The sequence below is a fragment of the Pseudomonas fluorescens genome (assembly GCF_018614775.1).
Lineage (GTDB): Bacteria > Pseudomonadota > Gammaproteobacteria > Pseudomonadales > Pseudomonadaceae > Aquipseudomonas > Aquipseudomonas fluorescens_BY.
Genome location: NZ_JAGGOF010000016.1, coordinates 1 through 57,671 on the forward strand (window position 1 = coordinate 1; position 57,671 = coordinate 57,671).

The 57,671-nt window shown below is 60.5% G+C and carries 44 protein-coding genes and 1 pseudogene (1 of these 45 running past the window's edge); 21 read left to right on the forward strand and 24 right to left on the reverse strand.

Translation table 11 applies throughout. From position 1 onward, the window contains the following. Window positions 1–184 precede the first annotated feature (184 nt). The gene (locus tag J7E36_RS04450) at window positions 185–1,366 is read right to left on the reverse strand and encodes a XylR family transcriptional regulator (RefSeq protein WP_215000274.1); all 1,182 of its coding nucleotides are present in this window, start codon (window positions 1,364–1,366) and stop codon (window positions 185–187) included. Window positions 1,367–1,520: 154 nt separating this feature from the next. Between J7E36_RS04450 and xylA the strand changes: the two genes are divergently transcribed. The 5 genes from xylA to J7E36_RS04475 all read left to right on the forward strand — a co-directional run bounded on the left by xylA (window position 1,521) and on the right by J7E36_RS04475 (window position 9,465). After that, window positions 1,521–2,837, forward strand: a complete 1,317-nt coding sequence (xylA, locus tag J7E36_RS04455) for a xylose isomerase (RefSeq protein WP_215000276.1) — start codon at window positions 1,521–1,523, stop codon at window positions 2,835–2,837. A 193-nt stretch (window positions 2,838–3,030) separates the two neighbouring features. Continuing rightward, window positions 3,031–4,032 carry a D-xylose ABC transporter substrate-binding protein gene (gene xylF, locus J7E36_RS04460; protein ID WP_215000278.1) on the forward strand — a complete coding sequence of 334 codons (1,002 nt, stop codon included), beginning with the start codon at window positions 3,031–3,033 and terminating at the stop codon, window positions 4,030–4,032. A 174-nt stretch (window positions 4,033–4,206) separates the two neighbouring features. Next, a complete protein-coding gene (gene xylG, locus J7E36_RS04465; RefSeq protein ID WP_215000280.1) occupies window positions 4,207–5,763 on the forward strand; it encodes a D-xylose ABC transporter ATP-binding protein in 1,557 nt (518 codons plus the stop codon). Further along, the gene (locus J7E36_RS04470) at window positions 5,764–6,900 is read left to right on the forward strand and encodes a sugar ABC transporter permease (protein WP_215000281.1); all 1,137 of its coding nucleotides are present in this window, start codon (window positions 5,764–5,766) and stop codon (window positions 6,898–6,900) included. A 348-nt stretch (window positions 6,901–7,248) separates the two neighbouring features. Then, entirely contained in the window at window positions 7,249–9,465 is a 2,217-nt protein-coding gene (locus J7E36_RS04475; RefSeq protein ID WP_231286509.1) for a putative bifunctional diguanylate cyclase/phosphodiesterase, read from the forward strand. 3 nt (window positions 9,466–9,468) lie between these two features. Here the strand turns inward: J7E36_RS04475 and J7E36_RS04480 are convergent, their stop codons facing one another. The 3 genes from J7E36_RS04480 to J7E36_RS04490 form a co-directional block, all read right to left on the reverse strand. After that, window positions 9,469–9,906, reverse strand: coding sequence for a phosphate ABC transporter substrate-binding protein (locus J7E36_RS04480; RefSeq protein ID WP_215000283.1), 438 nt, complete (start codon window positions 9,904–9,906; stop codon window positions 9,469–9,471). Between the two features lie 11 nt (window positions 9,907–9,917). Continuing rightward, window positions 9,918–11,171, reverse strand: a complete 1,254-nt coding sequence (locus J7E36_RS04485; RefSeq protein WP_215000284.1) for a porin — start codon at window positions 11,169–11,171, stop codon at window positions 9,918–9,920. A 194-nt stretch (window positions 11,172–11,365) separates the two neighbouring features. Next, window positions 11,366–13,255, reverse strand: coding sequence for a sensor histidine kinase (locus J7E36_RS04490; protein ID WP_215000286.1), 1,890 nt, complete (start codon window positions 13,253–13,255; stop codon window positions 11,366–11,368). A 605-nt stretch (window positions 13,256–13,860) separates the two neighbouring features. On the opposite strand from J7E36_RS04490, the gene J7E36_RS04495 reads away from it, so the two are divergent. Both J7E36_RS04495 and J7E36_RS04500 read left to right on the forward strand, forming a co-directional pair. Then, complete coding sequence (locus J7E36_RS04495) at window positions 13,861–14,142, forward strand: fructose-bisphosphate aldolase (RefSeq protein WP_215000288.1); 282 nt, start codon at window positions 13,861–13,863, stop codon at window positions 14,140–14,142. A gap of 1,033 nt (window positions 14,143–15,175) precedes the next feature. Continuing rightward, window positions 15,176–15,697 carry an AidA/PixA family protein gene (locus tag J7E36_RS04500; protein ID WP_215000289.1) on the forward strand — a complete coding sequence of 174 codons (522 nt, stop codon included), beginning with the start codon at window positions 15,176–15,178 and terminating at the stop codon, window positions 15,695–15,697. An 88-nt stretch (window positions 15,698–15,785) separates the two neighbouring features. Here J7E36_RS04500 and J7E36_RS04505 read toward each other — a convergent pair whose 3' ends face one another. From J7E36_RS04505 to J7E36_RS04520, 4 genes are read right to left on the reverse strand one after another with little or no spacing between them, the layout of a single operon-like run. Next, on the reverse strand, window positions 15,786–16,010 hold the full coding sequence (locus J7E36_RS04505) for a formate dehydrogenase subunit delta (protein WP_215000291.1): 225 nt from the start codon (window positions 16,008–16,010) through the stop codon (window positions 15,786–15,788). Continuing rightward, window positions 16,007–18,883 carry a formate dehydrogenase subunit alpha gene (gene fdhF / locus J7E36_RS04510; protein WP_215000293.1) on the reverse strand — a complete coding sequence of 959 codons (2,877 nt, stop codon included), beginning with the start codon at window positions 18,881–18,883 and terminating at the stop codon, window positions 16,007–16,009. Before fdhF ends, J7E36_RS04505 begins: the two co-directional genes overlap by 4 nt. Beyond that, the gene (locus tag J7E36_RS04515) at window positions 18,880–20,439 is read right to left on the reverse strand and encodes a formate dehydrogenase beta subunit (protein WP_215000296.1); all 1,560 of its coding nucleotides are present in this window, start codon (window positions 20,437–20,439) and stop codon (window positions 18,880–18,882) included. The genes fdhF and J7E36_RS04515 overlap by 4 nt, the downstream gene beginning before the upstream one ends. Then, entirely contained in the window at window positions 20,433–20,915 is a 483-nt protein-coding gene (locus J7E36_RS04520; RefSeq protein WP_215000298.1) for a formate dehydrogenase subunit gamma, read from the reverse strand. The genes J7E36_RS04515 and J7E36_RS04520 overlap by 7 nt, the downstream gene beginning before the upstream one ends. Before the next feature lie 434 nt (window positions 20,916–21,349). Here J7E36_RS04520 and J7E36_RS04525 point away from each other — a divergent pair, with 434 nt between their 5' ends. Genes J7E36_RS04525 through J7E36_RS25195 form a run of 3 tightly spaced genes read left to right on the forward strand, consistent with a single transcriptional unit; the run spans window position 21,350 to window position 25,532 of the window. Then, window positions 21,350–22,834: a DUF6531 domain-containing protein gene (locus J7E36_RS04525; protein ID WP_215000301.1), complete on the forward strand. Its 1,485-nt coding sequence runs from the start codon at window positions 21,350–21,352 to the stop codon at window positions 22,832–22,834. Window positions 22,835–22,851: 17 nt separating this feature from the next. Continuing rightward, window positions 22,852–24,468 (forward strand): hypothetical protein, encoded by a 1,617-nt coding sequence (locus tag J7E36_RS25465; RefSeq protein ID WP_435304154.1) that lies wholly within the window; start codon window positions 22,852–22,854, stop codon window positions 24,466–24,468. Beyond that, entirely contained in the window at window positions 24,465–25,532 is a 1,068-nt protein-coding gene (locus J7E36_RS25195; protein ID WP_353048951.1) for an RHS repeat domain-containing protein, read from the forward strand. Before J7E36_RS25465 ends, J7E36_RS25195 begins: the two co-directional genes overlap by 4 nt. 688 nt (window positions 25,533–26,220) lie before the next feature. On the opposite strand, the gene J7E36_RS04535 is transcribed toward J7E36_RS25195, so the two are convergent. After that, window positions 26,221–27,063, reverse strand: coding sequence for a gamma-glutamyl-gamma-aminobutyrate hydrolase family protein (locus J7E36_RS04535; RefSeq protein ID WP_215000303.1), 843 nt, complete (start codon window positions 27,061–27,063; stop codon window positions 26,221–26,223). Window positions 27,064–27,204: 141 nt separating this feature from the next. Between J7E36_RS04535 and J7E36_RS04540 the strand changes: the two genes are divergently transcribed. Continuing rightward, window positions 27,205–27,906, forward strand: coding sequence for a cyclase family protein (locus J7E36_RS04540; RefSeq protein ID WP_215000304.1), 702 nt, complete (start codon window positions 27,205–27,207; stop codon window positions 27,904–27,906). Between the two features lie 121 nt (window positions 27,907–28,027). On the opposite strand, the gene J7E36_RS04545 is transcribed toward J7E36_RS04540, so the two are convergent. Further along, entirely contained in the window at window positions 28,028–28,390 is a 363-nt protein-coding gene (locus J7E36_RS04545) for a response regulator (protein WP_215000306.1), read from the reverse strand. Then, a complete protein-coding gene (locus tag J7E36_RS04550) occupies window positions 28,387–30,576 on the reverse strand; it encodes a PAS domain-containing sensor histidine kinase (protein WP_231286511.1) in 2,190 nt (729 codons plus the stop codon). The genes J7E36_RS04545 and J7E36_RS04550 overlap by 4 nt, the downstream gene beginning before the upstream one ends. A gap of 382 nt (window positions 30,577–30,958) precedes the next feature. Here J7E36_RS04550 and J7E36_RS04555 point away from each other — a divergent pair, with 382 nt between their 5' ends. The 3 genes from J7E36_RS04555 to J7E36_RS04565 all read left to right on the forward strand — a co-directional run bounded on the left by J7E36_RS04555 (window position 30,959) and on the right by J7E36_RS04565 (window position 36,114). After that, window positions 30,959–32,311, forward strand: coding sequence for a S8 family serine peptidase (locus J7E36_RS04555; protein WP_215000308.1), 1,353 nt, complete (start codon window positions 30,959–30,961; stop codon window positions 32,309–32,311). Window positions 32,312–32,750: 439 nt separating this feature from the next. Continuing rightward, window positions 32,751–34,463 carry an amidase gene (locus J7E36_RS04560; protein ID WP_215000310.1) on the forward strand — a complete coding sequence of 571 codons (1,713 nt, stop codon included), beginning with the start codon at window positions 32,751–32,753 and terminating at the stop codon, window positions 34,461–34,463. 322 nt (window positions 34,464–34,785) lie between these two features. Then, a complete protein-coding gene (locus tag J7E36_RS04565; protein WP_215000312.1) occupies window positions 34,786–36,114 on the forward strand; it encodes an OprD family porin in 1,329 nt (442 codons plus the stop codon). Window positions 36,115–36,125: 11 nt separating this feature from the next. Here the strand turns inward: J7E36_RS04565 and J7E36_RS04570 are convergent, their stop codons facing one another. The 5 genes and pseudogenes from J7E36_RS04570 to J7E36_RS04585 all read right to left on the reverse strand — a co-directional run bounded on the left by J7E36_RS04570 (window position 36,126) and on the right by J7E36_RS04585 (window position 41,450). Then, complete coding sequence (locus tag J7E36_RS04570; protein WP_215000314.1) at window positions 36,126–36,662, reverse strand: DUF488 domain-containing protein; 537 nt, start codon at window positions 36,660–36,662, stop codon at window positions 36,126–36,128. Between the two features lie 135 nt (window positions 36,663–36,797). After that, a complete protein-coding gene (locus tag J7E36_RS04575; RefSeq protein WP_215000316.1) occupies window positions 36,798–38,852 on the reverse strand; it encodes a 2Fe-2S iron-sulfur cluster-binding protein in 2,055 nt (684 codons plus the stop codon). Window positions 38,853–39,049: 197 nt separating this feature from the next. Then, window positions 39,050–39,634, reverse strand: a complete 585-nt coding sequence (locus tag J7E36_RS25470; protein ID WP_435304155.1) for a methyl-accepting chemotaxis protein — start codon at window positions 39,632–39,634, stop codon at window positions 39,050–39,052. 3 nt (window positions 39,635–39,637) lie between these two features. Then, window positions 39,638–40,405, reverse strand: a pseudogene (locus J7E36_RS25475) (PAS domain-containing protein); the annotation flags it as partial. Between the two features lie 121 nt (window positions 40,406–40,526). After that, window positions 40,527–41,450, reverse strand: a complete 924-nt coding sequence (locus J7E36_RS04585) for a transcriptional regulator GcvA (protein ID WP_215000320.1) — start codon at window positions 41,448–41,450, stop codon at window positions 40,527–40,529. A 140-nt stretch (window positions 41,451–41,590) separates the two neighbouring features. On the opposite strand from J7E36_RS04585, the gene gstA reads away from it, so the two are divergent. Continuing rightward, window positions 41,591–42,190, forward strand: a complete 600-nt coding sequence (gene gstA, locus J7E36_RS04590; protein ID WP_215000322.1) for a glutathione transferase GstA — start codon at window positions 41,591–41,593, stop codon at window positions 42,188–42,190. A gap of 7 nt (window positions 42,191–42,197) precedes the next feature. Here gstA and J7E36_RS04595 read toward each other — a convergent pair whose 3' ends face one another. From J7E36_RS04595 to J7E36_RS04605, 3 genes are all read right to left on the reverse strand, one after another. Beyond that, the gene (locus J7E36_RS04595; RefSeq protein ID WP_215000324.1) at window positions 42,198–42,983 is read right to left on the reverse strand and encodes an EAL domain-containing protein; all 786 of its coding nucleotides are present in this window, start codon (window positions 42,981–42,983) and stop codon (window positions 42,198–42,200) included. Window positions 42,984–43,114: 131 nt separating this feature from the next. Then, window positions 43,115–44,437, reverse strand: coding sequence for an APC family permease (locus tag J7E36_RS04600; protein WP_215000326.1), 1,323 nt, complete (start codon window positions 44,435–44,437; stop codon window positions 43,115–43,117). 287 nt (window positions 44,438–44,724) lie between these two features. Continuing rightward, the gene (locus J7E36_RS04605) at window positions 44,725–45,702 is read right to left on the reverse strand and encodes a threonine dehydratase (RefSeq protein WP_215000328.1); all 978 of its coding nucleotides are present in this window, start codon (window positions 45,700–45,702) and stop codon (window positions 44,725–44,727) included. Between the two features lie 102 nt (window positions 45,703–45,804). Between J7E36_RS04605 and J7E36_RS04610 the strand changes: the two genes are divergently transcribed. Then, window positions 45,805–46,602, forward strand: a complete 798-nt coding sequence (locus tag J7E36_RS04610; protein WP_215000330.1) for a helix-turn-helix transcriptional regulator — start codon at window positions 45,805–45,807, stop codon at window positions 46,600–46,602. On the opposite strand, the gene J7E36_RS04615 is transcribed toward J7E36_RS04610, so the two are convergent. From J7E36_RS04615 to J7E36_RS04630, 4 genes are all read right to left on the reverse strand, one after another. Continuing rightward, on the reverse strand, window positions 46,603–48,972 hold the full coding sequence (locus tag J7E36_RS04615) for a hypothetical protein (RefSeq protein ID WP_215000333.1): 2,370 nt from the start codon (window positions 48,970–48,972) through the stop codon (window positions 46,603–46,605). Between the two features lie 63 nt (window positions 48,973–49,035). Then, window positions 49,036–49,782: an ABC transporter permease gene (locus J7E36_RS04620; RefSeq protein WP_215000335.1), complete on the reverse strand. Its 747-nt coding sequence runs from the start codon at window positions 49,780–49,782 to the stop codon at window positions 49,036–49,038. A gap of 7 nt (window positions 49,783–49,789) precedes the next feature. Then, a complete protein-coding gene (locus tag J7E36_RS04625; protein ID WP_215000337.1) occupies window positions 49,790–50,791 on the reverse strand; it encodes an ABC transporter substrate-binding protein in 1,002 nt (333 codons plus the stop codon). Next, window positions 50,788–51,627, reverse strand: a complete 840-nt coding sequence (locus J7E36_RS04630; RefSeq protein WP_215000339.1) for an ABC transporter ATP-binding protein — start codon at window positions 51,625–51,627, stop codon at window positions 50,788–50,790. The genes J7E36_RS04625 and J7E36_RS04630 overlap by 4 nt, the downstream gene beginning before the upstream one ends. Before the next feature lie 134 nt (window positions 51,628–51,761). Here J7E36_RS04630 and J7E36_RS04635 point away from each other — a divergent pair, with 134 nt between their 5' ends. Continuing rightward, window positions 51,762–52,505: a GntR family transcriptional regulator gene (locus J7E36_RS04635; protein WP_215000341.1), complete on the forward strand. Its 744-nt coding sequence runs from the start codon at window positions 51,762–51,764 to the stop codon at window positions 52,503–52,505. Between the two features lie 62 nt (window positions 52,506–52,567). Here J7E36_RS04635 and J7E36_RS04640 read toward each other — a convergent pair whose 3' ends face one another. Beyond that, window positions 52,568–53,164 (reverse strand): TetR/AcrR family transcriptional regulator, encoded by a 597-nt coding sequence (locus J7E36_RS04640; protein WP_215000343.1) that lies wholly within the window; start codon window positions 53,162–53,164, stop codon window positions 52,568–52,570. Between the two features lie 466 nt (window positions 53,165–53,630). On the opposite strand from J7E36_RS04640, the gene J7E36_RS04645 reads away from it, so the two are divergent. From J7E36_RS04645 to J7E36_RS04660, 4 genes are all read left to right on the forward strand, one after another. Continuing rightward, complete coding sequence (locus J7E36_RS04645; RefSeq protein WP_215000345.1) at window positions 53,631–54,644, forward strand: SDR family oxidoreductase; 1,014 nt, start codon at window positions 53,631–53,633, stop codon at window positions 54,642–54,644. An 81-nt stretch (window positions 54,645–54,725) separates the two neighbouring features. Then, on the forward strand, window positions 54,726–56,246 hold the full coding sequence (locus J7E36_RS04650; RefSeq protein WP_215000347.1) for a class I adenylate-forming enzyme family protein: 1,521 nt from the start codon (window positions 54,726–54,728) through the stop codon (window positions 56,244–56,246). Then, entirely contained in the window at window positions 56,236–56,847 is a 612-nt protein-coding gene (locus tag J7E36_RS04655) for an HAD-IB family hydrolase (protein ID WP_215000349.1), read from the forward strand. Before J7E36_RS04650 ends, J7E36_RS04655 begins: the two co-directional genes overlap by 11 nt. 3 nt (window positions 56,848–56,850) lie before the next feature. Then, window positions 56,851–57,671: the 5' portion of an FAD-dependent monooxygenase gene (locus J7E36_RS04660; RefSeq protein ID WP_215000351.1), read on the forward strand. Its footprint extends 943 nt past the window's final position; 821 of the gene's 1,764 nt are visible here — the first part of the coding sequence; the start codon lies at window positions 56,851–56,853; its stop codon lies off the right edge, out of view.

Here is a 57,671-nt window from a genome sequence, read left to right on the forward strand (position 1 = left end):
TAATCGCAGCGCAAGACACAAGCGGGCTCGCTCGCGAAAGCGGTAGGTCAGTCACCCATGAGCTGAATGTGCTGCCCTCTTCGCGAGCAAGCTCGCCCCCACAGGGGATCTGAGGCGAACCAGAGATTCATGCCTGACGCGGATAACTGTGGGAGCGGGCTTGCTCGCGAAGGCGGCAATACAGTCACACCGTGGCTTGTGCCTGCTGATACTCCCGAGGCGTGCAGCCGAACTCGCGCCGAAATACCGTGTGCAGGTACTGCGCCGACTTGAAGCCGCAATTCTGGGCGATGTCGGCAATCGCTGAATCGGTGTTTTCCAGTCCATTGGTGGCCGCTGCCAGTTTGAAGCGCAGGATCTCGTCGTGAACGCTGCAGCCCCGTGCCTTGCGAAAGTGCGACTCCAGGGATGAGCGCGATACGCCGACATACGCCGCCACCTGGGCGGTCTTGATGCCCTGGCAGGCGTATTGGCGGATGAACAGCAGCGCCTGCATGACGTAGGGATTGCCCAACGGTTGGTGCAGGCTGGAGACCTGCACGTTGATCGCATCCGGCGGGACCAGGATCTGCGTGCCGGTGGACGGCATGCCGTGGAGCATCTGATGGAGCAGGCGCGCGGCGGTGCGGCCCATGGTCTCGGTGCCCTGGATCACCGAACTCAGCGGTACCCGCGTCAGGCTGCGGGTCAGTGGGTCGTTGTCGATGCCGATCAGCGCCACCTGTTCCGGCACGGCGATGCCGGCGGTCAGGCAGGCTTGCAGCAACTGCCGGGCGCGGGCGTCACTGACGGCGATGATGCCGATGGGTTTGGGCAGGCTTTGCAGCCAGGCGATCTGTTGTTCGACGGCACTGTCCCAGAGCGGTGCGCTGGTGCCCATGCCGCGATAGACCTCGACGTGCAGCCCATCGCGCTGCACCAGCCGGCGAAAGGCCTTTTCCCGCTCCTGGGCCCAGCGATTGGCCTGCGCTTCCGGCAGGCTGAAGCAGGCAAACCGCGTCAGCCCGGCCTCGATCAGGTGCTCGTAGGCCAGCTTCATCAGCGCGTCGTTGTCGGTGGCAACGTAGGGAATGCCCTTCGGGTAGGCCCGCGCATCCTGATAGGAGCCACCCACCGCCACCACCGGCAACTTGATCCCGGCCAGTGCCTCGCCAATCAGCGGGTCGTCAAAATCGGCAATGATCCCGTCGCCCTGCCAGCGCTCGATGCCTTTCAAGCGGCAGAGGAAATCCTCTTCCAGGAACAAGTCCCAGGACGCGCGGGTGCTGCTCAGGTAATTGCCGATGCCGCTGATGATGCCGCGGTCATAGATCTTGCTGCCGTTGAACAACAACGCAATGCGGTGAACGGGCGGGACGGTTTTCATTGTTTTTCATCCTGGGCCGATGCGCACAAGACTAGGCGCGCGCGTGCCCAAGCTCAATACAAAATCGAACGACCGGTTGGTGATTTTCATAATCAGCAGCTGCGGGGCCGGGTTTAGTATCGGGACACCGCCAAGAATAAAAAGGAAACCGCTCATGCCGTACTTCCCCGGTGTCGACAAGATTCGCTACGAAGGCTCCAGCAGCCAGTCACCCCTTGCCTTCCGCCACTACGACGCCGACAAGCTCGTCCTCGGCAAACCCATGCGCGAGCACCTGCGCATGGCGGTCTGCTACTGGCACACCTTCGTCTGGCCCGGGTCCGACGTGTTCGGCGCCGGCACGTTCAAGCGCTCGTGGCAGCACGCCGGGGATCCGATGGAACTGGCCATCGGCAAGGCCGAAGCGGCGTTCGAATTCTTCAGCAAGCTGGGCATCGACTACTACTGCTTCCACGACACCGACGTTGCCCCGGAAGGCAGCTCGCTGAAGGAGTATCGCAACCACTTCGCGCAGATGGTCGATCACCTGGAGCGCCACCAGGAACAGACCGGGATCAAGCTGCTGTGGGGCACCGCCAACTGCTTCAGTAACCCGCGCTTTGCCGCCGGCGCCGCCAGCAACCCGGACCCGGAAGTCTTCGCCTGCGCCGCTGCCCAGGTGTTCAGCGCGATGAACGCGACCCAGCGCCTCAAAGGCTCCAATTATGTGCTGTGGGGCGGCCGCGAAGGCTACGAGACCCTGCTCAACACCGATCTCAAGCGCGAGCGCGAACAGCTCGGCCGCTTCATGCAAATGGTGGTCGAGCACAAATACAAGATCGGTTTCACGGGCGACCTGCTGATCGAGCCCAAGCCCCAGGAGCCTACCAAGCACCAATACGATTACGACAGTGCCACGGTGTTCGGCTTCCTGCAACAGTTCGGCCTGGAGAAAGAGATCAAGGTCAACATCGAGGCCAACCACGCGACCCTGGCCGGGCACAGTTTTCATCACGAGATCGCCACCGCGACCTCATTGGGGATCTTCGGCAGCATCGACGCCAACCGCGGCGACCCGCAGAACGGCTGGGACACCGACCAGTTCCCCAACAGCGTCGAGGAAATGACCCTGGCCACCTATGAAATCCTCAAGGCCGGTGGTTTCAAGAATGGCGGCTTCAACTTCGATTCCAAAGTGCGTCGCCAGAGCGTGGACGACATCGACTTGTTCCACGGCCACGTCGCCGCCATGGACGTCCTGGCCCTGTCGCTGGAGCGCGCCGCCGCGATGATCCAGAACGACCAGCTCCAACAGTTCAAGGATCAGCGCTACGCCGGCTGGCAACAGCCGCTCGGCCAGGGCGTGCTGGCCGGTGAGTTCAGCCTCGAATCGTTGGCCGAACATGCCTTCGCCAACGAGTTGAATCCGCAGGCCGTCAGCGGTCGCCAGGAAATGCTCGAAAACGTGGTCAACCGGTTTATCTACCCCTGACCTGTGGCGAGGGAGCTTGCTCCCGCCGGGCTGCGCAGCAGCCCCCCGGGATGCGATGCCGACTCGCCAACGGTCTGTGACATTCGCGCGACAAATCTCTGCCCACGGCGCCACGCAACGCTCTACAGTTTCACCGGCATCACGCTCATCGTCAGGCAGTGTCTTTCAAACAACAATAAAAGGACGCACCACCATGAATACCTTCAAACGCACCCTGCTCGCCGGCGCTCTCGCCTTGCTCTCTCTGCCGGTCATGGCCGACGCAGCCCACCCGAAAATCGGCTTTTCCATTGATGACCTGCGCTTGGAGCGCTGGTCACGGGACCGCGACTACTTCGTCGCGGCGGCGGAAAAACTCGACGCCAAGGTCTTCGTCCAGTCGGCCGATGCCAACGAGCAGAAGCAGATCTCGCAGATCGAAAACCTCATCTCCCGGGGCGTCGACGTGATCGTCATCGTGCCATTCAACGCCACGGTGCTGACCAACGCCGTCGCCGAAGCCAAGAAGGCCGGGATCAAGGTGGTGTCCTACGACCGGCTGATCCTCAACGCCGACATCGACGCGTACATTTCCTTCGATAACGAAAAAGTCGGCGAGATGCAGGCCAGCGGCGTGCTCAAGGCAGCGCCCAAGGGCAACTACTTCCTGCTCGGCGGCGCACCGACGGACAACAACGCCAAGGTGCTGCGCGAAGGCCAGATGAAAGTGCTGCAACCGGCCATCGACAAGGGCGATATCAAGATCGTCGGCCAGCAGTGGGTGAAAGAATGGAACCCTACCGAAGCCCTGAGCATCGTTGAGAATGCCCTGACCCGTAACAGCAACAAGATAGACGGCATCGTCGCCTCCAACGACGCCACCGCCGGCGGCGCGATCCAGGCCCTGGCCGCGCAGAAAATGGCCGGCAAAGTGCCCATTTCGGGCCAGGATGCCGACCTGGCCGCGGTCAAGCGGGTGATCGATGGCACCCAGACCATGACCGTCTACAAGCCGCTGAAACTGATCGCCTCCGAAGCCGCCAAGCTCTCGGTGCAACTGGCGCGCAACGAGAAACCGACCTACAGCTCGCAGTACGACAACGGCGCCAAGAAAGTCGACACCATCCTGCTCACCCCGACGCCGTTGACCAAGGACAACATCGATTTGCTGGAAAAGGATGGCTTCTACACCAAGGCGCAGATTGCCGGGCAGTGACCTGAGCACCACCGGTCAGTCAAACACAGTCCCTGTGGGAGCGAGCCTGCTCGCGATGACGGCAGCACATTCAACATTGCTGCAAGCTGATCCATCGCCATCGCGAGCAGGCTCGCTCCCACAGGGGACTGACCGGCAAGCTTATGTGTAAGTCTTTTTCCACGAGTCCTTGCCATGTCCGATTACCTGTTGCAAATGAACGGCATCGTCAAGTCCTTTGGCGGTGTCAAGGCCCTGAACGGCATTGATATCAAGGTCCGGCCCGGTGAGTGCGTCGGCCTGTGCGGCGAGAATGGCGCGGGCAAGTCCACGCTGATGAAAGTCCTGTCGGCGGTCTATCCGCACGGCACCTGGGACGGTGAGATCCTCTGGGACGGACAACCGCTCAAGGCGCAGTCCATCAGCGACACCGAGGCCGCCGGGATCGTCATCATTCACCAGGAACTGACCCTGGTGCCCGACCTGTCGGTGGCCGAAAACATCTTCATGGGCCACGAACTGACGTTGCCCGGCGGGCGCATGAACTACCCCGCGATGATCCACCGCGCCGAAGCGCTGATGCGTGAACTCAAGGTGCCGGACATGAACGTCTCGCTGCCGGTGTCCCAGTACGGTGGCGGTTACCAGCAACTGGTGGAAATCGCCAAGGCGCTGAACAAACAGGCGCGCCTGCTGATCCTCGACGAGCCCTCCTCGGCCCTGACCCGCTCGGAAATCGAGGTGCTGCTGGACATCATCCGCGACCTCAAGGCCAAGGGCGTCGCCTGCGTCTACATCTCCCACAAGCTCGACGAAGTGGCCGCCGTATGCGACACCATTTCGGTGATCCGCGACGGCAAGCACATCGCGACGACCGCCATGAGCGACATGGACATTCCGAAGATCATCACCCAGATGGTCGGGCGGGAAATGAGCAACCTCTACCCCACCGAACCCCACGCCATCGGCGAGGTGATTTTCGAGGCGCGCCATGTCACCTGCTACGACGTCGACAACCCCAGGCGCAAACGGGTCGACGACATTTCGTTCGTCCTCAAGCGCGGGGAAATCCTCGGCATCGCCGGGCTGGTGGGCGCCGGTCGCACGGAACTGGTCTCGGCGCTGTTCGGCGCCTACCCCGGTCGTCACGAGGGTGAAGTCTGGCTGGACGGCCAGCCGATCGACACGCGCACGCCCCTCAAATCGATCCGCGCCGGCCTGTGCATGGTCCCTGAAGACCGCAAGCGCCAAGGCATCATTCCCGACCTGGGGGTGGGCCAGAACATCACCCTGGCGGTGCTGGACAGTTATTCAAAAATGACCCGCATCGACGCCGAAGCCGAACTGGGCAGCATCGACAAGGAAATCGCGCGCATGCACCTCAAGACGGCGAGCCCGTTCCTGCCGATCACCAGCCTCTCGGGCGGCAACCAGCAGAAGGCCGTCCTGGCGAAGATGCTGCTGACCAAGCCCCGGGTGTTGATTCTCGACGAGCCGACCCGTGGCGTGGACGTCGGCGCCAAATACGAGATCTACAAGCTGATGGGCGCGCTGGCGGCCGAAGGCGTGTCGATCATCATGGTGTCCTCGGAGCTGGCCGAAGTGCTGGGGGTGTCCGACCGGGTCCTGGTGATCGGCGAAGGCCAGTTGCGCGGCGACTTCATCAACCATGAACTGACCCAGGAACAGGTGCTTGCCGCCGCGCTCAGCCATCCCGATGGCCATAACAATAATGATCGGAAGTCCGCGTAGATGAATCAGGTCAAACAGCTCTTTTCCCGCTACAAAATGCTCGCGCTGGTGATCGCCGTGGCGCTGATCTGGCTGTTCTTCAGCTGGCAGACCGAGGGCGGGTTCCTGACCCCGCGCAACCTGTCCAACCTGCTGCGGCAGATGTCCATCACCGGGATCCTTGCCTGCGGCATGGTGCTGGTGATCATCAGTGGCGAGATCGATTTGTCGGTGGGTTCATTGCTCGGGTTGCTGGGTGGCCTGGCGGCGATTCTCGACGTGGTCTATCACATCCCGCTGCTGGCAAACCTGAGCCTGGTCGCCTTGTGCGGCCTGGTGATCGGCCTGGGCAACGGCTACATGACCGCCTACCTGCGCATCCCCTCGTTCATCGTCGGCCTGGGTGGCATGCTCGCGTTTCGCGGCATCCTGCTGGGGGTGACCGGCGGCACCACCATCGCCCCGGTGTCGCCGGAGCTGGTCTACGTCGGCCAGGGTTATTTGCCACACACGGTGGGGACCGGGCTGGGCGTGGTGCTGTTCGCGCTGACCCTGTTCCTGACCTGGAAACAGCGGCGCAATCGCGCCCTCCATGGCCTGGCGGCACACTCGCTGGTGCGCGACGTGCTGCGGGTGGTCTTGATCGGCGCGGTACTGGCCGGGTTCGTCTACACCCTCAACAGCTACGACGGCATCCCGGTACCGGTGCTGCTCCTGCTGGTGCTGCTGGGTGTGTTCAGCTACGTCACCAGCCAGACCGTGTTTGGCCGACGCGTGTATTCGGTGGGCAGCAACATGGAAGCCACGCGCCTGTCGGGCATCAACGTGCAGGCGGTCAAGCTGTGGATCTTCGGCATCATGGGGGTGATGTGCGCCCTTGCCGGCATGGTCAACACCGCGCGCCTGGCGGCGGGCTCCCCTTCGGCTGGCAACATGGGCGAACTCGACGCCATCGCCGCCTGCTTCATCGGTGGCACGTCCATGCGCGGCGGCTCCGGCACCGTCTACGGCGCGCTCCTCGGCGCGCTGGTCATCACCAGCCTGGACAACGGCATGTCGATGCTCGACGTCGACAGCTACTGGCAAATGATCGTCAAGGGCAGCATCCTGGTGCTGGCGGTGTGGGTGGATGTGAGCACGCGCACCGGGCGACGTTGAGTAGAAAGAAGGCGATGGCCTTGCGCGCCAGCGCCTTCGCACTGCCCGGGGCAAAGTCATTTTCTGGTCTATAGTTTCCTGCGAATCAGTTGAAAAAAACCTTTTCGCACGAGCGCTATCGGGAGCACCTGCCATCCCATCCTCATGGGGGACCCCGGCGGATGTTCCCTAACCCGGATGCCGCTACAACGCACGGAGCACATCATGTCGATCCAACGGACGAGTGGACTGAGAGAAGCTCCCGGTATCGCAACCTCCGCAGACAGGCAGCCCAGTGCCACCGGCCGACTCATTCGACATGGCCTTGGCCACCTTCGGGAGGCCTACATCCTGCTCCCGCTGCTGGCGATGCTCCTGCTGGTCGTCCTCTGGTCCGCCACCCTCTATCTCATCAACGTCGAACAGACCCGCGCCCAGCGCAATGCCGCCGCGCTGAGCCTGGAAATCAGTGCCACCTACGAAGCACAGATGCTGCGGGCGCTGCGTGAAATCGACCAGACCCTCAAGCTGGTCAAGTACGCCTACGAGGCTGAAGGCGAGCGCAACCCGCTCCCCGGGCTCAAGGAGCGGGCGTTGTTGCCGCCGGCCCTGCTGTTTGACGTCAGCGTGGTCGACGGCAACGCCAGGCTGGTGGCCAGCACCCGGGTCAACGACAGCCGCCAGAGCGACACTGCGGATGAACTGCGCACGCTACGGCACAACGACACGCTGCTGATCAGCCGTCCCTGGAAGGATTCCCTGAGCGGGGAATGGCGGGTGCGCTTCAGTCGACGCCTCAACGCTGCGGATGGCACGCTCTCGGGGATGGCCCGGGTCGAGGTGGACGCGGCCTATTTCGTCAGCAGCTATGACGCCTCCAAACTCGGCGCCCAGGGGGTACTGGGGATGCTCGGCACCGATGGCGTCTTCCGGGTCCGGCGCACGGGCGAGACCGTGCTTGCCGGCGATGCCGTCGACTACGGGGCGCTGGTGCCGGACACCGAGGACACCCAGGCGCTGCTGCTGACCAACCGCTGGGACGGTGTGCGACGTTACACCAGCGCCCGTCAACTCTATGACTTCCCATTGGCCGTGATTGTCGGGTTATCCGAAGAGGAACAACTGGTCGCCGTGACCCGCCAGGCGCACGCCTACCTGCGGCGAGCGGCCGGCGCCAGCCTGCTGCTGATCTGCCTGGTCGGCCTGCTGAGCCGCATGAGCTGGCAGCTTGCGCAGAGCCGCCTGCAGGCCGCCGAAGCCAAGGTCGCCCATGCCGAGCGCGTCGAGTACCTGGCCTACCACGACGGCCTCACCGCGCTGCCGAATCGAAGCCTGTTCAGCAAGCTGTTGATCCAGAACATCCGCGAAGCCAGCCGCTACAAACGGCAGATGGCCGTGCTGTTCCTCGACCTCGACCGGTTCAAACTGATCAACGACACCCTCGGCCATGACGCCGGTGACCAGTTGTTGCAAGAAGTCGCCAACCGCCTCAAGACGTGCCTGCGCGAAAGCGACCTGGTTGCCCGGTTGGGCGGCGACGAATTCGTGATCCTGCTGCCGCAGCTGTCGGATGAAAAGTTCGTGGCAACCACCGCCCAGAAAATCCTCGGCGCGATTGCCAGGCCCTTCAACCTTCAAGGGCAAGAGTTTCGCGTCACCGCCAGCATCGGCATCAGCCTCTATCCGCGCGACGGCCTCGACGAACAGACGCTGAAGAAAAACGCCGACATCGCGATGTACCAGGCCAAGCAGCAAGGTAAGAACACCTTCCAGTTCTACTCCGAAAGGCTGAATGCGGAGTCACTGGAACGGCAAACGCTGGAAATCGGTTTGCGTCATGCCCTGGAGCGTGACGAATTTCGCCTTCACTACCAGGCCAAGCGCGATATCCGCAGCGGCCAGATCACCGGCATGGAAGCCCTGCTACGCTGGGAACACCCGGACCTGGGCCTGGTGGCGCCCATGCAATTCATTCCGGTGGCCGAAGAGACCGGCCTGATCGTACCGATTGGCAAGTGGGTACTCAGGACGGCCTGCCTGCAAAACGTGGCGTGGCAACAGCTAGGGCTGCCGCACTTGTGCATGGCGGTGAACCTGACGGCGCGGCAGTTTGTCGACGAGCATCTGTTGACGGATCTCGCCATGATATTGGCCGAGACCGGTATGAATGCGAGCCTGCTGGAGCTGGAGATCGCCGAAAGCCTGCTGATGCAGGATGTCAGGAACGCGCTACAGGTGCTCACCGGGCTGAAGAAATTGAACATCCGGATCGCCATCGACGACTTCGGGATTGGCTACTCCTCGCTCTCGGCCCTTCAACAGTTCCCACTCGACTCCATCAAGATCGATCGCTCGTTCATCCGCGACGTCAGCAGCGTGTCGGAAGATCGGGCCCTGACCGAGGCCATCATCAGCATGGGCAGGAGCCTGAGCCTGACGGTGGTCGCCCAGGGCGTGGAAACCAAGGAACAGGCGGATTTCCTGCGGGACAATGCCTGCGACGAATTCCAGGGGTTCTACTTCAACAAGCCGGTGCCCGCCGATCAGTTCGAGGTACTGCTGCAAGCGCAGAAGACGGATACCTGAAACTCACTGCGGCGCCGACGGCAGCACCCGAACGCTGTCGTCTACTTCACGGGCATCGATGTAGCCGATGCCGTCGGGGTGACCGGCAAGATGCTTTTTCACTTCCTCGCTGTTTGACAAGGCCTCCGGCGGTTGGCCCCGGCCGGTAAAGATAATTTTTGACCAGTGCGCCTTGAGTTGCGCGGCGGATTTGCCGGTGAACCGGGTGTAGAACTCATCGCGGATCGCCGAGCCTTCGGGCAAATCAACGGGGACCGCCTGCCCACCCTCGGGAAAACGATTGGTCTTGCCCAGGAAGATATTGGCCACCTGATTGTCCGCCAGCGCCTTCACCGGGCTGGCGTTGGAGACAACCACCACCACGTCGGCCATGACCAGCGCACTGCCTGCGGACAGGACGATGCCCGCCACCGCGCACCGGGTGTGCCTTAGAAGCCGCATGATCGGGGCCATCAGAAAACAAAATCCACGGCGAGGCTGATCAGGCTGAACGAGCCGCCCGGCTCGAAGTCCGCTTGGAAATTAGTCAATGGCCCCGTTGTATTGTTGCCCAGACGCGTATGGTCGTACTGCAGCTTGGCGTCCATGTTTGGAGCGAAGTCCCAGCGCACGCCAAGGGACCAGGTCTGTTGGCGGCTGCCTGAACCCAGAATGCCGTTGAGGGCACCGTTGAGTTCCCCCGCCGGCCCTGCCAGCTCGGGTGGCAGGCTGGAGGCATCGAGCCCGTCGGTGGACGTTTCGCTCAGGGTCTTCGACCGCGCATAAGTGACATAGGGCGTGAACGCGTTGATCCGGTAGCCACCGCTGACGTACCAGGCGCTCATCTCGCCAAACACCGCATGGCTTCTGAGATGCCCCCATTCACCCATGATGAACCAGTCGCCTGGGTCATAGATGGCACCCAGGCCGATGAAATCGTAACGCTTGTCCTTGGGGTCGTAGCGGTCGGCAATGTCGTTGCCTTGCTCGCCGAACTGGCGGAAATCATCAAACAGCGGGTTGAACGGTTCGTAGGTCAGGTGCGTCTGCTGGAAGGTAACGCGGGTGGTCAAGGCGCCGTATTCGGTCAGGTTGGAAATACCCCATGAATCCCGGGCGCGGGTCTCGCCGGTGTCATTGGGCATTTTCACGGTGCTCTGCCCCACGTTGCCTTGCACAGTGTTGGTGACATCCCCCCAATGCAGCCGGTAGCTGAGATCCATGCCGTCGGCGCTGGTCACGGGGATCATGCTGTAGACCTCCCCCGGCGGACGCACCCAGGGCAACGTGTAGCCCACTTTGCGGCTGTCGGAAAACAGGAAGGCCGGCTGCACCGTGCGACCGATGCGCAGGCTGAAATCCGGCGTGACCTGGTATTTGAAGTTCGCCCATTCGAGGGAGGGCCGGTAACTGTTGTCGTAACGTTGCTCGGAAATGACCTGCACCACGGCAGACAGCTGCGGGTTGAAGCGCGCCGTTACCTGGGCGCCGACCAGGCTGTCGACATTCGCACTCCAGTCATGGGTGTGCCCAGCCCCATTGGGCTTGTAGATGCTGGACGTGAAGTCGGCGTTTTTCTCGCTGGAGTGAACCATCCCTACTGTGCCGAAACTGCTCACCGAAAACGTTGGTCCATGTGTTTCGCCGGCGCCGGTCTCGGCCGCGTCCGTGTTGCAGGCGTACAGCGCCATTATGGCCAGCGCCAGGGGGTTGAGTCTGGGCGTCATGGATCAGTGCAGCCTTGCCAGCAGGATGACTTCATCCAGGCATGCCGGCGCCCTGGGTGGTTTTTCGAGACTGGCTGAAGGGTTGCCTGGAAAGACTGCCACCATGCGTTCTAATCCTTGTAACGTAGGCTCAGTGAACATTCGGCGCTGCCACGAACGAAATTGTAGACGACAAAACGTCACCCCCTGCTGATTCATGCGCGCACTGCCAGGGGCGAGGGCTTGCTGGGTAATTCCAACGTGAACGTGGCGCCTTGTCCCGGCCCGGCGCTATGGACCGTCAAGGCGCCGCCCATTTCCATGGCGGCCAGCACGCAGCTGTGCAAGCCAAAGCCATGGCCCTCCTTGCGCGTGGTGAAGCCATGGGCAAAGATGCGCGCCAGGTTGTCCTCGGCGATCCCCTCGCCATTATCGATCACCCGGATGACCAGGGTCTGGTCAGTCGTCAACTCGCCCTGCAGGGTGATCAACGGGGCGCGATCCGTCATGTCGACCATCGCGTTACCGGCATTCTTTATCAGGTTGACCAGAATCATCAGTACCCGATGCTTGTCCAGCTCCACCGGTGGCAGCGCAGCAAACTCCTGCACCACCGTGACCCGCCGGGTCGTGAGGACGCCGGCATTCATGCGCAGCGCATCCTCTATCAAGTGCGGCACCTGCACGGTTTCGCGGAGACTGGACGCGCCTGAATACGATTGCTGGGCGGCCACGACTTCCTTGATGTGATCGATGCTTTTGGTCAGTTGCTCCAGTTCCTCGGCCATGCTCTTCTGTTCGACCGCCAGCGCCTCCACCACCTGGTTCAGATAGCCAGGCAACAGCTTGCCCTTCTCGTCTTCCGAGATGAAGTGGCCCAGGTCCTCGGTGTGCTGGTTCATCAACTGCATCGCCTTGCCCAGCCCCAGGGCTTTGCTGGTGCGCAGTTTTTGCGTCAGCACTTCGGCAGAGACGTTCACGCTATTGAGCACATTGCCCACGTTGTGCAGGACGTTGGTGGCAATCTCGGCCATGCCGGCCTGGCGGGCAACGGCCACCAGTTGGGTCTGGGCTTCAGCGGCGCGCTGGCGGCTCTGTGCCAGCTGCCAGCTCATCCGGCTCAACACCACCACCAGAAACATCAGCACCAGGCTGCCAGCGGCGGCCCGCCACAGGTAGGTATGGGCCTGTTGGGTGACGGTCGCCAGTTGCTCTTCTTCGGATAACCCGACGATCACCGCCAGTGGCAGGTCGTAGAGCTGGCGGGCACTGGTGTAGCGGCGCACGCCGTCCCAGTGGTTGGTCAGCAACAGCGCCTCGGTGTCCTCGGTGTCCGGCACCAATGCCGAATAATCCACGGTGTCCCCGGCCTGCACGGCCTCCCCGGTGCGCCGTACCCGGAACACGCCATCGGTGCCCAGCAAGCCGAACACCCCCTGCTCGCCGAGCTTAGAGGCGTCGTAGCTGCTGACGAAGTAGTTCGCGTCGACCTCGACCCGGGCGATCCCCGAAAACGCACCGTCCACCGCATTCAGGCGACGGCTGAAGCGTAGCCGCCACTCACCGTTCAACGGATTCTTCCAGGGACGGCTGATCAGGAGCGTGTCGTTGTGCCGCAGAGTGCTCAGGTCGTCCGCTTCGTTGATCGCCTGCGTTTCGTTGGCCCGGGTGCTGGCCACCAGTCTGGCGTCGGCGTCGACCACGCTCACGTCGAACAGCAGCGACGGCGGCAACAGCGCCCGCTCCTTCAGCCTGGGCAGTGGGTTGCGCTGGCTCTCGGCCTCATAGGTGTATTTGACGAGCTTGAGGGTCTGGTCGATCTCGTGCACCGCGCGCAACATCTGCGCTTCGTAGGTGGCGCTGATCTCCAGGCTGACCGCCGCTGCGTTATGCCGCGCCCGCGCCAATTCACTGTTGATGAGGTACAGCGTCGTCAACCAGATGGCCAGCAACAGGAAAGCCGCCAGCAGCGGGAACAGAACGTAAGCCTCCCGGACATGACCGAGCCCACGCCGAAAGGTGTGATGCATGGCCTGGGAGGCGCTGCCCGCGGTCCCGGCGATATCGGAGGCCAACCTCAGCCCATCTGGCCGTTGAAACGACATGATATTGCTCCCTGCGTAATACCTGCACATTCCATGCGGCGTTCGGGCGAAACGGATACTCGATTGACTCGGGAAACTATAGATCACAAAACAGGTGGGTGAGTCCGCTGATTCATCCAGGCAGCGGCGAACCACGATCTTCCGAAAATCTCGTAGGAATTTGCCTCCCATGGCGAGGGAGCTTACGCACGCTAAGGGGCGAAGCCGCCCCAAACAAACCATCCGGTTTCGCCAGGCACGCGGCAAGCAGCGGTTTTACGGCGGCTGCGCCACCGAGCGGGAGCAAGCTCCCTCGCCACGGGGTTCGTGGGCGTCCTACAAGCGTGCTCGGGCTGCGGTTGTGGGGGTGGAAATCGGCTTCTATAGTTGGGTTCGTCGCTGGCCTGGGTCAGTGGCTGGGTTTCGCAGCCCACATGAAAAGTCCGAGTACCGTCGAATGAATTCAGGCAAACTTGCCGGCGTTCATTTTATGGCGGTTGCGCGCGGGAGGCCTTCGGGCCTGCCGGGTTGGGCTCTTCCTCGGTCTGCGAACCCTCGCGTAACTGCCACCCATTTGTTTCGCAGCAGAAAGGTGGCTGGTCATTTTCTTGATGGAGCCCGACCTTATGACAACGAATGAATCATCCGACCGCTTCACCCCACTTACCCAAACCGCCACCACCCACCCCGTCCTGCTGATCGACACCCGAGCCCCGATGCCCGAGCTGCACGCCTGTGTCAGCGAACGCCTGCACGCCACGCTCGACTACCTGACCCTGATGGCCTGCACCAGCCTGCGGGATTCGTCGACGAGCGACATCAACACCGTCACCAACGTTGCACGAATCCTGGTCCAGGACGTGGCGGACGTATTCGGCGTGATCGAACAACGCGAACTCGAACGCTGAGCCCCTGTGAGAGGGGGTGTGAGTCCCCTCGCCGCAGGGCTGCGGTGCTCATGAGCTCAGTGCAGGCCGCTGGATCTGTGGGAGCTGAGCTTGCTCGCGATGGCGGCAGTACATTCAACAACCATGCATGCAGGACTATCGCCATCGCGAGCAGGCTCGCTCCCACAGTGGTTTTGCGGTGTACATGACCTTTGTGGACGCCCCCGGACCTGTGGGAACCAGGCTTGCCCGCGAAGGCGGCGGTGCATTCAACAATGATGCAAGCAGACCCACCGCTTTCGCGAGCAAGCCCCACACAGTGGCTTTGCGTTGTGCATGACCTTTGTGGACGCCGCGGACCTGTGGGAACCGGGCTTGCCCGCGAAGGCGGCGGTACAGTCGCCAGGGATGCAAGCGGACCTGACGCCATCGCGAGCAGGCTCGCTCCCACAGTGGTTCGGCGGTGTGCATGACCTTTTTGGACGCCGCCGGACCTGTGGGAGCCGGGCTTGCCCGCGAAGGCTTCGGCACAGTCGCCAGGGATGCAAGCTGACCTGACGCCATCGCGAGCAGGCTCGCTCCCATAGAAGGTCTGAGGCGAGCCGGGTATTCAAGCCCGACACGATCACTGTGGGAGCGAGCCCGCTCGCGATGACGGCAGTACATTCAACAACGATGCAAGCAGATCCACCGCTATTGGCGAGCAAGCTTTGCTCCCGTAGAAAATTGCTGCGGGCACGATATTCAAGGCTGACTCAAATCCCTTGTCGGAGTCAGCCTGCTGAAAGACATTGCCGATACCCTCTGTCCGCTTTTTCCTACTGCTGTCGCCAGATAAACGCCTGAGGCCCCTTAGGAGATTGCCAAGAAAGCAATGAGATCAAAACAGTAGCCCGCGCTGGCTGCCGCTGCGCTTCGCCAGCGTCAACGAAACGAAATTTGACTCCATAAAGCCATCACCTATCGTTCCTCCCGAGATCGCACCCAGGGACCGGGTGGCCCGGACGCCCTTCGAGGGCGCGGTCTTCAATGCTGTTCATCAAGGAGCGATAACATGTCTGGAACTACCCAAACCATTGATGTGCTGGTCAATGTCGATGCCGATTACCTGCTCGCGCACCCCAACGACGTGGGCGGTGCGATTTCCATGCTGGTGACCCGCGATGCTGTCGACAGCCATGCCAGCGGCAACACCGGAGAAGGTGGCAACGAATTGTGGTTCGACGTAAAGCCCGGTGACAACATCCGCTGGCGTGCCACTACCCTGTCGCGCAACTTCGACCGTATCGCGTTGATCAAGGACGTCGAGAGTGGCGATCCCCACCAGGGCGGTGACTACAAAGGCACCATGTCGACACCGCAATCCTTCAACATCCCCGGTGTGGTGCCATACCTGAACAAAGGCGCCGCCGGCGGCATTTCCAAAACCGATGTGATCTACACCATGTGGCAGTCCACGGCGCTGAACCCGGGGAAACTCTGGTACACCATCACCTTCGTGCTACTGGACCGTGACCTGAACCAGATTGGCCCAAACTACACGTGGGACCCCTACATCACCGTCAATAACCAGTAACTGAAAAGCACACAGCCCCGGCCGGTTCCCTTCGTCATTGAAGGCTCCGGCCGGGGCTGTGTGCTGTCTCTGCCGCGCTTCACCTATCTTAAAGCGCCTTTTCACTCGCCTCCGTCAACGCCGCCAGTAACAGCGGATGCAACACAGCCTCCGGATGTTTCTCCTGCCAGGCTGACAACTCCCGGCGCATGCCCGGGGTCCAGAAGCTCTTGATGTGCTGGCGCACGCCGTTCACCGCCAGGGTGTTGTCCGGCTCACTGGAGAAGTACTGCGCGATCTGGTTGGCCATCTTGATCAGGCTTTCGGAACTCATCGGCGCACCTCGGCTTTTTCGGCATGACGGCGTTCCCTCAGCAGGCGGCCTTGTTCATCGCTGAACGCCTGGTAGCGTTTCTGCCATTCCGAAGGCTGGCTGACCCGCACGATCTCCACGGCCGTGACCTTGTATTCCGGGCAGTTGGTGGCCCAGTCGGAGTTGTCGGTGGTGATCACGTTGGCGCCCGATTCAGGGAAGTGGAACGTGGTGTAGACCACGCCCGGCGCCACACGCTCGGTGACCTTCGCCCGCAGCACGGTCTGTCCGGCACGGCTGCCGATGCCGACCCAATCGCCGTCGACGATGCCGCGGTTTTCCGCGTCGGCCGGATGGATTTCGAGGCGGTCCTCCTCGTGCCACGCCACGTTCTCGGTGCGCCGGGTCTGGGCGCCGACGTTGTACTGGCTGAGGATGCGCCCGGTGGTCAGCAGCAACGGATAGCGGCTGTTGACCTTCTCCTCGGTGGGCACGTAACCGGTGAGCATGAAACGGCCCTTGCCGCGCACGAACTGCTCGATGTGCATGGTCGGCGTACCGTCCGGCGCAGCATCGTTGCATGGCCATTGCAGGCTGCCATGGCGTTCCAGCTCGGCGTAGCTGACGCGGGTGAACGTCGGCGTCAGGCGCGCGATTTCATCCATGATCTGCGACGGATGGCTGTAGTTCATCTTGTAGCCCAAGGCGTCGGCCAGGGCGATGGTGGCTTCCCAATCGGCCTTGCCAGCCAGGGGTTCCATGACTTTGCGCACCCGGGAAATGCGTCGCTCGGCGTTGGTGAAGGTGCCGTCCTTCTCAAGGAACGAGCAGCCCGGCAGGAACACGTGGGCGAACTTGGCCGTCTCGTTGAGGAAGATGTCCTGGACGATCACGCATTCCAGGGCGCTGAGGGCCGCAGTCACGTGCTGGGTGTTGGGATCGCTCTGGGCGATGTCTTCGCCCTGGCAGTAAAGCGCCTTGAACGTGCCGTCCAGCGCCGCCTCGAACATATTCGGGATGCGCAGGCCCGGATCGGGTTGCAGGGTCACGTTCCAGGCCTGCTCGAATTCGGCACGCACCGTGTCGTTGGAAATGTGTCGATAGCCCGGCAGCTCATGGGGAAACGACCCCATGTCGCAGGAGCCCTGGACGTTGTTCTGCCCACGCAGCGGGTTCACCCCGACACCCTCGCGGCCGATGTTGCCGGTGACCATGGCCAGGTTGGCGATGCCCATCACCGAGGTGCTGCCCTGGCTGTGCTCGGTGACGCCGAGGCCATAGTAGATGGCGGCGTTGCCACCGGTGGCGTAGAGCCGTGCGGCGGCGCGGATCTGATCGGCAGGCACGCCGCAGACCGCATCGAGTACTTCGGGGGCGTTATCCGGCAGGCTGACGAAATCGCGCCAGCGAGCAAAGTCCGCCGCCTCGCAGCGTTCATCGACAAAGCGCTGGTCCACCAGCCCTTCGGTGACAATCACATGGGCCAGTGCGTTGAGCATGGCCACGTTGGTCCCCGGGCGCAGCTGCAAATGCAGTTCGGCACGGGCGTGGGGCGAATCCACCAGGTCGATGCGACGTGGGTCGATGACGATCAGCCGAGCGCCCTGGCGCAGGCGACGCTTGAGCTGGGAGCCGAAGACCGGGTGCGCGTCAGTGGGGTTGGCGCCCATCACCAGGATCACGTCAGCCTTCATCACCGAGTCGAAATTCTGCGTGCCGGCCGACTCGCCCAGGGTTTGCTTGAGGCCATAGCCGGTGGGCGAATGGCAGACCCGCGCACAGGTGTCGACGTTGTTATTGCCGAACGCGGTGCGCACCAGTTTCTGCACCAGGTAGGTTTCTTCGTTGGTGCAGCGGCTGGAGGTAATGCCGCCGATGGAATCGCGCCCGTACTTGAGCTGGATGCGGCGCAATTCGCTGGCCGCGTAGGTCACCGCCTCGTCCCAACTGACTTCCTGCCACGGGTCGCTGATGTGCTTGCGGATCATCGGCTTGGTGATGCGGTCCGGGTGCGTCGCGTAGCCCCAGGCAAAGCGGCCCTTGACGCAGGAGTGGCCGTGGTTGGCCTGGCCGTTCTTGTCCGGGACCATGCGCACCAGCTGCTCGCCTTTCATCTCGGCGCGGAACGAACAGCCCACGCCACAATAGGCGCAAGTGGTGATGACGCTGCGCTCCGGCTGGCCGATCTCGACCACGCTCTTGTCGATCAGGGTCGCCGTCGGGCAGGCCTGGACACAGGCGCCGCAGGACACGCATTCGGAGTCGAGGAAGTTCTCGCCGCCAGCCGCTTCGACCCGTGAATCGAAGCCGCGCCCGGTGATGGTCAGGGCGAAGGTGCCCTGGATTTCCTCGCAGGCCCGCACGCAACGGCTGCACACGATGCACTTGCTCGGGTCGTAGTCGAAATAGGGGTTGGAAACGTCTTTGGTCTCGGCCAGGTGGTTGGCGCCTTCGTAGCCGTAGCGCACCTCGCGCAGGCCGACCTGCCCCGCCACCGTCTGCAATTCGCAGTTGCCGTTGGCCGGGCACGTCAGGCAGTCCAGCGGGTGGTCGGAGATGTACAGCTCCATGACGTTGCGGCGCAGTTTGGCCAGTTTGGAGGTCTGGGTGCTGACCACCATGCCCTGGGTCACCGGTGTGGTGCAGGACGCCGGATAACCGCGCATGCCCTCGATCTCCACCAGGCACATGCGGCAGGAGCCGAACGCTTCCAGGCTGTCGGTGGCGCAGAGTTTCGGAATGGTGGTGCCGAGCAAGGCCGCCGCGCGCATGACCGACGTGCCGGAGGCCACGGTGATTTCGCGACCGTCGATGGTCAGGCTGACCTGCACTTCGCTTTCGCGCGCCGGAGTGCCAAGGTCGATATCGGTGCTGGGGTCGAAGATGTTGATCATTGGTCGGCCTCCGTGGTCGCCAGGCCGAAGTCGGCGGGAAAGTACTTGAGGGCGCTAGCGACAGGGTAGGACGTCATCCCACCGAGGGCACAGAGCGAGCCGTATTGCAGGGTGTCGCAGAGGTCTTGCAGCAACAGCACCTGTTCCTGGCGAGCCGCCGCATCGGTGCTGGCGATCAGGCGATCGACCACTTCCACCCCACGGGTGGAACCGATCCGGCACGGCGTGCACTTGCCGCAGGATTCTTCGGCGCAGAACTGCAAGGCGAACCGGGCCATCTGGGCCATGTCGAGGCTGTCGTCAGCCACCACCACGCCGCCGTGGCCGAGCATCGCGCCCATCGCGGCGAACGCTTCGTAGTCCAGCGGCGTATCGAACTGCGAAGGGGGCACCCAGGCGCCCAGCGGGCCACCCACTTGCGCGGCCTTCAGTGGCCGGCCGCTGGCGGTCCCGCCGCCGTAGCCTTCCACCAGCTCCCGCAGGCTCAGGCCGAAAGCACGCTCCACTAATCCGCCCTGGCGAACATTTCCCGCCAGTTGGAAGGGCATCGTGCCCAGCGAGCGGCCCATGCCGAAGTCGCGGTAGAACTGCGCGCCCTTCTCCAGAATCACCGGTATCGAGGCCAGGGTCACCACGTTGTGCACCAGGGTCGGCAAGCCAAACAGGCCTTGCAGCGCCGGCAGCGGCGGTTTCGCCCGCACCTCGCCGCGTTTGCCTTCGAGCGATTGCAGCAGCGAGGTTTCCTCGCCACAGATATAGGCGCCCGCTCCGACCCGGACTTCCAGCTCGAAGGCCCGGCCGCTGCCGCCCACATCCGCGCCCAGGTAACCGGCTGCGCGCGCGATGCGCAAGGCGTCGTTCAGGGTGCTGACGGCATCCGGGTATTCCGAGCGCACATAGATGTAGCCCATCGTCGCGCCGACAGAGATACCGGCAATGATCATGCCCTCGATCAGCAGGAACGGATCGCCCTCCATCAGCATGCGGTCGGCAAACGTCCCGGAGTCGCCTTCGTCGGCGTTGCACACCACGTATTTCTGCGGCCCCACGGCATCGCGCACGGTGCGCCACTTGATGCCGGCCGGGAACGCCGCACCGCCCCGACCACGCAGCCCGGAGTCGAGGACACTGGTGACCACGTCCAGGCCATCCATCTGGACAGCCCGGGTCAACCCTAGGAAACCGCCCTTGGCGCGGTAATCGTCCAGGGACAGTGGCTGGGTAATGCCGGCGCGCGCGAACAGCAGGCGCTGCTGACTCTTGAGATAGGGGATTTCTTCCACCGGTCCCAAGGCCAGCGGATGGCTGCCGGGATCGCTTGCCAGCGCATCCAGCAGACTGGGTACGTCTTGCGGCGTGACCGGGCCAAAGCCCAGCCGGACGCCGGCGCTTTCGAGTTCTACCAGCGGCTCCAGCCAATAGAGCCCACGGGAACTGGTGCGGCTTAGTTGCAGCGGCAGTTGTCGGCGCTCGGCCTCTGCCGCCAGCGCCGCGGCCACCTTGTCCGCGCCCACGGCACGGGCCACTGAATCACGTGGAATGCAGAGCGTCAGCATGCGCCATCCTCCAGGCAACCCGTGACCAGTTGACGCAGGCGCTCCGGGGTCAACCGTGCGTGCAGTTCACCGTCCAGCTCCAAGGCCGGCGAACAGACGCAAGCGCCCAGGCAATACACCGGCCGCAGGCTGATGCTGCCATCGGCGCCGGTGCCGTGGTCGTCCAGGTTCAGGTGTTCACGCAACTGCGCGGCCAGGCCTTCGGCACCCATGCTCTGGCAGGATTCGGCCCGGCACAGGCGCAAGGTATGGCGGGCCGGCGGCGTGGTCCGAAAATCGTGGTAGAAGCTGATCACCCCACGCACTTCAGCCTGGCTGAGGTTGAGGGCATGGGAAATCTCGGGGACGGCGATGTCGGGCACATACCCGCAACCTTCCTGGATGGCATGGAGGATCGGCAGCAAGGCACCGGGGGTGTCCTTTTCGCGCTCCAGCACGCTGTGGATCAATGGCAGGTGAAGCGTCTCATCAGGCATAAACGTACCTCGGCATCTCGAACGCCACCGCCGCCTTGCGGCAGCCGTCCGGAGTCTTGGCTGCGGCGTCCGGCCCACGTCACGGTCGCGTGGCAAATCCGGTCGCCTCCTCGCTCACCGGCCATGCGTCTTTTCGCGCTCGGTCCGGGGCATCATCACAGCTTGCCATTCCCGCCGGCCGGCGGTAGCACACAGGCGACCCAACGTGTTCTGAAAGCGACTTGGGGTGTGAGTCAAGCATGAACACAAGGCGTTTATAGGATTGTAGGCGACTCTCGGCGCATAGTTGAAATGGAAGCTAATGGCCCGCGGGTGCTGCGAGGCTTCGCAGAACGACAACATATAATTACAAATGCAATATATATGTATCGCTTCTAATTAACTATCCACGCAAAAATAGGAAACCAACTATCTAGACTCTAGAAGGCTCTCAAATGCTGCGCAAACGGCTCTTTTCATGTTCATTATTCTTTTTATCACTAACAGCGAGCACCTGGACTTTTGCAGGGGAATACTATTGGATAATCAGCGAACTCCCGGTAAATATCCAACAGCGACAACCCTCGCCCGAATCGGCTTGTAGATGGCTTTACGAAGAGTACGGAAAAATCTGGAATTATACGCCAGCAGAACCAACAGAAGACGTCCGCTTCTGGAATTGTCACATGATATTTGGTGACGATCCTTTAGACGACTCCTATGGAGTCGTCTCGATCGCCCGCAATGGAGATACCTGCATCACTGATCAGCGATTTAATAGGACTTCTGGTCAGTGCGAAAGTCAGGGCGTTGACCACAGCTGCCCAGCTACCACTGCCGGAAATCCGATCAATTTTGCGACAGGTTATAAAATACAGTCCGAGAGCGACTACTCAGCCACCAGAAAAAAACCTAATGCAGACCATCTAGAATTCTCTAAATTTTATAGAAGCACTGATGGGTTATGGAGTCATAGTTACTCATCAAGGCTAATTTTCGAAGAGGACGCAGCCACCTTCATCAGCCATGACGGCAATCAATTTTCTTTTGAAAAAAATGGCGACTTGTACGAAGCCAAACTACCAGAAGCAGGAAGACTTATGGCGCTTTCGAACGGATGGAGCTATCACGCTCCTGACAATCGAATATTAGAATTCGACAGCGACGGGAAATTGAGAGGAATCGCTAAACACGATCACATTTTAAGAATTTCGCATTCAAACAAGGCCAGCACCGTCACCGATGGCTTCGGCAACAGCCTGGAATTCACAGAAGATACAAAAAAACAACCACTGTCCGTTATCACCAAGACAGCCAATATTCGCTACTCGTACAATGATTACATGCAACTCATCAGCATGACAAAGGTATACCCGAATCATTCGGAGAGCAGACACTATACCTATCAGGATCCTAAAGACAGCAGACTGCTTACTGGGATCACTGACGAACGCGGGGTGCTGTACGCCACATGGACTTACGACGATCGTGGCCGAGCCATTACAAGCGAACATGCAGGTGGGCTGGAAAAAATCTCAATCAGCTACAACGCTGATGGGTCATCAACAGTGACCAATGCATTGGGCAAACAGACCCGATACCACTTTGAATTGATTCAAGGCATAAGACGCATCAAGTCCATCGAAGGCATGCCCTCTACCAACTGTCCCGACACCAATGCAGTCTTTTCATACGATACCCACGGCCTGTTGAAAACGAGATTAGACAACAACGGCAATATCACCACCTACACCTACAACGACCGCCGTCTGGAATCCTCCCGCACGGAAGCGAGCGGCACATCTCAAGCAAGAACTATCACAACTGAATGGCACCCGACTTTATTTTCCCCGACACGTATTAATGAGCCGGATCGTTCGACCCAATATACCTATGACACTCAAGGGCACCTGCTCAGCAAAACTGTAACCACACGTTAATTCAGAAGGATCTGAATATGAGTATATTGAAATACAAGGCAGGCCTTTTCGTGCTCGCATTAGGCGGAACCATTATCAATCTTTCATCCAGCCAGGCTACTGAGCGTGACTGGTCGTTTTCCTACAACAACAAAGGATTGCTTGCGTCGTCAGATGGCCCCCGAACTGATGTAAGCGACATAACTCGCTACGAATACGATGCCAAAGGAAATCTAGCACGCGTTATTAACGCTCTCGATCATGTCACCGCCATTTCCGAATACGACGCCGTCGGCAATCCCAGCACCATTGTTGATCCTAACGGTGCAGTTACAAGACTGACTTATGCGCCCCAAGGATGGGTTACATCGATGAGCACGTCTGCCGGTACAACTCGTTTCGAATACAATGCTGTCGGTGACACTACAAAACTTCTTCGTGGTAATGGCAGTTGGTTGGCCTACACTTGGGACGACGCCAGGCGGCTTGTACGCATCGACAACAATCAGGGAGAACGGATGGAGTTTGAGCTGGACTCGATGGGCAACCGTACTGCAATACGACTCAAGGACATCACCGGCAACATTACGAAACAACACCAATGGGCATATGACGAACTCGGGCGCTTACTCCACTCTGTGGGGACTGGCGGCCATACCAGTCGAACGCAGTACGACTTGAACGACAACCCGATTAGGCACACCAACCCTCGCCAACATATCCACACCGCAACTTATGACTCCCTGAATCGGCTGGTAAAAAAAACTGACCCATTGTTTGGTGTCACCCAATTTGAATACGACGCCCAAGATAACCTTACGCAGATCATCGACCCGCGCAGCTCCATTACCCAATATCATTACGATGGGCTGGGCAACCTGACCTTGTTAACTAGTCCTGATAGCGGCACCAGTACCTATGAGTACGACGGCGCAGGCAACATCACGAAAAAAACAGACGCTCGGGGCACGGTCACAATTCTCGCCTATGATGCCCTCAATCGCCTGACCAACCGCCGCTATCCGGCAAACCAAGCGCTGGACGTTCAGTTCCACTACGATTCAACTGCAGCCGGCAATAACGGTGTCGGTCGACTGACCGGAGTGCAGGACATCAGCGGTTTGCTGAACTACACGTACGATGCTGATGGGAACGTGTCTGCCCAACGGCATTCTGTGCAAGTGGGAGCGGTAACTCACCAGGAGCAGCTGGGTTACGGATATGATCGCGCCAATCGGCTGAGTAGAATCGACTACCCCACGGGCGTCAGCATCCTTTACGTTCGTAACACCGCTGGGCAGGTGAGCCAGCTACAAATCCGACACGGTACTGAGACACCGACCGCCTTCGCCAGCAACATCAAGTATCAACCTTTCGGCCCGCTTAAAAGCCTGTCTTGGGCCAACGGGACTACGCTTCAACGCACCTATGATCTGGACTACCGGCTGACAGCCCAAATTGTCGCCGGCCAGAACACCACTATACCTACGATGCCATCGGAAACCTCACAAGAATGCATAACGGTTCGCTTGGCGATCTCAGCTACAGCTACGACGCACTGGATCGCCTGGCAGAAGAAGCAAATGCTACCCGACGGCAGACCTATGCCTATGACGCTGTGGGCAATCGCACCGAGAAAACACTCAGCACCGTGACCGGTGGATCCAGCTCCCTCGCGTCCTACCAATATGGCGCCGGTAGCAACCGCTTAGTTCAAATAAATAATCAATCGGTAGGCACCGATGAGTCGGGTAACCTGACCAGTGACCGCGATAACCACCAATTTTCGTACGACGAACAGAGTCGCCTCCGCAGAGTGGTTGTTGACGGAGAAATCCGAGCTCAATATCGCTACAACGGCCTGGGCCAGCGTACCCAGAAAACCACGCTACAGGGCGTAACTACATTCCTCTATGGCCTGCACGGTGAGTTACTGGGTGAAACCTTGTTTGACAACCAGGGCAATAAGCTTACTAGCCAGTTCTATTTCTGGCTCGACCGTATACCCTTGGGCGGAACCACCATAAATTACGACGCAACGGGGACTGCCGCGAGCAGCTCCCTGTTCTACCTTCATAGCGACCACCTCAACACACCGCGCATTGCAACGAATGCTTCGCAGGGCCAGGTGTGGGAGTGGAAATCGGACGCCTTTGGTGTCGGGGAGCCCAGCGGCTCATTGACGCTGAATCTGCGTTTTCCTGGCCAGTATTTTGATTTTGAAACTGGGTTTCAATATAACTACTTCAGGAATTATGATCCAAAAACCGGGCGCTACCGGGAAAGTGATCCAATTGGATTGAAAGCGGACCTGAACACTTACAGTTATGCGAGCGGAAACCCACTGAAATACATTGACCCTTTAGGTTTGGAATCAATCTTTGAGTGGTCTTCCATAGCGGAAATCGAAGCAAAAAATAGTGCGCTTCCCGGAATGCATAATGGTCCTCAAGATGCGTATAGACATTGCGTCGCTTCGTGCATGATCGCATCATCAAACCGGGGAGAAACAGTAAGCCGGCTAGCGGGATGGGCAAACGAGATGTCTAATTTTGGGCAAAACCCTAGCGAAAGAGCCATGGATGACTTTAATAACCAAGTAGGCATATGTGCAGCCAAGGGCAGCAGCTCTCCTGAGAACTGCCCTAAGAGCTGCATGACGTTACTAAACAACGGAATGCTAACAACAGAAGCAAGCTCCGAAGGTGCGTATTATTAGTACTCCAACGAAATCATTCAGAGCATCGTTAGCCGTGCTTATAATTCTAGCGCTCGTGGCTTTCACTGCTGTTACGCTTCGATATATAGCACCAATTAATATCGAGCGTGCTTGCCAAAAAGCCTCCCCTCCGCTAATAAACAATATAAATAGCTGCAGTCGTGTCGATCAGGTATTGAGTTCTCTTAAGGCCGAAGGCTTTAAGCCTGCCATCCAAGACAGTTCAGAGAAAAAAGAAGGAATACTACGAGAAAAATTTTCGCTACAAGTATTTGAAGTTACCCACTATAAAATAAATGGCAACGCCACCACCGGCACCGCGCACTTCAGCTTTATAAATGGGCGATTGTACTCCATAAGATATTTTCCTGGGGTATCGGACGGTACACTCGAGTCAAACCCACCGAAAAACTCTGGAGCAGTGACGGTAAAACATGTGACGAACTATCAGGGATTGAAATACATTTCATGGTCGAATAATCAGCTCGAAACCTATATCACATGGTGGATATCGAGATTTTCATAACTGCGAACGGAGGGTCTCTGGGGTAATCGGATATCAGGCTGCTGGTCCGCACCACCCGCAGCGTCGCCCCGACCGAAACGGAGGAGTATCTGCTACGGGTGGAAATCAAGGTAAACCCACTGCATCGGTCATCAGCGTCCTGAACATTTACCTCAGGCACGCTCAAGCGCCATGGACAGTCGCAACGGCACGCTGCTCTACCCGCCTCCGACAGGCCTCACCAAAGGCCTGGAAAACAGCCAGGTAGTCGGGATTCGACGTCACCTGCCACTCAGGGTGCCACTGCACGCCCAAGGCAAACGCCTTGCTGCCTTCCACGGAAAGCCCCTCCACCAGCCCATCTTCGGCCACGGCTTCGATGCGCAAGCCGTTGCCCACGCGGGCTATGCCCTGGCCATGCACGGAATTGACTTCAATCACGCCGGACAAGCCCAACCCAGAGAGAACCCCGCCCGGCTGCACAGTCATGGCATGGGTGCGAGCGTACTGCTCTTCGACGGGTTCGTTGCTCGGCGGCTCATGTTCGGCGCCCGGCCCATCGAGTTGTTGATGGAGGCTGCCACCGAAAGCCACGTTCATTTCCTGGAAACCGCGACAGATACCGAGCACCGGCAGCCCGGCCTCGACGGCGGCCCGCCAGAGCGGCAGCGCCAGATGGTCGCGGGCGGGATCGTGCGGCGTGTTGGGTGGGCTGGGCGGGCCGTCATAGTGATGCGGTTCGATATTGGAAGGCGAACCGGTGAACAGCACACCATCCAGGCCGTCGATGATCTCGCGCAGGTCCAACAACTCGGGGAACACCGGCAAAATCAGCGGCAGCCCTTTTGCGGCAGTGGCGACTGCCTGTGCGTACTTGTCGTTACTGATCTGCACTGCGTGCGGGCCGATTTTCCATGAACAGGCGATGATTCCGATCCTGGGCAGAGGCGCGCTGCGGGCCCCATCTAATTGGACAAAGGGCCGCCCACGGTGTTGCTTGTCGAAGCCTGTCTGATCGAAATGCATAGGTAAACCCCTGTCGATAGTTACAAATTGGAAAGCGACACCGGCCAGGGCGTTCATTCAGGATGATGGGCAGCGGATAAGCAGCGCTACACTGCTGGGACAGCAACGCCATTGCCAAGAGTGACCAGCAGGACGTCCACCATGCCCAGCATTCATTTCAACTGCATCGTCAACCTCAGTCACCTGATCAGGCCGGGCATCGCGCTGTGGCCCAATGACCCGCCGGTGGTGTTCAGGACCGAGGCTTCGCTGGACAAGGATGGCTACCACCTGCGCAGCTTCAGCATGGGCGAACACAGCGCCACCCACATGAACGCACCGAACAGCTTCGACGCCAACGCCATGGGCATCGACGGCTACACCCCGGGCTCACTGGTGCGGCCGGCGGTGGTTGTAGATCTGGCGAGCCGTCTCCAGGACAATCCCGACTACGTCATCGACCTTCAGGACATCGAGTACTGGGAGCGGGCCCACGGCCTGATCCCGGAAGGCTGCGTGGTGCTGTTCCATACGGGCTGGCAGTCGCGCTGGCAGGATCGGCAACGATTCTTCAACGAAGATGCCCATGGCCTGCATTTTCCCGGGATCGGTGCCGCGACCACCCAGTTCCTGCTGGAACAACGACAAATCGCCGGGATCGGAATCGACACCCACGGCGTGGACCCGGGCCAGGAAACCACCTTCGCCAGCAACCGGTTGGTCTTGCAACGGGGCGGCATCATCCTCGAATGCCTCAACCACCTCGATCAGTTACCGGCCACGGGCAGTACGCTGGTCATTGGCGTGCTGCGTCTGGAGGCGGGTTCTGGTTCACCGGCAAGTGTGTTGGCGTTTGTGCCTTGAGGTGACTGTCAAATTGACCGATAGCTGAAGTAATACTCTGTTCTCCCTACCTCCAGACCTCTTGGACAAGGCTGTTCTTGACGAGCCCCATGTCACAGAGGTCGCAGTCCCCCGCGACCTGTCAGCCCCGCAACACCAACCCCACCTTCTGCTGCAACTCCCCCTCCGAAAATGGTTTGTGCAACACAGGGATCCCGGCGAACTCATCGGGTATGCCGCTGGCGCCGTATCCGGTGCTGAACAGGAACGGGATGTTGCGTTCGCGAAGGATTTCGGCCACCGGAAAAACCCGCTCGCCGGCCAGGTTGACGTCGAGGATCGCCAGGTCGACCTCCACCGAGCGAGCGTGTTCAAGGGCTGCCGCGAGCCTGGCAACTGAAGCGACCACAGTGCATTCGAGGTCTTCCAGCATTTCCTCGATCAACATGGCAATCGCGCCTTCGTCTTCGACGACGAGCACTCGGGTCCCGGGGAATGGGGTCATGCCCCGGACGCTCCGATCAGGAACCAGAAGCGGCAGCAAACACCCTCGGGCGCGAAAGTGAGATTGAACTGGCCGCCAAGGTCACGTTCGATGCAACGCTTCATCAGGCGCGAACCCAGCCCTTCACGCTGCGGCGGGGACACCGGCGGGCCGCCATGCTCGCGCCAGTCCAGGGTCAGCAAGGTGCCATTCGCCTGGGGTTGCAGGTTCCAGGTGACCGACAAGGTCCCCGTCTCGACTGACATCGCGCCGTACTTGAGTGCGTTGATCGCCAGTTCGTTGAGGGTCATGGTGAGGTTGAGCGCCACTCGGGTGCCAACGTTGATGGAGGCGCCTTCGACCTTGATGCGCTGGGGCTCCAGCCCGAAGACCGGCATCAGCACTTCATTGGCCAGGGAATCGAGCGGGGTCTCGCCCCAGTGCCGCTTCGTCAGCAGGTCATGGGCCCGGGACAATGCCAGCAGCCTGGCTTCGAAACGCCGGTAGCCGTCCTTGGCATCGTCGGCATTGCGGGCGGTCTGGGCGGCCAGGGATTGCACCGTGGCGAGGGTATTCTTGACCCGATGATTGAGTTCGTCGATCAGGGTTTTCTGGCGATTTTCCGCCTGTTTGCGCTCGGTGATGTCCACCAGCATGTTGATCGCGCCCACCAGGTTGCCATTGGCGTCATGCAAAGGCGTGGGATACGGATTGAACGGCACGCGGGTGCCATCCGGCCGCTCGGCGACGGCCTCGACGCCACGAATCGTGCGGTTCTCCTTCAATGCCACCGCCATCGGGCACTGATCATGGGGCAGCGCGCTGCCGTCGGTGTTGAATAGTTTCCAGGTCACGCACCACAGGTCGCCCAGTTGCGGCGTACGGCCCGACAACTCGACGGCCGCGCGATTGAAGAAGGTGATGCGGCCTTCAGCATCGGTGGTGTACACCGCGGCGGGCAGCGCTTCGAGGACATTGCGCAAGTGGCGTTCGCTTTCGCGGACCTGGTTTTCCATGCGCCGGGCGGCCGTCACGTCCTGGAGCACCCGCACGCCATAGCGGAACTCGCCATCGGCATTGCGCACCGAAGAACTGTGCACATCGAGATAGACGACTTCGCCATCCGGCTTGAGTGCGCGCTTGCGCAGGACGTAGGTGTCCAGTTCTCCGGCCACCTGGCGCGCGTACAACGCCGCGTCCTCTTCGATGCCGTCCGGGTGGGTATAGTCCAGGAACGTCATCGCCAGGAGTTCTTCGCGAGAGCGACCGAGCATATTGCACAGGGCATCGTTTACTCGCAGCAGCCGACCATCGACACCCGCCTCGGCAATGCCGATGGTCGCGGCTTCATACGTCGCGGCCAGTCGGTCGTCGCTCTCCTGGCGCGCCGCCTCCGCCGCATGGACGCAGGTCACGTCGATGGTGAAGCAGCGGGTATTGAAGAGCTTGCCGTCTTCGAAGCGGCCATTGGAGGTGATATTCACATACTTGATCGAACCGTCCTTGGCCCTCAAGCGTGCCGGGTAGCTTTCCAGGCAATCACCGCTACCGAGTTTGTGGAGAATGTCGCCGATCACCGGCTCATCGAGATGAAACTCGGTAATGGGCCGGCCGATGTATTCATCTGCCGAGTAACCCAACAGCGCCAGTTCAGCCTTGTTGGCGCGCAGGATAATGCCCTCGCCACTGACGATGTGCAGGCCCACGGCGCTGTTTTCGAAAAAGTCTTCGAGGTCGGCGCTCTTGCGTCGCAACTCCTCGGCCATGGCGTGGTGCGCCGTGATGTCCTGGAAGCAGTTGATTGCGCCTTGGACGACGCCACGTTGATCCCTGAGGGTGCGCACGTTCATCAGCGCCACGAACCGCGAGCCATCCGGACGCTGAATAAGAATTTCCTGGTTGCGTGACGCCAACCCTGTTTTGAGCGCCGAGGCGACCGGACAGTCATCGAACGCCAGCGGCGTGCCGTCGATCCGGAACAGGTTATGGGAGCCACAGAAACGGTCGCCTTTGGCGCCGAGTACGGGCGTACGCCCCCATAACTCGGCCGCCTCGCTGTTATACCTGACGAGCCAACCGTCCTTGTCACAGAGATACACCGCACCGGGAATGGCTTCGAGTGCGTTTGCCCCGATCAACAGCAGGCTTTCGTACTCGCTCGGCGTCAGGGTTTCCCTGGACAGCTCTTCAATGTTCAACATTGTCATCCTCAATCTTTCACGGCGCCGCAATGGAGTCTAGAGTACGATTGCCCGCAGGAGTTCAGGAAGAACTCGACGCCAGGTCCCTTGAGCCTCAAAAAACCGAACAGGGCTTGAGGCGCGTCCACCATTAACGCACGCATTCGCGGCGTCGGACACTGCAAGGCGCCAGTTTCCGGCGCTTGACGGCGGAAAACCTTCTACTATTCTCAGAATCAGCCCGATTCGAGCTCCCTAAGGGCCTAAATGACGACAATGAGCGAGCAGTTGAGAGCAGCAAGTGCGCTACTGCTGTGGGACCAGAAGTCGGGCTGAAGCTGAACATACCCAGCCTTGGTTGTAGTTTTCACAACAGCACTTCTCAGGATAGCTCCATGGAGAGTGCGTGATGAACAAAACCTATAATTTGCTTGTAAAGTTCACCCCAAACAGTATTTCCAATGTAATAAATGGAAAGATATTCTTCAATGAATCAGGAAAAACATCAGAAGAGGCGAGCTTTTTATCCCATCTGGAATATCGCCATGTCATTGCGGATCTGGCAGCGACGGGCACAATAAAAAACGAAGAAAACAGTATTGATTTTTCCCAATACAAGGGACTCGTTTATATCAAAGACGCCCCCTGCATGTCATTTGAAGAGTTGCAGCGCCTCGCCACAGCGTTGAGGGATACGGACATCGTTGAATATGTCGAGATCGAGCCAGTCGAGCCTGAGCTTGATCCAGCCGGGCCTGCTCCGACGCCGTCAGGCGAACGCAGGTCGGCAGGGCCCACGAGTACAACTCCGAACTTTGTTGATCGCCAGGATTATCTCCAAGGTGATTTGGGATCAGATGTCGTTGGTATTGATGCCATGAATGCTTGGCGATTATTTGAGGCTACAGGGCAAGGAATTAGATGTGCAGATATCGAAAACGGTCATTTCGCTTACGATCATGAAGATCTGGAAGGCGCTAATTTCATAGAGCTCGTTCCGATGTCCGGTGAGAATACTAATGACCACGGCACTGCAGTTGCCGGTGTCGTCTTTGCCAGAAACAATGGGTTTGGCATGCTCGGCGTTGCCCATGAGATTGATGTATTTTATGGGATTTCCCAAGGCCCTCTTGGTCGTGTTGGCGGTATTGCTGAGGGATTGAGACATTTAAGAGCCGGAGACGTGTTTATATATGAAATGCAAACTGGCGGCCGTGAGGGCCGATTGGTACCCGCTGATTTTGATAGAGGTGTTTGGGACATAACAAAACAGGCCACAGATGCTGGAATCATTGTTATCGCCGCCGCCGGTAATGGCAATGAAGATCTGGACCATCCGTTTTATGAGGAATATAGAAACCGTGGGGACAATGGAAGCATTCTCGTCGGCGCTGGAACACGGAGAGGCCGTAATCGCTTCACTTTTTCTACCTTTGGCAGCCCGATACATTTACAGGGGTGGGGTGATGGCTCTGTAGCCACTTGCGGCGTTGGTGATCTTTTTAATGAGGGGCCTACGAAGACTTATACCTCACTTTTTGCAGCAACCTCTGCGGCCACGGCAGTTGTAGGTGCAGCCATCATTGCGGTGCAGTCATGGTTTAAAAGGACTGGCACGGTAATAACCCCAAGACACATGAGAGAGCTATTGATTCGGACGGGGACACCTCAAGGAACAGGGGGGCATATCGGTCCACTTCCCAATATCGTGAATGCCATTGCTTCACAGTCTGCGGTCGAACGGCCGACGCCGGTGATCTGAAGACGGCAGCCAGCTCGATCCCCTGGCGGTGGTGACCACGGCATCCCTACACTCCTGCGAGCCTCAAAACTTGAAGAGTGCCTGGGGTGCCTGGACCATTAATGCATGCATCAACGACGCCGAACATTCCAACGAGGCGCGGGCGAATTCAAGGTTCCGCGGGGCGGTTGCGCCCAATCGATAGATACCGGATCCCTTCATCCACACCTGCCCGCCCTGCCCCAGCGCCATCAACCCCGGCAAGTCCATCAGGTTGGCATGCTCCGCTGACGGATGGTGCTCGCTCAGCCCCCTTGTGTCATCACGGCTCAATAGACCCAATGAACGCCACGTAGTAGAGTGCGTAAAAACCGATAAATATCCATTTCTAGGAGACTGAAGTGACCCGAAGCCAAGTGGACTTGACCGGCATCGTTCCGACAGTTGGAGCGGCAACCGCATGATCGACATCACCGAAGTCTCCATCGCCCAATTGCGCGCCGCGCTCGAATCCGGTCAGACGACAGCGGTCGAGCTGGTTGAGGCGTATCTCGCCCGCATCGATGCCTACGACGGTCCGGACACGCTCACGGCCCTCAACGCCGTCGTGGTGCGCAACCCTGATGCACTCGAGGAAGCGCGGGCGTCCGATGCGCGTCGGGCCAGCGGCCAGTTGCTTGGCCCGCTCGACGGTATTCCCTATACGGCCAAGGACAGTTATCTGGTCAAGGGGCTTACCGCCGCGTCCGGGAGCCCGGCGTTCAAGGATCTGGTTGCGTATCGCGATGCGTTCACCATTGAACGCCTGCGTGCCGCCGGCGCCATCTGCCTGGGCAAGACCAATATGCCGCCCATGGCGAACGGTGGCATGCAGCGTGGGGTGTATGGCCGGGCCGAGAGCCCGTACAACGCCGACTACCTGACCGCGCCTTTTGCTTCGGGCTCCTCGAACGGCGCCGGGACCGCAACGGCGGCCAGCTTCGCGGCCTTCGGCCTCGCCGAGGAAACCTGGTCGAGCGGACGCGGCCCGGCGTCGAACAACGGTTTGTGTGCCTACACGCCTTCGCGGGGCGTGATCTCGGTGCGGGGCAACTGGCCGCTGACACCGACCATGGACGTGGTCGTACCCTACGCCCGGACCATGGCCGACCTGCTCGAAGTGCTGGACGTGGTGGTGGCGAACGACCCCGACACCCGCGGCGACCTGTGGCGCCTGCAACCCTGGGTGCCGATTCCGAGTGTCGACGCGGTTCGTCCCGCCTCGTATCCGAGCCTTGCCAGCACCCCGGGTGCGCTCGCCGGGAAGCGGTTCGGCGTGCCGCGCATGTACATCAACGCCGACCCTGAAGCGGGCACGGCAGAAGCGCCGGGCATCGGTGGCCCGACAGGACAGCGTATCCACACCCGCGCCTCGGTGATCGACCTCTGGGAAGCCGCGCGCAAAGCGCTCGAAGCCAATGGCGCCGAGGTGGTCGAAGTGGATTTCCCGTTGGTGTCCAACTGCGAGGGCGATCGCCCTGGCGCGCCCACCGTATTTACCCGGGGCCTGGTATCCAAGGCGTTCCTGCACCACGAACTGTGGGACTTGTCGGCCTGGGCATTCGATGACTTCCTGCGGGCCAACGGCGATCCGAAACTCAATCGCCTGGTCGACGTCGACGGGCCGAAGATTTTCCCTCACGATCCCGGCACCCTGCCCAACCGGGAGGATGATCTCGCCGCCGGCATGGAGGAGTACGTGAAAATGGCCGAGCGCGGCATTACGCCTTGGGACCAGATCCCGACCCTGCCCGACGGACTGCGTGGCCTCGAAGAAACCCGCCGGATCGACCTCGAAGAGTGGATGGAGCGGCTGGGCCTGGACGCGGTGATCTTCCCCACCGTCGCCGACGTTGGGCCCGCGGATGCGGATATCAATCCGGCATCTGCCGATATCGCCTGGAGCAATGGGGTCTGGGTCGCCAACGGCAACCTCGCCATTCGCCACCTGGGCGTGCCTACCGTCACCGTGCCGATGGGCGTCATGGCGGACATTGGCATGCCGGTCGGACTGACGTTTGCCGGCCGGGCCTATGACGATTCGAAGCTGTTGCAGTGGGCGTCGGCGTTTGAATCGATTGAGTCCAAGCGCTTGATTCCCCCGCGCACTCCGCCGTTGTCGACGGGTAACTGACCATTTGGGAGCGAGCCTGCTCGCGATGACGGCGGCACATTCAACAGAGACGCAAGCAGACCCACCGCCATCGCGAGCAGGCTCGCTCCCACAATGGACTTCGGGTGTTCCCGGCACCTGCGAACGACGGAAAACCCTGTGGGAGCGAGCCTGCTCGCGATGACCCTGGCACATTTAATAGAGATGCAAGCAGACCCACCCCAGTCCTAATTAACAACGTTTAACTCGCCCACCCACCTCCCGCCACCAAGAATGAACCCCCCGGTCCAGAGCTGTTTCCCCTGCGCGAAGCGGCAGACCGATTTCACGCGGGACGTCACCCATGTCGCTTGCATCAAAAAACCTCACCGTGCTCCAACCGCTCTGGCTTCTGGCCTTGCTGACCGGCAGCGCCGCAGCAGAACCAGGCCAGGACCAGGCTGGCTTTCTCGACGGGGCACAGCTTGACGTGCTCAGCCGCAATTTCTACCTCAACAGCGACTATCGCTCGCCAAACCCATCGGGCAAAAGCTACAAGCAGGAATGGGCCCAGGGGTTCATTGCCTCTTTCGAGTCCGGCTTCACGCCCGGCACGATCGGCGTAGGCCTCGACGCCCACGGCTTCCTCGGCTTGAAGCTGGACGGCGGCAAAGGCCACTCGGGGACGGGATTATTGCCGCTGGATGATGACGGCCGCAGTGAAGACCAGTATTCCAGCGCGGGCGGCGCCTTGAAATTCAACACGTCACGGACCACCCTGGCCGTCGGTGAAATGACCGTGGAAACCCCGGTGTTCGACACCGCCGACAAACGCCTGCAACCGGAATACGCCAGCGGCGTGCTGCTGCGCAGTCGTGAACTTGAAGGCGTCGACTTGCGGGCGGGCCATTTCAGCGCGTTCAAGAATCAGGACGCCTCCACCGCCAAGGGTGATTTTTCCGGTTACGGCGCCACCACCCGCCACGGCACGATCGACTTCATAGGGGCCGACCTGCTCAGCGGACAGCCCCTCGGCGGCGCGCTCTACGCCTCCGAACTGAGTGACACCTGGCGCCAGTACTACGCCAATCTGCACATCCCCCTTGGCAAGCTGTTTCTCGATGGCAACCTGTATCACACCACTGATTATGGCAGGGCCGCCGCCGGTGATATCGATACCACGGCCTATAGCCTTTCCGGCAAGTATCGACTCAACGCCCAGGCCTTCACCCTGGCCTACCAGAAAATCAACGGCGACACGCCATTCGATTTCGTCGGCGGCGACTCGATCTACTTGGCCAACTCGATCAAATATGCCGATTTCAATGGCCCGGGCGAGCGCTCCTGGCAAGCGCGCTATGACCTCGACCTGGGCACACTGGGCATTCCCGGCCTGAGTTTCATGGCGCGCTACGTGACAGGACGCGGCATAGACGGCAGTCACGCCCCACAAGGCGGTGCCTATAATCCGTTCGATCCGGACGCTGGAACCTACCGGCCACAACAAGGCGACGGCGGGCGCCATTGGGAACGCGACCTGGATGTGCACTACGTCGTACAGACAGGCCCGGCCAAGGATCTGTCGTTGCAACTGTCCCACGTCACCCACCGTGCCAACAGCGCTCAGGCTGGGGATGACATCGACAGGTTGTACATCGTCGTCCAGTACCCGCTCAAGCTGGGACCGTTCTGACCCGGGCAGCCTCAGGTTCCGGCCGGGTAAGTCAATTGAGTCCCGCTCACCTTCGCGGCGGGATTCATGACGGCCTTGTTCGACTTTTCCCTGTCCATGATATGGATGACTTCAATGCCACGCAGCAGCAGGTAATCCGTGACGATCCGCCGATGACAGCGCCACCAGACAGCTTCCGCGCACATGATCGCGCAGCATTGGCTTTTGCTCAGTTCCATGAGGCGGATCAGGCCTGTTTCGAACGCGTCCGAGAGCGCGTAATCGGCATAATTGTGAAAGCTTCGATTGTCCCAGAACCCATTGACGTCCTCAGGGACGGTCCTGGACTTCTTGCGCAAACCACCCAACTGTTCGATCTGCTCGTGCCGGATACCCACCTGAGCCAACTGTCCTGGAAAGGTATCCAGGTTGTATTGCGGGTTGGTGCGTGAGCGTGGAACGGTCCTTACGTCGACCACAGTCTCGACGCCAAAGCCTTTCACAATGTCGACGAATTCGTCGAAGGTCCGGGTGGAGTGTCCGATCGTATAAACACGTGAGCTTTCCATAAATGAAGATCCAATGCGGGACTGGGTGTTCGCATTAGGTCACCCGCTGCGCTATTGGTTCTTGAAAGGTCTACGCCCCTTTGGCGAGAGGGCTTGCTCCCGCTGGGCTGCCCAGCAGCCCTTTTGCATCACTCATCAAATCTCCAGCACCAGCGTTTCACTGCCCTCGGCCGGCACCGCGCAACAGATCAGTACCTCACCCTCGCCGACCGGCTCGGCGGGCTGTGTCAGGTAGTGCACCTGCCCCCGACTCAAACGGGTTTTACAGGTGCCACAGGAACCGCCGCGGCAGCTGAATTCAGGATTCAGGCCGCGAGCCTCGGCCAGTTCGAGCAGGGTTCCACTGCCAGGCTCCCAGCGTGCTTCCTTGGCCGACTCGGCGAACAATATCTTCACCGGTTCGGTCGCCGCCGGCACTTGCTGCGCCGCAGGGACGCTGACCTCGACGTCCCGCACCGGCGTCGACGGCCCGAAGGTTTCCGCATGGATGCGGTCGTCGGGGATGCGCAGGCCGCGCAGGCCGTCATACAGCGCCTGGGTAAAGCTGCCCGGGCCGCACAGGTAATAGTCATAGTCATTCAACGGCAGCAAGTGTTTGAGCAGCTCGACATCGATCCGGCCCGGCAGGTCGTAATCTTCGTCGCTATCGACGCCAACGGACGGCTGGCTGACCATGCGCAAGACTTGCACCTTGTCACCGCCATGGGCCACCAGCTCATCGATTTCCTCGCGAAATGCCAAGTCGGCCACTGTACGCGCGCTTTGCACCAGCCAGACAGGGCGCATGCGGTTTATGCGTTTGCCTTGGTAAACCACCTCGCGCAACATCGACAGCAGGGGCGTAATCCCCACCCCTGCTGCGAGGAGGACCAAGGGCCGGCGCTCGGTCGCCTCCACGGTGAAATGCCCCTGGGGCGCGCGTGCTTCAATCTCGTGGGCGATCCGGATTTGCTCGTGCAGGTGCGAAGACACCAAACCACTGCGCTTGACGCTGATGCGCAGGAAATCATCCGATGGCGCGCTGGACACGCTGTAGGTCCGGATCGACGGCGTCGCCTGCCCTTCGAGCAGCACTCGCACCGGCAGGTGCTGTCCTGCTTCGAACCGGGGCAAGCCGGCGCCATCCGTTGCGTGCAGATAAAACGAACGGATGTCAGGGCTCTCATCCACCACCCTGGTGACCTGCAACGGCCGCCAGCGAGTGCGCAACGCCTCGGCCTGCAAGCGCTCGGCGGTTTGTTCCCAACTGCCCGTCATCAGGGAATTGGGCGAATCACCCTCGTCCTGTTCCTTCCAGCGCAGCGGGATCGCCGCCTGGCGGTAAACAATGCGCTGCGGCGAAAAACGCAACAAGCGCTCAGCGCCCTGGAACGCGGCAATCTCGGGATCGTCCAGCACCACTTGCGCCGTACCGCTCATCTGCAACAGATCGCCGCTCTGGAAATCAACGAATACCAGCCCGGCACGAGGATTGAGCAGGACATTGCCCAGGGTGTTGAAGAACAGGTTGCCGGAAAAATCCGGAATGGTCAGCGTACCGTCTTCATCCATGCGCACAAAGCCCGGCTTGCCGCCGCGGTGGGACGCGTCCACCTGCCGCTCGCCGTCACGCTCCACGTAGCTGGCGATGTAAAACGAATCGGCCGCCGTCACCAGGCGCCGTACCAACGGGTCGGCCACCACCAACTGACGAGGTGCGAAGGTTTGCTCCTCGACAACGTCGTACTGACGCAGATTGATGTAGCGAGGGCAGTTGCCATAGGCCTGGCGAACCGAAATTTCCAGTCCCTGTCCGAGCCGGCGACGCACGATGCCGTTCATGCGATTACGTCGACGGGTGTGCAACTCGATGCCGAGCATGCCGATGGCGTCGCCCTCGCCCATGCCTTCCTGGGCCGGGTCGCCGGGCTGCGGCTCGACGTTGATGTGCAAGGTCTGCGGATCGGGCGAATTCATGAAGCCCGGTTGCCCGGTGCGCAGGGTCGCCCACACATCACCTTGGCGGTCCACGGCCCCCAGTACCACGAACGGCAGTTGGGCGTAGAACGCCCGATGCTGGTCCGGCATCCACGTGCGCGCCAGTTGCCGCTGGCCGACACCGGCCATCATCTCGACCGCGCCGACGGAGCGCTGCAAGGTCAGTTCCCCTTCATGCCAGGGCGAGGATTGCGCTTTCGAGGCTTCGTCCATCGGTCACTCCTCGCGCCGGCAGCCATGAAGTCCGTCGGTACGCTACGGTCAGGGATTGTCCGTCACACCGGCGTGCGGCGGTGTGCCTGTAAGTGGAGTGAGTTTCTTCCCAAAACGACCGCGCAGGAATACCTGCGGATTGCAATCCACCGTTTCATAAAATGGAACAGTGGTTGCAATCGAGGATTCGATCTAATTCAACCCACCCAACCAATGGCTGTCTTGGGAATGACCTCGGACTCGTCGAGCTTGGAGGCGAACATGCTCACCGCCTCGAGCGCATCGGTTGTCCCGGCGCGGATCTGCACGATGACCGAGCCGGCCTGGTCTGCCAGGGTGACGCCGCGCAGGGCGCCTTCGTGGGTCATGGCCATGCTGGTGACGGCGTCCCGGGTTTCGGAGAGGATCTTGCCGATCATCTCGGCAATCTCCGAGGTCGAACGGCTGGTACGTCCGGCCAGTTGCCGGACTTCGTCGGCCACCACCGCGAAGCCCCTGCCCTGATCGCCGGCTCGCGCGGCCTCGATGGCAGCGTTAAGGGCCAGCAGATTGGTCTGGTCGGCAATGCCGCGAATGGTGTTGACGATCGCGGTGATTTCCTCCGAACGCGCCCCGAGTTGTCCTACCAGACGCGCGGACGCACCAATGTTGTCGGCAATCTCGCGCATCTCCTTGGCCGTCTGATGAATGACCTGAGCGCCCTGTTCGGCCACTCGTTCGGTCTCGGCAGAGATGTGATAGGCACGCGAGGCGCCACGGGAATCCTCCTCGAACTTCTCCACCCGCTCGGTGATGTCGCTGGCAAACTTGACGATTTTGCTCAGTTTGCCTTCAGCGTCGTAGACCGGGTTGTAGCTCGCCTCCACCCAGACCACCTTGCCGTGCTTGCCGACACGCTTGAACTGACCGCTGAAAAATTCACCGGCGTTGAGACGACGCCAGAAATCACTGTATTCGGAACTGTTGACCAGATCCGGCTCGCAGAAAAGGCGGTGATGTTTGCCCTTCAGCTCTGCCAGGGAGTAGTTCATGACGTGGAGGAAGTTATCGTTGGCGGTCAGGATGTTCCCGCCCAGATCGAACTCGATCACCGCCATGGCACGGTCAAGCGCCGATAACCTGCCGCGGGTTTCTGCCTCGCCTGCCACCTTGGCCGTGACATCGAGCGCGTACTTGACCACTTTGACGATGCGACCCTGCTCGTCCACGACAGGGTTGTAGCTGGCTTCCAGCCAAATGTGCCGGCCTTGCCCGCTGCGGCGCTGAAACGTGCCGGAAACAAATTGTCCAGCACGCAGTTTGTTCCAGAATTCCCGGTACTCGGCACTGCCGGCCAGCGCGGGGGTACAGAAGTCACGATGGGACAGGCCGGACAATTGATCCGCCCGATAGCCCATGGTGCTGAGGAAGTTCTCGTTCGCGCGAAGGATCTTGCCATCAGGGCTGAACTCGACAACGGCCATCGACCGCTCAAGCGCGCCGACTAATCCCTTGTAGGTTGCCAGCTCGGCCGTCCTGGCCGTCAGTTCATTTTTCAGCGCTGTATTAAACATGGCAGACCCTCGGCAAACCCGGAAATAAATCGGACTTCAAATGGCTATCGGCGGGTAAATCGGGGGCTTGATACACCAGGATGGAATTATGTTTTGACGCCAGAAAACCAATGACAACCCACTATCGGAAGTCATTGATCGTCGGTCTATTGGAGCTTTTCACCTGTTCCAGCAACCAGCCTCTGAACGCCTGCACTTTTTGTTCGTCGGCTGTTGCATGGGGGCTTACGAGATAAAAGCCGAGATCAGACTTCAACTTCAGATCAAACGGAGCCACCAGTCTTCCAGTCTTTAGGTCGTCATCGACATAGGTTGTCCGTCCGATGCAAACACCCAGGCCATCGACTGCAGCCTGGACAGCCATCATCGCCAGGTCGAACGTCAGGCGGGTGCCTTCGGCAAGCTTCGTTGGTTGGCCGGCTGCAGCCAGCCAGGTATTCCAGTCGCCATGGGTCATCCCACTGACCTGCAACAAGGTGTGGCTGGCCAAGTCAGCAGGGCTTTTCAAGGCATCGGGACCTTCCAGGAGCCTGGGGCTGCACACCGGAAAAATCTCATCGGCCATCAGCCAGTCAGCCCGCAGCCCCTTCCAGTCACCGGAACCGTAACGGATGGCTGCATCGATACCCGTCTTGCGAAAATCCACCAGCTCGGTGGACGCCGTGACGCGCACATCGATCTTGGGAAACGCCTGCTGAAACGACGCCAGCCGGGGCAACAGCCATTTGGAGGCGACAGAAACCAGCGTGCTGATCGTCAGTACGCTGTGGCTGCACGTTTCCAGCAACGTTTCGGTGCAATAACGCAGCTCCTGGAACGCCGAGCACACGCCGGGAAAATAGGCCTGGCCCTCACGGGTCAGGGCCAAGCCGTCCTTGAGTCGCAGGAACAGGCGCACGCCCAGCTCCTCTTCGAGCCGACGGATCTGGTGGCTGATTGCAGTCTGCGTCACGTTCAGCTCGTCGGCCGCCTTGGTAAAGCTCATGTGCCTGGCGGCCGACTCGAAGGCTTTAAGACCATTGAGAGATGGGATTCGGCTGATCATAAGACTTTGCGCCGCTCATGAGATTTTGTCATAAGCTAGCATCGCAAATGTCCTTTGAGAATGTTGCGACAGCCAGGGATCCTAGGGACGCGTACGCAGATATCCGATCTGCCAAGCCTCCAACGTCCCGAAGGAAATCCATGAAACTGTACTTTGCCCCCATGGCCTGCTCACTGTCCCCGCACATCGTGTTGCGGGAGCTGGGCCTGCCCTTTGAGCTGATTCGGGTCGACAACAAGACCAAGCGCACCGCCGACGGGCTGGACTTCCTGAGCATCAACCCCAAGGGTTATGTGGCCGCCCTGGTGCTGGATGACGGCAACGTGCTGACCGAGGGCCCAGCCATCGTCCAGTACCTGGCCGATCAGGTCCCGGGCAACCCCCTTGCACCGGCCAACGGAACCTGGGAACGGGTGCGCTTGCAGGAGTGGCTGAACTTCATTTCGACCGAGATCCACAGCGGTTGCGCGCCGCTGTTCAACGCCGATATCGCTGAATCAACCCAGGCCATTTTCCGGGACAAACTGTTCCGACGTTTCGATTACCTGAGCCAGGCACTCAAGCAGCAGGACTACCTGATGGGCCGCTTCGGCCTGGCCGACAGTTATCTGTTCACCGTCCTCAGATGGTTGCCACGGTTCGATATCGAGATCAGGGACTGGCCGGTGCTGGCCGCGTTCATGGAGCGGATCGAAGCGCGCCCCTGCGTCCGGGCCGCCCTGGACGCGGAAGCGGCATAGGCGTTCCTTACGTCAGGTCGAAATGGCAGGTGGGCAGGCGCCCTACTTCAGGCCGCGCGTACAAATAGCCCTGCATCAACTCGATGCCCAGGCCCGATAGCGCAGCGCTTTCTTCAGGGGTCTCGATGCCCTCGGCCACGACGGTAACGCCCAGGCGCTTCGCCACCAGAATGATGCCCTCGACGATGGCCTGCTTCACCGGGTCCTGATCGATACCGCGGGTGAGCGCCATATCAATCTTCAGCACATGCGGTTGAAACAGGGCCAGCAGGTTGAGACCCGAATAGCCGGAACCAAAATCGTCAATCGCGGTGGTGAAGCCCTGGCGCTCGTACTCGGTGAAAATGGACTTGAGGTGGTCGGGGTCGTCGACTTTCTCGCCCTCGGTGACTTCGAACATCAACCGGTCCGGAGGGAAATGATTCAGCCGCGCAGCCTCCAACGTGGCCCGTATGCAGGTCTCGGGCCGGTAGACGGCATTGGGCAGAAAGTTGATGCTCAGCAGGCACCCTGGAATATCCAGAATGCCCAGCCTCGTCGCCTCCTCGATGGCCTTCACCCGGCACGCCTGGTCGAACCGGTAGCGGTTGCCGTCATTCACCAATCCCAGGATGTAGCCTGCCGACTCGCCGTTGATGCCTCTGACCAGGGCTTCATAGGCAAACGCCGCGCCTGTGCGGACATTGAAGATCGGCTGGAAGGCCATGGTGAAATCGAACCCGAGCGCTTCACGGTCGCGGCATTCGGCGCAACCGAGGGATTTGAAGGATGGATGGGGGGAGTGTTCGGTCATGATCAATATTCCGTCGCGGTAACGGTACGTCTCTGCGGGTGCATAGAACTCTAGCCAATGCTCCATGAATCGGCAACGACCGGCCTTTCTGAAGAATTATCGCCCACCGGCAGCGCTTTTTGATCAACCGCCTAGCCCGGCTTTACGGCCAAGGGCGTCGCCATTCGGGTGCAGAGATAAAGCAGCACGCCCACAAAGACCAGGGCTGCGCCGCGCAACCAGGTCTCCAGACTCTGCTGACTGAGCAATATCAGGCACGAGACAATCGCCATGACGGGCACCCAGGTGGGCACCCGGAAATGGTCTTTCGCCACCGAGTCGCGTCGCAGCACCAGCACCGCCAGGTTGGTGCTCAGGAAGACGAAAAGCAGGAGCAGGACGACGGTTTCGGCCAGCGTCGCCAGAGTGCCTGTCAGCGTCAACGCGATGGATACCAGGGTCGTAGCGATGATGGCGACCCAGGGTGTCCGCCGTTGGGGCAGGACCTTCGCCAGCGGCTCCGGTAGCAAGCCCTGACAGGCCATGCCGTAGGCGAGCCGGCTGGCCATGATCATGGTCAGAAGCGCGCCATTGGCCACGGCAACGAGGGCGATGAAGGCGAATACCCGCGGTGAAATGCTCAACCCCGAGACACGGACGACCTCCAGCAAAGGCGCGGACGTCGCGACCAGTTGGTCCATCGACAGCACCGAGGAGGCGGCGACGCCCACGGCCATATACACCACGCCAGCAGTAATCAATGCGCCAAACAAGGCGCGCGGATAGACCCTGCGCACGTCGCGTATTTCCTCGGCGAGATTGGCGGACGTCTCAAAGCCGACAAACGAATAGAACGCCAGCAAGGCCGCGCCTAACACGGCCAGCCAGGGGCTGACGCCAGGCTTGAATTGCAGGGCGCTTTGCAGATGAGCGTCGCCCGAGCGGAAAAACCAGACAGCCGCAACGATGACCAGCAACAGGCCGCAGAGCTCGATGACGGTCATGACCAGGTTCGCTCCCAGGGATTCCTTGATTCCCCGGGCGTTCAACAAGGCGATGAGCAGCAAGAAGATCAGCGCAGCGATGTGCGGCGAGACCTGAATGAACGCGGCGAGGTAGTCGCCGGCAAACGCCAGGGAAAGCCCGGCAGCGCTGGTGACCGCCGCAGCCAACATGCAAAAACCCACCAGGAAGGAAATGAGCGGTGACTTGAACGCCTTCTCGGCAAACACCGACGCCGCACCGGCCTGCGGGTATTTCGTGACCAGCTCCGCATACGAGCCGGCGGTGAGCATTGCAAAGCACAACGCGACCAGCAACGGCACCCAGATTGCACCCCCCACCTGCCCGGCGATGGTTCCCGCCAGCGCATAGACACCGGCGCCCAGCACATCGCCGAGGATGAAAAGAAACAGCATCGGCCCGGTCACGGCGCGGCGTAATGGGGTTCGGGATTTCTGCGGGGTTGGATTCATGTTCGGGCTCTGATCTCGTTTGCTGGGCCCTCGCTCGCACCAGGCTGCTTCAGGGTTCCTAAGCAATGGAAATATCGACCCGATGAAAGTTCAGAAATGTTCTGGTTCTGGGGGCCTCTGTGGAGGTCAGGCTTGCCCCGAGCCAATGCACAACTGCCGAAAAAATGTGGGAGCGAGCCTGCTCGCGAAGTCGGTGGCATCGCCAACATCATCGTCACTGACCCACCGCTTTCGCGAGCAGGCTCGCTCCCACAGGTTCTTTCACTGAAGATTCGCACTTGTCAGCTTTACACCCTGAGAGAACCTTGATCGCCGAGCACTTTCGCATACACCGGCCGGTCGACATTCCCACCGGACAGAATCACCCCCACCCGCTTCCCCACCATCGCTTCACGCTCCTGCATCAACGCTGCCAGAGCGGCCGCCCCGGCCCCTTCAGCAAGATTATGGGTGTCGGTGTAGTAGACGCGCATGGCCTCGGCAATTGCCTGGTCGTCCACCGCTACCATCCGCGCCGCCGCGCCCCCGTAGATCGCAAAGGCCTCGGGAATCGGTTTGCGCACGGCAAGCCCATCGGCAAAAGTATTCGCCGAAGGGGTTTCGCACAGGGTCCCCGCCTCGAACGACAACTTCGCCGCCGCAGCCTCGGTGGACACCACGCCGACCACTTCCGTGTGCAAACCCAAGGCGTCGCGGGCGGCAATCACGGCGCAGATCCCCGATCCGCAGCCGATCGGCACGTAGACGGTGTCCAGGTCCGGCACCGCCTTGAACAGCTCCAGCCCATAGGTTGCCACGCCCTTGACCAACTCGCGGTGGAACGGCGGCACCAGGAACAACCCATGCCGTTGTGCCAGCCGCGCCGCCTCTTCACGGGCCTCATCGAAATCCCGACCATACTCGACCACCTCGCCCCCGAAGCCGCGCATGGCCTGGTTCTTTTCAACCGAATTACCCTGCGGTACGACGATCAACGCTTTCAGGCCCAGCGCGCTTGCCGCCAGCGCCAGGCTCTGGCCGTGGTTGCCGCGGGTCGCCGTGACCACACCTTGCACCTGTGGGTGCTCGCGCTTGAGCCAGTGCATGAACGTCAGGCCGCCACGCACTTTGAAGGCGCCGGTAGGCGTGTGGTTTTCGTGTTTGACCCACACCGTGCAATCCAACCGTTCGGCCAGCAACGGCCAGGCGTACTGGGCGGTGGCAGGCATGACTTGGTATACGTGGCGGGCAGCCTGTTCGATATCGTCGAGCGTCAGTTTGTGCATGAAATGGCCTCCAGGTTTTGCCCAGTCTAGCCACGGGCGCCACCGGCCGGCTTTCAGAAAACTGACCTGACTTTCAGCCCCCTTCTTCACTACTATGAGCCCATGATCCATCGAAGCCGCCTGCCGCCGCCCCGCCCCGAACCGATCCGGCGTATCGAGGCAGGCCCCTGGGCGATTGAATTGCTGCCCGGCTGCGCCTATGCGACCCGTTATGTCGCGAGCCAGGCCTCGATCGGTTTCGCCTTCGACAGCCAGCGCGGCCTGCATGCGATCGGCAGCGACCGGGTGCACCCGTTCGAGGCCCTGCCCAACGGCCTCGCATTCGTCCCGGTTGGCTGTGACGTGTTCTCCGAGTCGCCCCAAGGCGGTGAATACCTGCGCCTGCTGCGCACCGACGGTATGGCCCTGGAGGGCGACCGGGCCTTCAACAATCGTATCGATCAGTCGGCCATCCGCCTCGCGCAGCGCATGCGCGGCGCGCTGTTGCAGGCGTCAGCGCAAGACGATTGGGAAGCCTGGGCCTTCGGTCTGGCGGAACGGGTAAAGGGCAGCGAAACGTTGTCGACGCAACCGCCAGGCTCGATCACCGGCAACCGTATGCGCCTGCTCGATGAGTTCATTGACGCCGGTCTCCACAGCCCACTCGGTGTACCGGCGATGGCGGCGCTGCTGGGTTTGTCCGAGGGCTATTTCATGCGCGCCTTCAAGCACGCGACGGGAAAAAGCCCCCACAGCTACCTGATCGACCGACGCCTGGCCAAGGCCCGGGCCTTGATGCGCGACTCAACCGCCAGGCTGACCGAGATCGCCCTCACGTGCGGCTTCAACTCCCAGGCGCACATGACGACGCTCTTTAAGCAACGCCTGGGGGTCAGTCCGGCGCAGTTGCGCAGGCCGTGACTACACGCTGAGAAACAGTGCCGACGTCCAGACCCGTGACTGGTCCCGCTGACGGGCGCAGATGAACAAGGGATGTTCACGGCCCGGCTCCAGGTTCAACCGCGCAAGGTCGATGGTCCCTTGCAGTTCACGCGGCAGCAGCGCCGCAGTGGTTCTTTCGAGGGACACCTTCAACTCTGCGCCCGGCAGCTCTTCGATCATCTGCGACTGCGCCAGTAGCTGCTCACCGGACACGGTCATCAGCACCGTGGGCGCGTGTACGTAGGGCTGCGGCTCGGACGGGTCGCCAACCTTGACGTAGTTGTCGATGCGGCTGCGGATCTGCAACGTGGCGCCGGCCAGTTGTGACAGCTCGATTTCGATGCTGTCGGTGTCGCCGTTGGTGTCGGTGCGAAACGCCACGACTGTCGCCTCCTTGCGCCAGACGGTCTGCTCGGGATGATCGAGGCCCAGGGCGCGAAAGCCATTGATAACCGCGCCGGTGATACGGATCTCGCCGGTCCAGTAGGCGCCGCGATAACGGTCCTTGATCCGCGCGCCACCCAGGCGCAGGCGGATGTGTTGCGCGGAATAACCCAACTCCTGGTGCAGGTTGCGCGACCAGATCAGCTTGTCGCCGTCGAACAGGTCGACCTGTTCCCAACCCGCGTCCCCCAGCAACCGATAGTCCAGCGTGGCGTTTGCGTCGGCCGTGAACACTTCACCCATGAAATGCTGGCCCTGGCGCAGGCTGGCAAACGAGCGCTCGCCGGTCGTGGCAAACGTGCGTCGGGCGCGAAGCGCCTTGCCAACCTGGGCGCGGTCAAAGCCGTCAGCCACCACGCCGGTCAACCCGCCGCGAGCGCCGAACACCGCCGTGGCCGGGACACCCCCTCCGCAACGGCCCTGGTGTTCGTCACTGTTCGCGGCAGCCCCGACCCGATAGCCACGTTGCAGCGCTTCGGCATAGACCCAATGGAACTGCCCCCAGGCCGAGCCGACCTCAATCAACCGCTCAAGCTCCGGGTGATGCCAGTCGAGGTTGCAACGGCGCCCGCCGACGTGAGGCATCATCAAATGGCCTTCGGGGTCCTTGGCGTAGGCGGCGTACAACTCGTCCACTGGCCAGGCACCCGGCTTGATGGTGCCCGCCGTGAACTCGTTCCATTCGAAGGAGCGCACCAGCCGTCCCTGATTATCGAAGGGGAACTCGGGTTTGCGATCATGCAGGAACACCACGTTACGGTCGCCGCCGGCGCAGGAATTACCGCACCATTCGGTGCCCGGATAGCATACGAACCGCCCCGGCTCATTGAGCTCGTGGATCAACCGGACCGCCTGGTCCCAGCGTTGCTCAGTGATATTGAAGTCGTTGGCGGTGTAGCCAAGCACATCAAGCCCAGCGACGTCGCGGCCGTAGCTGAGGTTGTACAAGGTGTCGTTGGTGCCCACCGTATCGTCGGAGTGCACATGCAGGTCGGCATAGAGCGGTCGCAAACCGGTACCGGCAGGATCCACCGTGACAAACGCCTGGGCACCCCGTACGAAAGACGCGTCGACCTCGGCGGACAAACGCCATTCCCCCAGCGCGCCAAGGCCAATGCCCTCGATTCGCGCAATGGCCCAGCCTTCATTCGCCAACGTGAACGGCTGATGCCGCGCCTCGCCCTGCGGGTCAACCAGGGTCAGGACTCCGGTGAGCGGCAACTGGCGGCAGGTGTTGCCCCAGGCGTCGTCCGCCCGCAGGAGCACGTCGAATGCCTCGTTGGCGCTGACCAGTCGCGGCACGATCAATTGCAGGTTCTGCGCCGGCCCTGGCACGATGTTCAGCAACGGATCACCCGGCACCTCGGCAAATTTCGAGCTGCCCAATGGATCGATGAACAGCCGGAAGCGGAAGTCTTTCTCGACGAAACTCTGCACCCGCGTGCCCGCGCCACCCTGGCGACGATCTCCCAGGCGGATGATGACTTTATCGCCCGGATTCAGGTAACCGTCGATGATGTCGATGATGATCGCTTTCTGAAACGGCCGTTCGTGGCCCTTCTGGTCGAAGCGCACCTTGAGGTGCTGCACGGTGGCCTGGCTCTGGCCGGGAACCCGTTCACCGGCCTGATATTCAGCACTGACATAGTTGGGACCGGCCGGGTTCGAGGTCTGGAACAACGCCCAGTCGGAGTAGAACTTGAAGGCCAGCTTGAGCCAGGCGCCGTCCGCCAGGCCGCTGCCGCCGACCTCGTAGACCAGGGTGAGCTCATCCCATTGACCGGCGACCAGTGTGTCGCGGTCGCAGTGGATGCTGCCCAGGAACGGACGTTTCTTGTTGCGTTCGTACAGGCCTTGCGGGGCAATGTAATGCCCGGCTTCGCGGGGATCGAAAACGCTACTCACATGACACCTCGTGCAGTGGTCCACTGAAGGTTTGAAAGGGACGAAAACAATGGGCGGGGCGTGCTACACCCGCCATGTCTGGTAGTGACGCTCGATACGCCTGAACACCAGGCTCTCCATCAACCAGGCAATCAGCCCGATCACGACGATGCCCAGCAGCACCTGGCTGCTGTTGCCGATCTGCCCGCCCGTGGACACCATCCAGCCGATGCCCCGGGAGGCGCCGATCATTTCCGCCGCGACCAACGCCCTCCAGCCCTGGCTGAAACCGATGCGCAAGGCCGCCGTCACGAAAGGCAGAGAGGCCGGCAAGTACACGTGGGCCAGCAGTTGCCAGGCATTGGCACCCAAGGTGCGCGCCGCGCGGACTTCACCGCCGCGAATACTCTGCACACCCTCCTGGATGGTCACCGCCATGGGGAACATCGCGGCAACGAAAATCACCAGCACGATGGAAACGTAGCCCAGGCCGAAAATGATCATGATCAGCGGTGCCCAGGCGATCGGCGGGATGGCCATGAACAGGCTGTTAAGCGGCGAGATAAAGTCGCGAAACCGCGAGGACAGGCCGGCGGCGGTGCCCAGCAGGATCGCGATAATCACCGCCGCGCAGAAACCACCAACCTCCTCCAGGACACTGGCCCACAGGTGTTGCCACAGCGAACCGTCACCCAGCCAGCGCACGGCCTCGCGGGCGACGTCCCAGGGTTGCGGCAGGATGTAGGTGGGAAAGCGGCTGGCCAGGGCCACCCATATCAGTAACAGGAATGGCAGCGACGCCCACCCCCAATTCGGTTTTGGCAAGGACATGACGGACTCAGTGCGTGGCTTGTTCCAGGTAAGAGGTATCCACGATCTGTTCGGTCGTGAGCGTGGTATCGATGAACCCCAGGTCATGGGAATAATTCATCAGGCGCTGGATGAACTGGATATCCGTCGCCTGCAAGTCCGCTGACCAACCCAGCCGCGTACGTGCCTGGGCGACGATGGCTTCGGGCGCGATGGTCTTGCCGTCCGTGCCTTGCACCGCTTCAAGCTTGAAGGCCTCGGCGATGAGTCGGTTCGACTCGGCGGGATGCTCATTGAGGAACGCGATGGCCTTGCGGTGGGCACGCAGCAACTTCACGACTTCGCCGGGGCGCTCCTGCAAGGTTTTTGGCAGAGCGATCACCACGTACCAGGGATAATTGGGCAACGCCTGGTTGACATCCAGCAGAATCCGGCTCGACCCACGCAGCAACGACTGGCTGACGAAGGGCTCCCAGGAAAACGCCGCATCGACGACGCCGCGTTCCAGGGCGGCGTTCATATTGGCGGGTGGCATGTCGATGATGTCCAGGTCCTTGTCAGGATCGAGTCCGGCCTTTTCCTTCAAGACATAGCCGCGCAGCAGGACGTCCATGCCGCTGCCCTTCTTGACGCCGGCAAGCTTTTTCCCCTTGAGCGCCTCCAGGTCGGTTATCGGGCTCTTCGCATCGACAATCACCGCCGCCTGACCGTAGTTGACCTTCGCCAGGATCCGGCTTTGCAGCCCTCGGGAAAACCACTGGTACACCGGCGGTGTGCCGACATAGGCCACATCCAACTCACCGGCGGCCAGGGCCTGCTGGATCACCGGGCCATCGCCCAAGGCCTTGAGATCGACATTCAAGCCTTCCTCGCGAAAGTAACCCTGCTTGTCCGCGATCAACGCCGGCGCGTTGGCCATGGCGAAGACATAGCCCACGCGCAAGGGTTTCTCCTCGCCAGCCACAGCGAGTGTGCTGCCCGCCAACGTGGCGACAGACAATGAAAGGGCAAGCCACGAACGTTTGATCATGCTGTCAGCTCAAGTCGAGGGGTGGGGCAAGCCGTGGCCGGTGATGCATCCATCACCTGGGAAATACGCTCCATCAGCTCATTGCGGTAATCCAGAAAGGCCGGCAAGCGGCGGGTTTGCACATTGGAGCGAGGGCGCGGCAAATGGATTTCAAGCTCACTGTGAATTCCGCCAGGCGCGATGTTGAGCACGATGACCCGGTCGGCCAGGAACACCGCTTCATCGATGTCGTGGGTAATGAACAACACCGTCTGGCCCAGTTCGGCCCAGATGCGCAGCGTCTCTTCGTTCAGGTGGTTGCGGCTGATGGCATCCAGCGCAGCGAACGGCTCGTCCATCAGCAATACACTGGGCTCGAGCGCCAGGGTCCGGGCCAGGGAAACGCGCTGTTGCATGCCGCCGGAGAGCTGGTGCGGAAGTCGATGGGCCGCGCTTTCCAGACCGACCAGGCGCAGGTACTGCAACGCTTGTGCGCGCTGCTGCGATTCGTTGGCCTGGGCGCTCATCCGCAGACCGAAACGGACGTTCTCCAAGGCGCTCAACCAGGGAAACAGGTGCGGCGCCTGGAACACATACCCCAACTCCGAACGCTCCGGGCGCACCGCTGTCTGGTTGATCGTGATGCGGCCGCTTTGTGGCTGCACGAAACCTGACAACAGGTTAAGCAGCGTGGTTTTCCCGCAACCCGAAGGTCCCAGGATCGCCACGAACTCGCCGGGCCGGGCGTTCAGGCTGAAAGCGGAAAACACCCGGTGTCCATTGGGGTAGCCGAAGCTGATGGCATCGACCTTCAAGGCATCCGTTTGCGGGCGTGCGTAAGCAAGGGTGTTGAGCATGGCAACTGTCGTCAGGTCGTTTACAATGGAATTGCCTGACATAATACGTATTAATACAAGTCATCCCAATAACCGATTTTTATAACCTTAGAAGTGAAGGCGCCCTGCCCCACTCACGGCCATGGAAGCTGACAGTGTCCACATCGATTCTTCGCGACAGCACAACGACACTCTACGAACAGATTGCCCACCAGTTGCTGGAAGAGATTCAACGCGGCGACTACGAACCCAGCGGCAAGCTTCCGTCCGAAGCACAACTGGGCGAACGGTTCGGGGTGAGCCGCGTCACGGTTCGCCTGGCGGTGGGCAAGCTCAGCGACGACGGTGTGGTGGAGCGTAAACAAGGCAAAGGCACCTTTGCGACGGCCAAACAGGTACGCCATGGCCTGGACGCGCTGCGCAGCTTTCATGAGGCCTTGTTGCTGCAAGGCCTCCAACCGAGCATGCAGGTGATCAGCCATACCCGGCAGCCCGTGCCAGAAGCGTTGCGTGGTTTGTTTGAAGCCGCGCACGACTGTCTGCTGCTGGAGCGCTTGCATTTCGTCGATGGCGAACCCATCGCGCTGGGACGCAGCCATTTACCGGCTGAGCTGGTCGGCGTCGCCTGGGGGGAAGTCGAACACCAGCCGATCTATTCCATTCTCGAATCGATCACCGGTATGGCCGTCAGCCGCGCCGACCTGGCGATCCGAGCCCAGGAGGCCGACAAAAGCCTGGCCAGCGTCCTGCACGTCAAACGTGGCGCCGCGCTGCTGGTCATGGAGCGCACCTCCTACTTTGCCGACGGCCGCTGCTGCGACCGTACAACGTTTTTTATCCGGCCGGAACGCTATGCCTTCGTCCTTAGCGGGGTCTTCAAATCCAGCCCGGCCAGTTGAGGGCGCCTAAAGGTTTGCGACCCGGACTCCTGGCGTTCGATCGGGCATTGAAACAACACCGCCTACAGCGGATCGGCAGTCTGAATCAGCGAGTTCAACACCAACTTTATTTCCGCTGCCGGGTCTTTATGCCCTTGCAATATCAGGCCTTCCGACAACGCCGTGAATGTCTTCGCGAGCGTGGCATATTCCAGGGGGGGCTTCTTGCCCGCATGATTGAAGATGATGGTAATCAGTTTGCCCAACGCGACACTGTTTTCTTCATGCAAGTCATTGTAAAGCGGTGAGAACTCTGCATCACGCAGTGCAATCAACTGCAACTCGACGTCCAGAATCGCACAATTGGAATTATCTTTTAGCGTGTCGATATAGGCATTCAAGCCCTGGGTGAGCTGTTCGGATGAGTAACCCGACGCCAGGGTTGCACCCAACCGATCGATTTCAACGCGCTTGAACCGCTGCGCCAGTTGCAACAGCAAGTCGGCCTTACTTGAAAAGTTGGAAAAAAAAGCGCCTTTAGAATAACCAGCCTCTTCGGAAATGTTATTGACGCTGGCCGCATGAAATCCTTTCTTGATCATAAGATCAATGGCGGTATCGAATAATCTGTCTCTGGTTACTTGCTGGCTTTCCTCTCTACCTAGTCTCTTTTTTATCACGCCCTCGGCTCCTTTAGCCCACAGAAATATCTATTTGTAACTGGATGCAACGCATTGGCTCCTGCCGGCAAAAACCCGTGGCGGCCATCATATCTTATACACGCTCGTATTAATCGTTTGTCTCTAACTTTTAAAAAGTGCCATGTAATTGCCATGCGCTGAGGTGCTTGAACATGACCAGAATGAGCGCCCCGGTCAACGATTAGTGCCTTCCCGGATGAGGATTCGGGTGGCGTGAAATCTCCAGCGGCGGCCGTGTCGACCTCTTGTCGAACCGCCGGTTTTTTTTGGCCCTCAACGTCATTTTCGAGACCGTCTGCACACGCCGACTTATAAATACCGCTTGATTTTCAGATACCGAATGGTTTTCACTAGCGCCGTTGGTGAAACCCACGCCTGGTTCGCGCATCGCGTCAGCGACTGATCCCGATGCCATGGCAGGTCACCCCAAAGGAGCTGGATCTTAATGGAATATGCCTTCGTTACAGGCGCTACTGGCCTGCTCGGAAACAATGTCGTTCATGCGCTGCTGCAGCGAAAAATCAAAGTAAAAGCGCTGGTTCGCTCCATCGAAAAGGCTCGCAAGCAGTTCGGCAACCTGCCCGTCGAACTGGTTGAAGGTGACATGCTCAATGTCGACGCTTTCAGCCATGCGCTGCGGGGCTGCGATGCCCTGTTCCATACCGCAGCCTATTTCCGTGACAGTTACAAAGGCGGGAAACACTGGCAAAAACTGTACGACACCAATGTGACCGGCACCGAGCGCTTGCTCCAAGCGGCCTACGCCGCCGGGATTCGTCGCGCCGTCCATACGTCTTCCATCGCCGTGCTGAAAGGCAACCGGGATCAAGTGATCGACGAGACAATGTCCCGCAGTGAACAAGAGGCGGACGATTACTACTTGAGCAAGATACTGTCCGAGCAGAAGGTCCAGGCATTCCTGTCGCAACACCCGGATATGTTTATCGCCATGGTCTTGCCGGGCTGGATGTTTGGCCCCGGTGATATCGGCCCGACTTCGTCAGGGCAATTCCTGCTCGATTTTGTCGGACAAAAACTGCCGGGCGTGCTGCCGGGGAGTTTCTCCGTGGTCGACGCCCGGGATGTAGCAGAGCATCAGATCGCGGCCATCACTCGCGGCAGATCCGGCGAACGTTACCTGGCTGCCGGCAATCACATGGACATGAAGAGTATTTTCCAGGCGCTCGCCAGTGTCAGTGGTATCAGGGCGCCGGAACGGAAAGTCCCTTTGCTCATGTTGCGAATGATTGCCCTTATTTACGAGGGCTATTATCGCGTCACCAAAAAACCGGTACTGATCAGTACCTCCACCGTCAAGCTCATGGAACAAGAGCAAGGCCGCACGCATTTCAGCCACCACAAAAGTTCGCGGGAACTGGAATGCACGTTTCGCCCTGTCAGCGAAACGCTGGCTGACACATTGAACTGGTATCGAAACAATAACTACATTGATGCTTGATTGAGACACTTCAACGACAGCCTGCCTCTGCAGCACTTTTTTTGACTCGCCACACATCCAAGGATTGAAAGAGGTTGGTATATGAAAAGCCTTTCAACTGAAGAAGGTTTTCTGCATCGCTTTGTCGGCTTTTCGGAAACTTTCCCCGACCAGATCGCCATACGCGATCTGGACGCGGAAGAAAAAACCGTCACTTACCGGCAATTGCTGAACAAGGCACAAGCGAGCAATGGCGCCCTCAAGGCGCTTGATGTCCTGCCGGGTGATCAAGTAGCACTGGTCTTACCCAACAGCGTGGAATTCATCGCCTATTACCTGGCGATCATCGGCTGCGGTGCCGTCCCGGTCATCCTCAACCACAAGCTGACGCCCTTCGAGATGGCCAACGTCATCCGCCTCGCAAAGCCGACAGTGGTGGTCACCACCGCAATGCTGGCGGTGCAGCACAGCGAGCTGCTCCAGCCGGCCTGCGGCGTGCTTCACACCCTGGTGCTGGACATCGGCGACGCGCCATCGTCGCCGCTACCGGCCAACGCAACGTTCGCTGCCCGGTTGCCCCACCAGGAAGCGCCTTTGACGCTGCCCGAGGGCAATCCGATTGTCTCGGTGCAGTTCACCTACCGAGGCCTGGGCGAGCCCCTGGCCGTCGCTCACCGCTATCTCGACCTGACGCAATCGAGCGACGGGCTGCATGAGCATTTTCACCTGCAAGGCGTCGGTTCGGTCCACCTGGTGACGCTGCCGCTGTACGCCATCTTCGGCTTGTCGGTGATGATGGTATTCCCCCTGAGCGTGGGCGCCACCCTGTTGCTGACCAACACACTGCTCAATCGGGATCTGGCGCAAGTCCTCTCCGAGCATCAAGTCACCTTTGCCTGCCTGGTGCCCGACGTCATCCGCTACTTCAATGTGCGCCTGGCCAAGCGCAAAGGAGCGCTGCCGCCGATGCACCCGCAATTGATGATGTATTCGGGTGGCAGCCATCTGCCGGCCGATGAAGCCGAGAAACTGGGCACGTTGCTCGGGTGCAAGCCAGTGCTGCAAGGCTATGGGCTGACCGAGAGCATGCCGGTGATCGTCCAGAGCTCGATCGGCGACGTCCATCGTGGCGCCATGGGGCAACCGATCAGCGGCGTGGAACTGCGGGTAGTCGATGCCAAGGGACACGATGTAGCACCTGGACGCATGGGTGAGCTGCTGATCCGCGGTTCGATGGTGATCGACGGCTACACCGATGCGGACGATGCCAACGCCCGGTTCTTCCGTGAGGGTTGGTTCCACACCGGGGACCTGGTGTGGCGGGATGACGACGGCCACGTGTTTTTCTATTGCCAACGCCTGCGCATATCGAAGATCAAGGCGCAGATGGTTGACTTGGCGGAAATCGAATCCGTCGCCCTGAAGCACCCAGGTGTAGTGCGCGCCAAAGCCTACATCGTCCCGGATCACAAAGAGGTCAACGTCCTGCACCTGTGCGTCGAAGGCAGCAGTGAACTGACCCAGAACGCGATCAACACCCAGCTCTCGCGCTACCTGTCGGGCTTCAAACTGCCCAAGACCATCGACATCATCGCGCTCAAGGAAGAGGCTCATGCAAGCTGACAACACCCAACCGGTACTGGCCGTTTTCGACTTTGACGGTACCTTGACCGACCGGCACACGTTCTGGCGCTACATGCGCTTTATCGTCGGCACGCGCGCGTTCTGGCTCAGGATCATTCCCCTGCTGCCGAAAATGCTCAGTGTGCTCGTCGGCATCACCCCGCTGATGCAAGCCCGACTGGCGTTCATTGCCTGTTACCTGGGCGGCCTGTCGGTGGAAGAGGAGCGCGAGCACGCCAAGTACTTCATTACCGAACGGCTGCCGCTCTGGCTCCGGCCCGAGGCCCTGCGCCGCTTGCAATGGCATCAATCCATGGGCCACGTCACGGCCTTGGTCAGCAACTCACCCGAAAACTATTTGATTCCCTGGGGCCAGGCCGTGGGGTTCGACTACGTGTGCGGCACCCGCCTGGCCACGGCGAAAAACCGGCTGACCGGCGGGATATCCGGTACCAACTGCGTGGAGAGAGAAAAAGTCACCCGCCTCAAGGGCTGCTTGAGCAACCTCGATGATTTCTACATTTATGCCTACGGCGACTCCTCAGGCGACGATGCCCTGCTCGGCATTGCCCACTCTCCCTTCTACAGAAACTGGTATTGATCGATGAACACGCTGAGCACGTTGCCCCCCCTGTATTTCAAACGCCCTGGCAGCGCCCCGACTGTGATGATCGTAGGTGCTGGCCCGGTTGGCCTGTCCCTGGCGATCATGCTGAAAAAGTGGGGCGTTTCCCTGCGCATTATCGAGAAGAATGCCGGCCCTTCCACCGCAACCAAGGCAATGGCGATCCACTCCCGCACCCTGGAGATTTTCCGCGACCTGGGCGTTGCCGATCAGGTTGTCAGTGACGGCTTCACGATCAAGCAGTTTTCAGTGCAGTCGAACGCCAAACGCGTGCTGAACTACAACTTCTCCTACCTGGATGCGACGTATCCGTTGCTCCTGAGCCTGCCCCAGCCGCAAACCGAGAGAATTCTGCTTGAGCGGCTGAACGCGTTGGGCGTAGAAGTCGAGTGGAATACCGAGCTGGTGGACCTGGAAAACCATCCCGACGCCGTGCACATGACCTTGCGACATGCCGATGGCAGCGACGAAACCTTCACCAGCCGTTGGGTGGCCGGGTGCGATGGCGCGCGCAGCAGCATCAGAAAGCGCCTCGACATGACCTTTGAAGGATCGTCCTACGATCGTTTCTTCATGCTCGCCGACGCCGATATCGAGTGGTCCGGCAGCCAGGACGAAGGCGCGTTTTTCCTGGGCGGGCAGGACGGTTATGTGGCCGTCGCGCCCATCAACGCCCAATCGCGTTATCGCCTGTTCATCGAGATGCCGTACAACCTGCCGCCGGAAGGCGAGCGCCCCTCCTTGAGCCTGGAGAACTTCCAGCGCTTGTGCGAAGGGCGTGGGCAGAAAATGAGGCTGTC

Coding starts and splice junctions, on each gene's coding strand:
- J7E36_RS04450 (WP_215000274.1), bottom strand. CDS start 1,366: ATGAAAACCGTCCCGCCCGTTCACCGCATTGCGTTGTTGTTCAACGGC.
- xylA (WP_215000276.1), top strand. CDS start 1,521: ATGCCGTACTTCCCCGGTGTCGACAAGATTCGCTACGAAGGCTCCAGC.
- xylF (WP_215000278.1), top strand. CDS start 3,031: ATGAATACCTTCAAACGCACCCTGCTCGCCGGCGCTCTCGCCTTGCTC.
- xylG (WP_215000280.1), top strand. CDS start 4,207: ATGTCCGATTACCTGTTGCAAATGAACGGCATCGTCAAGTCCTTTGGC.
- J7E36_RS04470 (WP_215000281.1), top strand. CDS start 5,764: ATGAATCAGGTCAAACAGCTCTTTTCCCGCTACAAAATGCTCGCGCTG.
- J7E36_RS04475 (WP_231286509.1), top strand. CDS start 7,249: ATGCTCCTGCTGGTCGTCCTCTGGTCCGCCACCCTCTATCTCATCAAC.
- J7E36_RS04480 (WP_215000283.1), bottom strand. CDS start 9,906: ATGCGGCTTCTAAGGCACACCCGGTGCGCGGTGGCGGGCATCGTCCTG.
- J7E36_RS04485 (WP_215000284.1), bottom strand. CDS start 11,171: ATGACGCCCAGACTCAACCCCCTGGCGCTGGCCATAATGGCGCTGTAC.
- J7E36_RS04490 (WP_215000286.1), bottom strand. CDS start 13,255: ATGTCGTTTCAACGGCCAGATGGGCTGAGGTTGGCCTCCGATATCGCC.
- J7E36_RS04495 (WP_215000288.1), top strand. CDS start 13,861: ATGACAACGAATGAATCATCCGACCGCTTCACCCCACTTACCCAAACC.
- J7E36_RS04500 (WP_215000289.1), top strand. CDS start 15,176: ATGTCTGGAACTACCCAAACCATTGATGTGCTGGTCAATGTCGATGCC.
- J7E36_RS04505 (WP_215000291.1), bottom strand. CDS start 16,010: ATGAGTTCCGAAAGCCTGATCAAGATGGCCAACCAGATCGCGCAGTAC.
- fdhF (WP_215000293.1), bottom strand. CDS start 18,883: ATGATCAACATCTTCGACCCCAGCACCGATATCGACCTTGGCACTCCG.
- J7E36_RS04515 (WP_215000296.1), bottom strand. CDS start 20,439: ATGCTGACGCTCTGCATTCCACGTGATTCAGTGGCCCGTGCCGTGGGC.
- J7E36_RS04520 (WP_215000298.1), bottom strand. CDS start 20,915: ATGCCTGATGAGACGCTTCACCTGCCATTGATCCACAGCGTGCTGGAG.
- J7E36_RS04525 (WP_215000301.1), top strand. CDS start 21,350: ATGCTGCGCAAACGGCTCTTTTCATGTTCATTATTCTTTTTATCACTA.
- J7E36_RS25465 (WP_435304154.1), top strand. CDS start 22,852: ATGAGTATATTGAAATACAAGGCAGGCCTTTTCGTGCTCGCATTAGGC.
- J7E36_RS04535 (WP_215000303.1), bottom strand. CDS start 27,063: ATGCATTTCGATCAGACAGGCTTCGACAAGCAACACCGTGGGCGGCCC.
- J7E36_RS04540 (WP_215000304.1), top strand. CDS start 27,205: ATGCCCAGCATTCATTTCAACTGCATCGTCAACCTCAGTCACCTGATC.
- J7E36_RS04545 (WP_215000306.1), bottom strand. CDS start 28,390: ATGACCCCATTCCCCGGGACCCGAGTGCTCGTCGTCGAAGACGAAGGC.
- J7E36_RS04550 (WP_231286511.1), bottom strand. CDS start 30,576: ATGACAATGTTGAACATTGAAGAGCTGTCCAGGGAAACCCTGACGCCG.
- J7E36_RS04555 (WP_215000308.1), top strand. CDS start 30,959: ATGAACAAAACCTATAATTTGCTTGTAAAGTTCACCCCAAACAGTATT.
- J7E36_RS04560 (WP_215000310.1), top strand. CDS start 32,751: ATGATCGACATCACCGAAGTCTCCATCGCCCAATTGCGCGCCGCGCTC.
- J7E36_RS04565 (WP_215000312.1), top strand. CDS start 34,786: ATGTCGCTTGCATCAAAAAACCTCACCGTGCTCCAACCGCTCTGGCTT.
- J7E36_RS04570 (WP_215000314.1), bottom strand. CDS start 36,662: ATGGAAAGCTCACGTGTTTATACGATCGGACACTCCACCCGGACCTTC.
- J7E36_RS04575 (WP_215000316.1), bottom strand. CDS start 38,852: ATGGACGAAGCCTCGAAAGCGCAATCCTCGCCCTGGCATGAAGGGGAA.
- J7E36_RS04585 (WP_215000320.1), bottom strand. CDS start 41,450: ATGATCAGCCGAATCCCATCTCTCAATGGTCTTAAAGCCTTCGAGTCG.
- gstA (WP_215000322.1), top strand. CDS start 41,591: ATGAAACTGTACTTTGCCCCCATGGCCTGCTCACTGTCCCCGCACATC.
- J7E36_RS04595 (WP_215000324.1), bottom strand. CDS start 42,983: ATGACCGAACACTCCCCCCATCCATCCTTCAAATCCCTCGGTTGCGCC.
- J7E36_RS04600 (WP_215000326.1), bottom strand. CDS start 44,437: ATGAATCCAACCCCGCAGAAATCCCGAACCCCATTACGCCGCGCCGTG.
- J7E36_RS04605 (WP_215000328.1), bottom strand. CDS start 45,702: ATGCACAAACTGACGCTCGACGATATCGAACAGGCTGCCCGCCACGTA.
- J7E36_RS04610 (WP_215000330.1), top strand. CDS start 45,805: ATGATCCATCGAAGCCGCCTGCCGCCGCCCCGCCCCGAACCGATCCGG.
- J7E36_RS04620 (WP_215000335.1), bottom strand. CDS start 49,782: ATGTCCTTGCCAAAACCGAATTGGGGGTGGGCGTCGCTGCCATTCCTG.
- J7E36_RS04625 (WP_215000337.1), bottom strand. CDS start 50,791: ATGATCAAACGTTCGTGGCTTGCCCTTTCATTGTCTGTCGCCACGTTG.
- J7E36_RS04630 (WP_215000339.1), bottom strand. CDS start 51,627: ATGCTCAACACCCTTGCTTACGCACGCCCGCAAACGGATGCCTTGAAG.
- J7E36_RS04645 (WP_215000345.1), top strand. CDS start 53,631: ATGGAATATGCCTTCGTTACAGGCGCTACTGGCCTGCTCGGAAACAAT.
- J7E36_RS04650 (WP_215000347.1), top strand. CDS start 54,726: ATGAAAAGCCTTTCAACTGAAGAAGGTTTTCTGCATCGCTTTGTCGGC.
- J7E36_RS04655 (WP_215000349.1), top strand. CDS start 56,236: ATGCAAGCTGACAACACCCAACCGGTACTGGCCGTTTTCGACTTTGAC.